This window comes from Zavarzinia aquatilis (assembly GCF_003173035.1).
Lineage (GTDB): Bacteria > Pseudomonadota > Alphaproteobacteria > Zavarziniales > Zavarziniaceae > Zavarzinia > Zavarzinia aquatilis.
In genome coordinates this window covers 54922-110083 of the sequence record NZ_QGLE01000012.1, presented here as the reverse complement: position 1 = coordinate 110083, position 55162 = coordinate 54922, and the positions used below count along the sequence as shown (strand labels likewise).

Below are 55162 nucleotides of genomic sequence, written 5' to 3'. Positions count from 1 at the left end.
GGCATGCTGAACGCCTTCCGCTACGGCGCCCCGCCCCACGGCGGTATCGCCCCGGGTGTCGACCGTATCGTCATGCTGCTGGCGGACGAGCCGAACATCCGCGAAGTCATTGTCTTCCCGATGAACCAGAAGGCCGAGGACCTGATGATGGGCGCCCCCGCCGAGGTCACCCCGAAGCAGCTGCGCGAACTTTCGATCCGGCTGGCCGTGCCGGAGAAGAAGTAGGCTCGGCCCCCGACATTCGTCATTCCGGCCTTCGCCGGAATGACGAAAAGGGGGGCATGGGATCCCCTCCCGCCCCTCCGGGGGGCTGGTTTCGGCGGTGGGAACGAGTCATTGTCCAGCCCTGCCCTGGGAATAAGGGGCAAGGGAGGTAACGATGATTCTCTATGGCGTGGGCCTGTCCCCGTTCGTGCGCAAGACGCTGGTCACCCTGAAGGAAAAGGGCCTCGCGTTCGAGCATCAGCCGGTGATGCCGGGCGATTCCAGCCCGAACTTCCGCGGCATCAGCCCGCTCGGCAAGATTCCGGGCTTCACCGACGGCGACTTCAAGATCTGTGACTCGACGGCGATCATCACCTATCTCGAGGCGAAGTTCCCCGACGCGCCGGTGCTGCCGGCCGAGCCGGCGCTGCGCGCCCGCGCCATCTGGTTCGAGGAATTCGCCGATACCGTGCTGTCGGCCCAGGTCGCGCCGATCTTCTGGAACCGCGTGGTCATGCCGCGCCTGATGGGCCAGCAGGGCGACGAAGCCGCCGCCGCCAAGGCCGAGACGGAAGGCCTGCCGCCGCTGCTCGCCTATCTCGAAAGCCAGATCCCGGCGAGCAACTTCCTGGTCGGCGACCGCCTGACCCTCGCCGATATCGCCGTCGCGGCCCAGATCGTGAACCTGAACCATTCGGGTTACGAAATCGACGCCGCGACCTATCCGAAGCTGGCCGCCTATGTCGCGACCATCCTCGCCCGCGGCGCCTTCATCGAGGCGGTGTCGGCCGAAAAGGCCATGTTCGGCGGCTGAGGCGCCCCTGCGCCGACGTCATGCCGCACCCATGGTGTGCGGCATGGCGTTGGTCGCCGACATCTGGTAACGTCCGCCCCCTGCCATCATAGTCCGGAGGGCGCGCTGCCGTGTCCGTCATTGCCCTGGCGTCCGATCATGCCGGCGTCGAACTGAAATCTTTCCTCGCCGACGAGCTGAAGGCCCGTGGCTTCGAGGTGCTCGATCTCGGCACCAATGGCCCCGCTTCGGTCGATTATCCCGATTTCGGCTATGCCCTGGCGCAGGCCGTCACCACCGGCAAGGTTGAAAAGGGCATCGCCATCTGCGGCTCGGGCATCGGTATTTCGATCGCGCTGAACCGCGATCCCGCGATCCGCGCCGCGCTGTGCCACAACGGCCTGACCGCGCGCCTGTCGCGCCAGCACAACGATGCCAACGTCCTGGTGCTCGGTGCGCGCATGATCGGCCTCGAGGTCGCGCGCGATTGCCTTGTCGCCTTCCTCGAGACCCCCTATGAAGGGGGCCGCCATGCCGGCCGTGTCGCCAAGCTGGGATGCCCGCCGAGCTCGGGCGCATCCGGCGCCACGTCCTGCTGAACCCGTTTCGTCACCAAACTTGCGAGGTCCGTCCATGACCGCGACTCCCGCCACCCTTTCCAATCTCTCGCCCTTCTTCGGCGGCAGCCTCGCCGACCGGGATCCCGAGCTCGCCCATGCGATCGACCTCGAGTTGCACCGCCAGCAGAATTTCATCGAGCTGATCGCCTCCGAGAACATCGTCTCCAAGGCGGTGCTGGAAGCCCAGGGCTCGGTCCTGACCAACAAATATGCCGAAGGCTACCCGGGCAAGCGCTACTACGGCGGCTGCGAGGAAGTCGACAAGGCGGAGGCCGCGGCGATTGCCCGCGCCTGCCAACTGTTCGGCGCGACCTACGCCAACGTCCAGCCCCATTCGGGCGCCCAGGCCAATCAGGCGGTGTTCTTCGCCCTGATGTCGCCGGGCGACACCTTTCTCGGCCTCAATCTCGCCGCGGGCGGTCACCTGACCCATGGCGCGCCGGCCAACCAGTCGGGCAAATGGTTCAAGCCGGTGCCCTATTCGGTGCGCCCCGACACCCATCAGATCGACTTCGCCGAAGTCGAGGCTCTCGCCCTCGAGCATAAGCCGAAGGTGATCATCGCCGGCGGCTCGGCCTATCCGCGTCAGATCGACTTTGGCAAGTTCCGGGCCATCGCCGACAAGGTGGGCGCCTATTTCATGGTCGACATGGCGCATTTCGCCGGTCTCGTCGCGGGTGGCGCCCATCCCAATCCGCTCGATCACGCCCATGTCGTGACGACGACGACGCACAAGACCCTGCGCGGTCCGCGCGGCGGCATGATCCTCACGCGGGATGCCGACCTCGGCAAGAAGATCAATTCGGCGGTCTTCCCCGGCCTGCAGGGCGGTCCGCTGATGCATGTCATCGCGGCCAAGGCGGTCGCCTTCGGCGAGGCGCTGCAGCCCGAGTTCAAGGCCTATGCCCGCCAGGTGGTCGAGAATGCCAAGGCGCTGGCCGAGCGGCTGAAGGGCCACGGCTTCGATCTCGTCTCGGGCGGCACCGACACCCATGTGATGCTGGTCGACCTGCGGCCGAAGAAGCTGACCGGCAATATCGCCGAGAAGGCGCTCGACCGGGCCCAGATCACCTGCAACAAGAACGGCATCCCCTTCGATCCGGAAAAGCCGATGGTCACCTCGGGCATCCGTCTCGGCACGCCGGCCGGCACCACCCGGGGCTTCGGCGTCGCCGAGTTCCAGTATGTCGCCGACCTGATCGCGGAAGTGCTGGACGGTCTCGCCGCCAATGGCGTCGAGGGCAATGGCGCGGTCGAGAAGGCGGTGGCCGAGAAGGTCACCCGGCTCTGCGCCGATTTCCCGATCTATCGTTAATCCAGTGAGGCGGCGCCGCGACGGGCTTTCGCGGCGCCGCTGCTTTCGTCGGGGCTAGGGGGGAACACGATGCGCTGCCCGTTCTGCGGCCATGAAGAAACCCAGGTGAAGGACAGCCGTCCGACCGAGGACAACGCGGCGATCCGGCGGCGGCGCTTCTGCCCCGGCTGCGGCGCCCGTTTCACCACGTTCGAGCGGGTGCAGCTGCGCGAAATCACCATCGTGAAGAAGAGCGGCCGCCGCGTGCCCTTCGACCGCGACAAGCTGGCCCGGTCGATCATGATCGCCCTGCGCAAGCGCCCCGTCGAACCCGAGCGGGTGGAGCGGATGATCTCCGGCATCGTCCGCCGTCTCGAGTCGATGGGCGAGAGCGAGATTCCCTCGGACCTCGTCGGCGAGATGGTGATGGAAGGCCTCGCCTCCATCGACTCGGTCGCCTATGTCCGCTACGCCTCGGTCTACCGCAATTTCCGCGAGGCCAAGGATTTCGAGACTTTCGTCGGGCGGCTGGCCGGTGCGGACAACGACTGACCGCTTCTCCGACATCGACCGCCGCCACATGGCGGCGGCGTTGACCCTTGCCCGGCGCGGCCTCGGCAACGTCGCGCCCAATCCGGCGGTTGGCTGTATCCTCGTCAAGGACGGCGCCGTCGTCGGCCGGGGCTGGACCCAGCCCGGCGGCCGGCCCCATGCCGAGACCGAGGCGCTGGCGCGGGCCGGCGCGGCGGCCCGGGGCGCCACCGCCTATGTCACGCTGGAGCCCTGTTCCCACCACGGCAAGACCGGCCCCTGCGCCGAGGCGCTGATCGCGGCCGGCGTCGCCCGTGTCGTCGTCGCCACCATCGACCCGGACCCGCGGGTCGCCGGGCGCGGCATCGCCCTGCTGAAGGCGGCCGGTATCGCGGTCGCCACCGGTTGCCTGGAATGCGAGGCGCAGAGCCTGAACGCCGGCTTCTTCTGCAAGCTGGACGGGCGGCCGAGCATCACGCTGAAGCTGGCGACCAGCCTCGACGGCTGCATCGCGACCCGGACCGGCGACAGCCAGTGGATCACAGGCGAGCTGGCGCGCGCCCGCTCCCACCTGCTGCGGGCAGAGCATGACGCGGTCATGGTCGGCGTCGGCACGGCGATCGCCGATAATCCCCAGCTGACCTGCCGGTTGCCCGGCCTGTCGCAGCGCTCGCCCATGCGCATCGTCGCCGACGGCCGGCTGCGCCTGCCGCTGACCCATTTTCTGGTGCGCACCGCCTGCGAGGTGCCGACGGTCCTTTTCACCAACGCCGGCAACCCGGCGGAGCGGCGCGGCGCCTATACAAGGGCCGGCGTCGAGGTGATCGAGGTGCCGAGCGGCCCGGGCGGCCATCCCGACCCGGTGCAGGCGATGAAGCGCCTGGCCGAGAAGGGCATCACCCGCGTTCTGGTCGAAGGTGGCGGTCAGGTCGCCGCCAGCCTGGTCCATGCCGGCCTCGTCGACCGTCTCTACTGGTTCCGCGGCCCCTGCATCATCGGGGATGAGGGCCGATCCGCCGTGGGAGCCCTCGGGCTCGACAAGCTGAAGCTGGCGCCGACCTATGCGCTGGACGCGGTCGAGCGTCTCGGGGATGACCTCTTGGAAATTTACCGTCTGTCCCGTTAAGAGTGGCGATCATGTTCACCGGCATCATCACCGACGTTGGCCGAATCGCCGCCGTGGAGCGGCGCGGCGATACCCGTTTCCGCATCGAGACCGCCTATGACATGGGCGGTGTCGCCATCGGCGCGTCCATCGCCTGTTCGGGCGTCTGCCTGACCGTGGTCGACAAGGCGCCAGCGAAGGCGGGGGCTTCCGCCTGGTTCGAGGTCGATGCCTCGGCCGAGACCCTGCGCAAGACCAGGCTGGGCGACTGGGCACCGGGCAGCCCCGTCAATCTCGAACGCTCGCTGAAGGTGGGCGACGAGATGGGCGGCCATATCGTCACCGGTCATGTCGACGGTCTCGCCACGGTGACGGCGGTCGAGCCCGAAGGCGATTCCCTGAAGATCACCATCGAGGCGCCCGAAGGCTTCGCCCGCTATGTCGCGGCCAAGGGTTCGGTCGCGCTCGATGGCGTGTCCCTGACCGTCAATACCGTCGAGGGCGACTGCTTCTCGATCAACGTCATCCCCCACACACAGACGATGACGACTTTCCGGCGCGAGCTGATCGTGCCCGGCGCGCGGCTGAACTTCGAGATCGACGTTCTCGCGCGCTATGTGGCCCGACTGCAGGAGTGGCGTGCATGAGCGAATGGACCAATTTCCTGTCCCCGATCGAGGACATCATCGAGGACGCCCGCAACGGCCGTATGTTCATCCTCGTCGATCACGAGGACCGGGAGAACGAGGGCGACCTCGTCATCCCCGCCCAGATGGCGACGCCCGAGGCGATCAATTTCATGGCGCGCTACGGCCGCGGCCTGATCTGCCTGTCGATGACCCGCCAGCGCGTCGAACAGCTTGGCCTCACCCTGATGAGCCGGGACAATCTCTCGCGCCATCAGACCGCCTTCACCGTCTCGATCGAGGCGCGGGAGGGGGTGACCACGGGCATTTCGGCCCATGACCGCGCCCATACCGTCGCTGTCGCCATCGACCCGTCCAAGGGGCCGCAGGATCTGGCGACGCCGGGTCATGTCTTCCCGCTGGTCGCGCGCGACGGCGGCGTGCTCGTCCGCGCCGGCCACACGGAAGCGGCGGTCGACGTCTCGCGCCTCGCCGGGCTGAACCCGTCGGGCGTGATCTGCGAGATCATGAACGACGACGGCACCATGGCCCGTCTGCCCGACCTCGTGAAATTCGCCCAGTTCCACGGCCTGAAGATCGGCACCATCGCCGACCTCATCTCCTATCGCCGCCGCTGGGACAATCTCGTCTCCAACGTCGGCTCGAGCGAGATCGACTCGGCCCATGGCGGCCAGTTCCGCGCCCTCGTCTATCGCAACAAGGTCGACGGGACCGAGCATCTCGCCCTCGTGAAGGGCGATATCTCGGGGCCGGCGCCGGTCCTCGTGCGGATGCACACGGTCAATGTCTTCGAGGACCTGCTGGCCGACCGCCGTGGCCGCATCAGCCCGCTGTCCGCCTCGATGGAGGAAATCGGCCGGGAAGGGCGCGGTGTCGTCGTCCTGATCCGCGACAGCCGCCAGACCGCGCTGAGCGACATCGCCGCCGGCCGCACCGCCGCGGTCGCCGCCGGCAAGGCGCCCGGCGCGAACGAGCTGCGCGACTACGGCATCGGCGCCCAGATCCTGCTCGATCTCGGCGTCCATGAAATGATCCTGCTTTCCAACACGCGGCGGACCATCGTCGGTCTCGAGGGTTACGACCTCAAGGTGACCGACCACCGCCAGCTCAACATCGGCTGAGACGACATGCGACCCAAGGCAAGCGATGCCGGCGATCCCAACCTGCCCTATTCGGGCGGGAATGACGGCGGTCCTCATCTTCTGATCGTCGAGGCGCGCTTCTATCAGGCCATCGCCGACGCCCAGCTGCGCGGCGCCATCGCCGCGATCGAGGCGGCGGGCGCGAGCTGGGAGCGCATCACCGTTCCCGGCGCCCTCGAAATCCCGACCGCGATCCGCATCGCCGAACAGGGCAGCCAGTCCCGCGCCAATCGCGTGCGCCGGATCGACGGCTATGTCGCCCTCGGCTGCGTGATCCGGGGCGAGACCAGCCATTTCGACTATGTCTGCGGCGAGAGCGCGCGCGGCCTGATGGACCTCGGCGTCTCGCTCGGCCTCGCCATCGGCAACGGCATCCTCACGGTCGAGAACGAGGAACAGGCCTGGGCCCGCGCCCTGCCCGAGGAGATGAACAAGGGCGGCGGCGCGGCCGAGGCCGCCCTTGCCCTCATCGCCCTGCGCCGCCGCTTTGGGGTGGCGTCATGAGCACGCCTTCGGACAATCCGCCCAAGCGCGCGCCCAAGCCCGGCTTGAAGGCGCGCAGCGCCGCGCGCCTTGCCGCGGTGCAGGCGCTCTATCAGATCGAGGTCACCGGGCGTCCCGCGACCGGCGTGGTCAAGGAATTCAAGGACCATCGCCTCGGCGTCGAACTCGACGAGGGCGAGCGGCTGCACGATGCCGATCAGGAATTCTTCGGCGATCTGGTGCGCGGCGCTTCCGAGCGCCGGGACGAGATCGACACGCTGATCACCCCGGCCCTGACGGCCGACTGGCCGCTGGACCGGCTCGATTCGATCCTGCGCGCGACTTTGCGCATGGCGATCTACGAATTCCTGGCCCGGCCCGATGTGCCGGCCCGGGTCGTGATCAACGAATATCTCGACGTCGCCCACGCCTTTTTCGCCGGCAGCGAACCCGCTTTCGCCAACGGCGTGCTGAACACGCTGGCGCGGCGCCTGCGCCCGGCCGAATTCGCCTGATCCCGGACCTTCCGGGATGGACGAGTTCGAGACCATCGCCCGGCTTTTCGCGCCGCTGACGCGGGGCGAGCCGGGCGCCCTCGGACTCGGTGACGACGCGGCGCTGCTGGCGCCGCGGCCGGGCTTCGACCTCGTCCTGACCAAGGATGCCATCGTCGGCGGCGTGCATTTTTTCCCCGACGATCCGCCCGCCGCCATCGGCGCCAAGCTGATGCGGGTCAATCTGTCCGATCTCGCGGCCAAGGGCGCCAGCCCCCGGGCCTTCCTGCTGGCGGCGGCGCTGCCGCCTGCCGTGGACGATGCCTGGCTGACCGCTTTCGCCGCCGGCATCGGCGCCGATCTCGACCGCTTTGGCGGCGCCCTCGTTGGTGGCGACACGGTTTCGACGTCGGGGCCGGCGGTGTTTTCGCTGACGGCCATCGGCGAAGTGCCGGCGGGCGGCATGATCCGCCGGGCCGGCGCGCTTCCGGGCGATCTCGTCTGCGTGTCGGGCACCATCGGCGATGCCGCGCTTTATGTCGCGCATCGCCTGCACCGCGCCGAAGTCGCCCAAATTGACCAGCTCGAGGATCGCTATCGCTATCCGCGGCCCCGGCTGGCCCTCGGCGCCGCGCTGCGCGGGCTTGCCCATGCCGGCTGCGATGTTTCCGACGGGCTGGTGGCCGATCTCGGCCACATCTGCGCGCAATCGGGCCTTGGCGCCGTCATCGAGGCGGGGGCCGTGCCGCTGTCGCCCGCCGCGCGCGAGACGCTGGCGCGCCGCCCCGCGCTGCTGCCCACCGTGCTGACCGGCGGCGACGATTACGAACTCGTCTTCGCCCTGCCGCCGGAGGCCGATCTGGCGGCGCTGGAGGCCGTCTGCCCCGTTTCGGTGATCGGGCGCTTTGAGCAGGGTCAAGGCGTCCGGGTTCTGGACCGCGCAGGATCGCCGCTGAAACTGGATCGCACGGGGTGGCGCCATCCTGTCGGCCGGGGAGACGGGTCTCGATGAAACGCTGGATGATCGCGGTCCTTGCCCTGCTGGTCCTCGCGGGCCTCGCGGGCGGTGGCCTCTATTTCAGCGGTATCCTCGGGCCTGGCAGCGACGGGGCCGAGGCGGCGCCGCCGCCGCCGGCCACGCTGCCCGAAGTGCCGGATGTCGCCTATTACGAGTTGAAGAACGTGCTCTTGCCGGCCTATCGCAGCGGGACCTTCCGCAACTACATCGCCTTCTCGTTCAAGGTCGAGGTGAAGGACGAGGCGACGGCCCTGCTGCTGCGGGACCGCAACGCTCACATGCGGTCAGCCCTGATGAACGATTTCTCGCGCCAGCCGATCGAGACCCGCGACGGCCCCGCCGATTTCGACCAGGCGGTGGTGAAGGCACGGGTGCTCGACGCCCTGCGCCGCGCGTCCGGCGAAATCGAGGTGCGCGACGTGCTCGTGACCAGTGTTCTGCCGGTGAAGGGGTAGGGGGATGGCCACGGGTTTCCAGCCGCTCGAGCGGCGCAACGTCGTCCTTCTCGGTCTTGGCCAGGCGTTCTATGGCACGGGCACGACCATCCTCTTCACCCTGAACGGGCTGGTCGGCCACATGCTGGCCGACGACAAGTCGCTGGCCACCCTGCCGGTGACGGCGGTGATGGTCGGGGCCGCCCTCTCGACCCTGCCCGCCTCTCTCGTGCACAAGCATCTGGGGCGGCGGCCGGCTTTCGTCCTCGGCGCCCTTGCCGGGGTCGCGGGGGGGATCGGTTATGGACTCGGCATCCTGTGGGGCAGTTTCTGGCTCTTCGTCGCGGCGGCGCTGGTCACCGGCTGGTATTACGCCAACGCCCAGTTCTATCGCTTCGCCGCCGCCGAGGCGACGGGGACGGAACACCGGGCGCGGGCGATCAGCCTCGTCATGGCGGGCGGCGTCGCCGCCGCGCTGGCCGGACCCGAACTGGTGAAATTCACCAAGGACATGGTGCTGGGGTTGCCGTTCGTTGGCGCCTATGTCGTCGTCATCCTGCTTGGCCTTGCCTCGATGGTGCTGCTCTCGGGGCTTCGCCTGCCCGACCTCGCGCCCGAGGAGCGTCATGCCAGCGGCCGCCCCCTGATCGAGATCCTGCGCCAGCCGCGCATGATCGCGGCCCTCGCCACCGGCATCGCCGCCTATGCCTCGATGAGCCTCGTGATGACCGCGACGCCCATCGCCATGGTCGCCTGTTCCCTGACGGTGGAGGACGCGGCCTTCGTCATCCAGTGGCATTCGCTGGCGATGTTCCTGCCTTCCTTCTTCACCGGCCGGCTGATCGAGCGCCTCGGCGTGACCCGGGTGATCGGGGCGGGGCTCGCCCTCATCCTCGGCTGTTCGGCCGTCGCCCTGTCGGGCGTCAGCCTCGAGCAGTTCTGGGTGGCGCTGGTGCTGATCGGCCTTGGCTGGAATTTCGCCTTCGTCGGCGCCACCAGCCTCGTCACCACCTGCTACACGCCGGCGGAACGGGCCAAGACCCAGGCGGCCAACGACCTTCTGGTCTTCGGCGTCGTCTCGATGGCCTCCTTCATGTCGGGCGTGGTGCTGAACTGGACCGGCTGGCACGGCGTGCCCATCGCCGCCCTGCCGCTCGCGCTGATCGCGCTCTGCGCGCTGCCGCTGGCGGCACGCGGCACGAAGGCGCCGACGCCGGTGCCGGCGGTGCCGCCCCATGCCTGCTGCTGCGGCGGAGGTTGTGGCCACGCCGACTAGATTAACCTTGATTGCGGCTTCGCTCCTTCTCTGTCACCGTCGACGCGGGTAAGAGCTGGGGCGTGAGGGTGCGGGGCGCCCATCCCAGGCGACCCGAGGAAACGAGCGGGGAGATCATGGACACAACCATCGGCCTATACAGCGTCATCGGTTGCGGCGTGCTTGCGCTTCTCTATGGCGTATGGGCGGCGAAATCCGTCCTGTCACGCGATGCCGGCACCGTCAGGATGCAGGAAATCGCCACCGCGATTCAGGAAGGCGCGCGCGCCTATCTGAACCGCCAGTATCGCACCATCGGCATCGTCGGCATCGTCGTCGTCGCCGGCCTCTGGGGTCTGCTGGGGCCCTTCGTCGCCGTCGGCTTCGTGATCGGCGCGGTGCTCTCGGGCGCGGCCGGTTATGTCGGCATGAATGTCTCGGTCCGGGCCAATGTCCGCACCGCGGCGGGCGCGCGCGACGGGCTGACCAATGCCCTCGGCATCGCCTTCAAGGCGGGCGCGGTCACCGGGATGCTGGTGGTCGGCCTCGCGCTGCTGGCGGTCACCGTCTATTACCTCGTGCTGCTGCAGATGGGCGCGACCGGGCGCGAGCTGATCGACCCGCTGGTGGCGCTCAGCTTTGGCGCCTCGCTGATCTCGATCTTCGCGCGGCTCGGCGGCGGCATCTTCACCAAGGGGGCCGACGTCGGCGCCGACCTCGTTGGCAAGGTCGAGGCGGGCATTCCCGAGGACGATCCGCGCAATCCGGCGGTGATCGCCGATAACGTGGGCGACAATGTCGGCGACTGCGCCGGCATGGCCGCCGATCTGTTCGAGACCTATGCCGTCACCCTGGTCGCGACCATGGTGCTGGCCTCGATCTTCTTCGCGGGCGATCTCGCGCGGACGATGATGCTCTACCCGCTGGCGATCGGCGGCGTCTGCATCATCACCTCGATCATCGGCACCTTCTTCGTCCGCCTCGGCGCGTCGCAGAACATCATGGGCGCGCTCTACAAGGGCCTGATCGTCACCGGCGTCCTCTCGGCGGCGGCGCTCTGGCCGATCACCCAGGCCGTGCTCGGCGACATGTCGGCGCCGCTGACCGGCGGGGGCCATACGTTCGACGGCCGTCACCTGTTCTATTGCGGGCTGATCGGACTCGCCGTCACCGGGCTTCTGGTCTGGGTCACGGAATATTACACCTCGACCGCGTTCCGGCCGGTGCGTTCGGTCGCGCAGGCCTCGACCACGGGCCATGGCACCAATGTGATCCAGGGCCTCGCCGTCTCGATGGAGGCGACGGCGGTGCCGGCGCTCATCATCTGTGTCGGCATCGTCGCCACCTATCAGCTCGCCGGCCTGTTCGGCATCGCCATCGCGGTGACCACCATGCTGGCGCTCGCCGGCATGATCGTCGCCCTCGACGCCTATGGCCCGGTCACGGACAACGCGGGCGGCATCGCCGAGATGGCCAATCTGCCGCCCGACGTGCGCAAGACGACGGACGCGCTCGATGCCGTCGGCAACACGACCAAGGCGGTGACCAAGGGCTATGCCATCGGCTCGGCCGGCCTTGCCGCGCTGGTGCTCTTCGCCGCCTACACCGAGGATCTGAAGGCCTTCTTCGGCGACCTGAAGGTGACCTTCGACCTGTCCAACCCCTATGTCGTGGTCGGCCTGCTGATCGGCGGCCTGCTGCCCTATCTGTTCGGGGCCATGGGCATGACCGCGGTCGGCCGCGCGGCGGGCTCGGTCGTCGTCGAGGTGCGGCGCCAGTTCAAGGAAATCAAGGGCATCATGCAGGGCAAGGCCAAGCCGGATTACGGCCGCGCCGTCGACCTGCTGACCAAGGCGGCGATCGGGGAAATGATCATCCCGTCGCTGCTGCCCGTGCTCGCGCCCGTGGTGCTCTATTTCGTCGTGGCGGCGGTCGCCGACCAGTCGGCCGCCTTCTCGGCGGTGGGCGCCATGCTGATGGGCGTGATCGTCACCGGCATCTTCGTCGCGCTGTCGATGACGGCGGGCGGCGGCGCCTGGGACAATGCCAAGAAATACATCGAGGAAGGCCATCACGGCGGCAAGGGCAGTGACGCCCACAAGGCCGCGGTGACCGGCGATACCGTCGGCGATCCCTACAAGGATACCGCGGGCCCCGCGGTCAACCCGATGATCAAGATCACCAATATCGTCGCGCTGCTGCTGCTGGCGATTCTCTCGCACCTGTCCTGAAAAGACGGGCCAAAGGAAAAGGCCCCGCCGGTTGCTGCCGGCGGGGCCTTTTTCGTTTTGCCGCTTCGGCCGGTTACGGCCGGCCGATGGTGCCGCCGGGCAGGGGGGCGCCGCTGCTGCCGCCTGAAGGCGCGTTGAAGCGGCCGAGATTGCCGAACAGCTGCTGCCAGATCGTCAGCTCGTTGCCGAGGGTCGGCGTCTTGTCCGGGTTCATGGCCACCTGCTTGCCATCCTCGGTATCGAGGCGGGAGACTTCGGTGACATTGCCGGCCTGATCGAAACTGACGATCAGCACCGCCTGTTGCGTCAGCTCGTCGCGCTTGAAGGCGACGCGCTCGGTCGTCGCCGAGATGTAGTACCAGGACTGATCGTCGAAATTCGAGACGGTGGACGGCGTGCCCAGCAGGCGGATCACCGATTCCTTGTTGTCGACGCCGGGCCGGATCGCGGAAACCGCGACATCGTCCGGGCGCCAGCCGCGCTCGTCGACCTGCGGCGCGCAGGCGCCGAGGGAAAGACCGGCCACGATGGCGGCGGCGGCCGCGAAGCCCGGCAGGTTGAAGCGATGAGCGGCCATGGATGACACTTGTCCATTACAGGGGCGCCGCACGCGACGGCGCGCCCGACGTGAAATAGAGACGTGGCACCTTGTCATCGAGGGCGAGACCTGTCAATTCGACGGGACGAAGCGGCAGGAAGGTGAAGGACGGATGTTGTCGCGCTTGTTCAACCGGGGCGACCGGCGGATCGCGGCGACGCTCTATGCGTCGGCGGTCGAGCGCGCGCGCCAGCCGGTATTCTACCGCCATTTCGCCGTGGCCGACACGATCGACGGCCGCTTCGACATGGTGACCCTGCAGGTGATCCTGTTGCTGAACCGTTTCAAGGGCTTGTCGGACAAGCGCCTGGCCCGCCTGTCGCAGAACGTGTTCGATTCCATGTTCATGGACATGGACCGTACCTTACGCGAACTGGGTGTCGGCGATCAGGGCGTGCCGCACCGGGTCAAGAAGATGGCGCAGGCTTTCTATGGCCGGCTTTCGGCCTATGATGGGGCGCTGGCCGCCGCCGACGACGGACCGCTGGGGGAGGCGCTGATTCGCAACCTCTATCGCGGTGCCGAGGTCGAGCCGGGGCTGGTGCGGCAGCTCGCCGCGCATGTCCGGCAGGTCGCGGCGCTCTATGCCGCGACCCCGGTCGAGACTTTCCTGGCCGGCACGCTGCCGGCCGCTCCGGCGTTGCAGGAGACCGCGTGATGACTGCCGATTCCCCCGTCTACGAATTCTCCCGCCCGCTGCGGGCCGAAAGCGTGCACGCCCGCGGCCGGATCGAGAAACTGGTGGCGACGCCGGCGGAGCGTGCCGCCCTGGCCGAGCGTTTCGACATCATCTCGGTCGAGTCGCTGGCCGCCGAGATCGAATTGCGACCCCACCGGCGCGACGGCCTTGCCCTCACCGGCCGGCTGGTCGCCGACGTGACCCAGGCCTGCGTCGTCTCGCTCGAGCCGGTGCCCGCCCATGTCGAGGTGGAATTCGAACGGGTCTACGAGCCGGGGGCCGAGGACCCGGAGGCCGGTTTCTCGGTCGACGACCTGTTCGATCCCGACGCCGAAGACCCGCCGGAGCCGCTGATCGACGGCGTCGTCGACCTCGGCGAGCTGGTGGCCGAGGAGCTGGCGCTTTCGCTCGATCCCTACCCGCGCGCGCCCGGGGCGGAAATTCCCGCCCAGTACCGCGCCGAGCCGGAGGAAGAGGCGGAAAGGCCCGTGTCCGAAAAGGCGCAGGGCACCCATCGCCCCTTTGCCGTGCTGAAGGGTGGCCGAGACACTTGAGTTCGAGAACTTTCCGTGTATGTTCTCCGCTTCCCGGGCGGGGCTGGTCCCCGTAACCAGAACGAGTTGATAAAATGGCTGTTCCCAAGAAACGTACTTCCAGCTCGCGCCGCGACATGCGCCGCAGCCATCATGCGCTGACCCCGGTCGCGTCGAACGAGTGCCCGAACTGCGGCGAGCTGAAGCTGCCGCACCATGTTTGCGGCGCTTGCGGCTATTACGACGGCCGCGAAGTCGTCGCCTCGACCACGGCGGCCTGACGAACGGGGCGACCGGGGCATGGCGACCATGTCCCCGATGGTGATCGCCGTCGACGCCATGGGGGGCGACAATGGCCCCTCGGTGATCGTCGGGGGCGCCGCCATCGCGCGTGAGCGTTTTCCCCAGGTCCGCTTCGTCTTTTTCGGCGACGAGGCCGTGGTGGCGCCCCTGGTGAAGGGGCAGCCGCTGCTGGCCGATTGCAGCGACATCATCCATACGGCGACGGCGATCTCGTCCGACGAGAAGCCGAGCGTCGCCATGCGTCGTGGCAAGGGCACATCCATGTGGATGGCCTGCGAAGCCGTGCGCGACGGCAAGGCGCAGGCCGCGGTCAGCGCCGGCAATACCGGCGCGCTGATGGCGATCGCCATGCTGCTGCTGCGCAAGGCCCCGGCGATCAGCCGGCCGGCCATCGCGTCCTTCGTGCCGACCATCCGGGGCGAGTCGATCATGCTCGACCTTGGCGCCAATGTCGGCTGCGACGAGCGCAATCTCGTCGAATTCGCCTTCATGGGCGCCGCCTTCGCCCGCGCCTCGCTCGGCCTGCCCCGGCCCAAGGTCGGGCTGCTGAACATCGGCACCGAGGATCTGAAGGGCAACGAGGCGGTACGCGGCGCGGCCCAGGTTCTGCGCGACGCGACCGATCTGCCGTTCGAATTCTGCGGTTTCGTCGAAGGCAATGGCATTGCCCAGGGCACGGCCGACGTGATCGTCGCCGACGGTTTCGCCGGCAATATCGCGCTGAAGACGCAGGAAGGCACGGCGCGGCTGATCTCGGCCTATCTCGCCGCCACCTTCCGGCGCTCGATCTGGTCGAAGATCGGCTATCTGCTGGCCCGCCCGGCCCTGCAGGCCCTGCGCGAGCGGCTCGATCCCAATCGCTATAACGGCGGTGCCCTGCTCGGCCTCAACGGCCTCGTGGTGAAGAGCCACGGCGGCACCAACGCGGTCGGCTTCGCCGCCGCCATCGGCATCGCCGCCGATCTCGCCATCGGCGGTTTCGTCGACCGCGTGCTCGACGATCTGAAGCGTATCGGCCCGGCGCCCGCCGGGGCGGAAGAGACAACAGAAGAACAGGCAGCTGTCCAATCATGAACCCGGGTGGTGGTGTCGTCGCGCGTTCCCTTCTTCTTGGCTGCGGCGGCTATCTGCCCGAGCGGGTGTTGACCAACGCCGAACTGGCGCAGCAGGTCGAGACCGATGATGCCTGGATCGTCGCCCGCACCGGCATCCGCCAGCGCCATATCGCCGCCGACGGCGAAACCACCTCGGACCTCGCCACCAAGGCCGCGCGCCGCGCGCTCGAAGCCGCCGGGCGCGATGCCGCCGACATCGACCTGATCGTGCTCGCGACGGCGACGCCGGACTATACGTTCCCGGCGACCGCGGCCATCGTCCAGGCCAATCTCGGCATCCGCAAGGGCGCGGCCTTCGACATCCAGGCGGTCTGTTCGGGCTTCGTCTATGCCCTGGCGACGGCGGACAATTTCCTGAAGGCCGGGCAGCACAAGCGCGCCCTCGTCATCGGGGCCGAGACATTCTCGCGCATTCTCGACTGGACCGACCGCACGACCTGCGTGCTGTTCGGCGATGGCGCCGGCGCCGTCGTGCTGGAGGCCGGGCAGGGCACGGGCGCCAATACCGACCGTGGCATCCTGACCAGCCACCTTCATGCCGACGGGCGTTACCGCGACCTGCTCTATGTCGACGGTGGCCCGTCGACGACACAGACCGTCGGCCACCTGCGCATGACCGGCAAGGAAGTGTTCCGCCACGCCGTGGTCAATCTGGCCGACGCGGTGAACGAAGCCCTGTCCGCGACCGGGCTGGCGCCCAGCGATCTCGACTGGATCGTGCCGCATCAGGCGAATTACCGGATCATCGAGGGCACGGCCCGGAAACTGGGCGTCGATGCCTCGAAGGTGGTGGTGACCGTCGACCGTCACGGCAATACTTCCGCCGCTTCGGTTCCGCTCGCCCTCGCCGAGGCGATGGGCGACGGGCGCATCAAGCCGGGCCAGCTCGTCCTGCTCGAGGCCATGGGCGGCGGCTTTACCTGGGGCTCCTGCCTCGTTCGCCTGTAAGGCGCAGCTATCCCCTTGATATTGACGGGCTTATTCCGTCATCCTAGGCTCCATGGGTATGCCCGCGGCGACGGGCGCCCGCAGGGGGATCTATGTCGACCACGATCACGCGTGCTCATCTGGCCGAGGCGGTCTATCAGGAAGTCGGCCTGTCCCGGAACGAGTCGGCTGAACTCGTCGAATCCGTGCTCGACGCCATCGCCACCAGCCTGGTCGAGGGCGAGGCGGTGAAGATTTCCTCCTTCGGCACTTTCGCCGTGCGCCAGAAGGGCGGGCGCGTCGGCCGCAACCCCAAGACCGGCGAGGAAGTGCCGATCGAGCCGCGGCGCGTGCTGGTGTTCCGGCCGTCCCATGTCCTCAAGGATCACATCAACACCGGCCTTTCGGGTCGGCAGCGCGGATAAGGCGCCATGCCCGGGCCAGCGGCGGGAAGCGAAGGCGCCGAGGCGCGCCTGGCCCGTGGCCCGGCGAAACAGCCCGGGGCTTTCCGCACCATTTCCGAAGTGGCGCAGGAACTCGACGTGCCGCAGCACGTCCTGCGCTTCTGGGAGACGCGCTTTCCCCAGATCAAGCCGATGAAGCGCGGCGGCGGCCGGCGCTATTACCGGCCGGAGGATGTCGCCCTGCTACGCGGCATCCGCCATCTGCTCTACAGCGACGGCTATACGATCAAGGGCGTGCAGAAAGTCCTGCGCGAAAATGGCGCCGCCGCCGTGATCGCCGTGGCCAAGCCGCTGGCCGAGCGTCTGGCCGAACACCGCGACCATAATCCGGTCGTCGCCCTGCCCTTGCCCCGCCCTGCCCTGGCGGAGGAGGCGGACGAAGCGGGCGAAGCGGAAGACGAGCTGGTGGCCGCCGATTTCGAGGCGGAGGCGCCGCCCATGCCCGAAGTCGCCTCTCCGACAAGCGAATCGCCCCATCCCGGGACGGCGGGGGCTGCTGCGGAGCCGGTGGAGGATGTCGCCTACTGGCGCGGCCTGGCGCGTGAACTGCGCCGTGAATTGCTCGAGATCAGGGCCATTCTGGCCGAGAAATCAAAGATTTGAGGGCTTTCGCCGGGGGCTCGAAAAAACCGCGCCAGACCATTGCCCATCGCGCCTTCAGCGGCTATAGTCCGCCGCCTCGCGAGGATTTACCTCGCCATGACGGGCAGTAGCGCAGCCTGGTAGCGCATCAGTCTGGGGGACTGGGGGTCGTCGGTTCAAATCCGGCCTGCCCGACCAATCGAGAACGCCTTGGCGTTCAGGCACTTGGGGCCTTCCTTCGGGAAGGCCCTTTTTGTTTCGGATCCGCCAGTCGCGAAGGGAATTTCGGGCCCTGCCGATGAGGCATCATCCCCTTGCCGCTGGGCTTGCCGTCGGCCACGACTTCGGTTAAGGTCCGCGCCTCTTGATGCGGACCCGTAGCTCAGCTGGATAGAGCGCTGCCCTCCGAAGGCAGAGGCCGAAGGTTCGAATCCTTTCGGGTCCGCCATTTCTTCTTCGCATCGCTACTGCTTCCCGCCGCCGGACGGTCGTCGCGCCCCCGGGGGAGAGACCCCGTGTCGTCGGGTCTGTCCATGCCCGGTGCGACCGATTGATCCTGATCAATGCGCGAGACCTTCCCCTCGTGAAAGTTGACGCTGTCGTCATTTTTTGGCGTCATGAATGCAGGCTCCAGTCATAGGAGCCGCGACAACGAGGAAACGGGAGGGCCAGCACAATGGCTTTGGCAGCACGTGTCCCGGCGCCGGACAGCGCCGCGGCGGAACATTTCGACGTCGTCATCGTGGGCGCGGGGATTTCGGGGGTGGGCGGCGCCTATCACCTGAAGCAGCAATGCCCGGGCACCCGCTTCGTCGTGCTCGAGACCAAGGACACGTTCGGCGGCACCTGGGTCACCCACAAATACCCCGGCATCCGCTCGGACAGCGATCTCTACACCTTCGGCTATCGCTTCAAACCCTGGACCGGCGCCCCCATCGCGACCGCCGCCGAAATCCTGACCTACATGGGCGAGGTGATCGAGGAAAACGCCCTCGGCGAGCATATCCGCTACCGCCACAAGATCGAATCCGCCGCCTGGTCGGGCAAGGACGCGCTGTGGACCCTGAGCGTGCGCCGCGCCGACACGGGCGAGACCTTCCAGATCACGACGAATTTCCTCTGGATGTGTCAGGGCTACTATAACCACGACAAGGGTTACACGCCGGAATGGCCGGGCATGGCCAGTTACAAGGGCCGCCTCGTCCATCCCCAGACCTGGCCGCAGGATCTCGACTACAAGGGCAAGACCGTCCTTGTCATCGGCTCGGGCGCGACGGCGGCGACGCTGGTGCCGGCGATTGCCGGCGACTGTGCGCATGTAACCCTGCTGCAGCGTTCCCCGACCTATTTCATCCCGGCGCAGAACATCAACGAACTCGCCGACATGCTGCGCGCGCTCGAGGTCGACGAGACCTGGATTCACGAGATCACCCGGCGCAAGGTGCTGCACGATCAGGCCGAATTCACCCGCCGCGCGGTCGAGGACACGGCGGCGGTGACGCAGGAATTGCTGGCCGGCGTCCGCGCCTTCCTCGACGAGGATACGGTGGTCCGCCACTTCACGCCGCGCTACCGGCCGTGGCGCCAGCGCATCGCCTTCGTGCCCAACGGCGATCTGTTTCAGGGCGTGGCCAGCGGCAAGGCCTCCGTCGTCACCGACGAGATCGAGACGTTCACCGAAAAGGGCGTGCGCCTGAAATCGGGCCAGGAGATCGAGGCCGACATCATCGTGACCGCGACCGGCTTCAACCTGAACGTCCTTGGCGATATCGCCTTTACCATCGACGACAAGCCGCTCGAATTCTCGAACACCGTGACCTATCGCGGCATGATGTTCACCGGCGTGCCCAACATGGTCTGGGTCTTCGGCTATTTCCGGGCGAGCTGGACCCTGCGCGCCGATCTGATCGGCGATTTCGTCTGCCGCCTGTTGAACCACATGAAGGCCAAGGGGGCGTCCCGGGTCGAGGTGCGCCTCCGCCCCGAGGACAGGGACATGCCCCTGCTGCCCTTCATCGACGAGGAGAATTTCAACCCGGGTTACCTGATGCGCGGGATGCACCTGCTGCCGAAGCGCGGCGACAAGCCGGAATGGCAGCACACCCAGGATTACTGGCGCGAGCGGAAGGAGCTGCCGGCGATCGACCTCGACGATCCGGCCTTCGTCTACGGCTGAGGGGCGCTCCATCCGGATCGAGGTTCCGGCCTTCGCCGGAACGACGAGTTTGGGTCTCCATGCTTCCAAGTCGTCATCCCGGCGAAGGCCGGGATCTCGATCCGGAAGAGGCTCTTTCGGTTACACCAGCGCGGGCGCGAGGCGCAGGGCGTCGATATCGGGAGGGGGCAGGATGAAATCCGCCTCGCCCGCGATCGCGGCTTCGAGCGCGAGGGCGATTTCCAGCACCTTGCGGTCGCTGCCCGAGGGGCCAACGACCTGCAGGCCGAAGGGCAACCCTTGCGCATCCTGACCGCAGGGAATGGCGCAGACGACGCCTTGCGCCATGGTGATGCCCCAGGTCAGGGCCAGCCAGGTCATATAGGTGGTCATGCTTCGCCCCTCGACCGCCGCCGGGTACCACAGGTCGTGGGGGAAGGCGGAAACCGAGGTCGCCGGGCAGATCAGCACGTCGAAATCGCGGAAGAAGCGGTTGAAGGCGCGGTAATGCCGGGTCTGCTTCGCGAAGGCGCGGGCGATCCGCTCCACATCCAGCGTCAGGCCGCGCTCGGTATTGTCCCGCGTGTTGGGGCCGAGGCGGTCCGGCGTCGCCTTCAGGATGGCGCCATAGCTCGAGACCATGAACAGGCCGCGCAGGGTCTCGAACACGTCTTCCGCGTCCTGCATGGGCGGCGCGGCCTCGCTCGCTTCCGCGAAACGCGGGGCGAGGCGGGCGAGGCGCTGGCGGAACGTGCCGCGTATCCCGGGGTCGACGGCGGCGAAGCCGAGGTCTTCCGAGAAGGCGAGGCGCAGGCGCGACAGGTCGGCCGGCCGCAGGGGCGCGACCAGCGCCGGATCGACCGGTTTCGAGAACGGGTCGGCCGGATCGTGGAACGCCATGCCGGTCAGCAGCAGGTGGGCGTCGGCGACGTTTCGCGCCATCGGCCCTTCGACCGGGAAGGGCGACAGGCCGACGACGCGGCTCTCTTCCGGAATGAGGCCGGCGCTGGGCCGGAAGCCGACGACGCCGCAGAAGGCGGCCGGCGTGCGCAGGCTGCCGCCGAAGTCGGAGCCGGTGGCGAGGGGCACCATGCCGGTCGCGAGCGAGACCGCCGCCCCGCCGGATGAACCGCCGCAGGTCAGCTGGGGATCGTAGGGGTTACCCGTCGGACCGAAGACGTCGTTTCTTGTATTGCCGCCCGAGCCATATTCCGGCGTGTTGGTCTTGCCGATCACGATGCCGCCCGCCGCCCTGATGGCGGCGACGACGCCTTCGTCCTCGGTCGGGACATGGTGGGCATAAAGCACGCTGCCCCAGGTGGTGCGGATGCCCTTGGTCGCGTTCAGGTCCTTGATCGCGACGGGCAGGCCGTGCAGCGGGCCATTGTCGTCGCCAACTTCGGCCTCGGCCCGTTTCGCCGCTGCCCGCGCCGCGTCGAAGGCACGGGTGACCATGGCGTTCACCGCAGGGTCGACCGTCTCGATCCGCTCGATCGAAGCCTCCACCAGCTCCACCGGCGACAGCTCGCGCCGCCCGATCAGGCGGCGCAGCGTCGTCGCCGGCAGGCTGCAGAGATCGGTCACGGCGCGATCAGGCGTGTTTCTTCTTGAACTTGCGCGGCGGGGCACCGGCATCGCGCGGCGGGGGGGCGCCGCGATGCATCCGCTTTGGCGGGCGCGGGCCGTCCTCGGCGATGGGGCCGGCCCCGGCGGGCTCGATCCTGATCTTGGGATCGTCGCTCTTGCGCACCGCATCGGCGAAGCCCTGCGCGACCGAAGGCGCGATCTCGAATTTCGTGTCGCGGTCGAAGATGCGGATCGCGCCAATGTCCTGCTTGGTCACCTTGCCGAGGCGGCAGATGATCGGCAGCAGCCAGCGCGGATCGGCATTGTTGCGCCGGCCGACGTTCAGCTGGAACCACACGCCTTCCGTGCCGCCCTCGCGGCCGCCGGCAAGGCGGGGACCGCGCGGCGGCGGGGGCGCCGCCTCGTCCGAGATTTCCTCGGGCGCGGGCAGATTGGCGCGGCGCATCTTCAGGAAGGCGGCGGCGATCTTCTCGGCCGAATGGCTTTCGAGGAGATTGCGGGCGAGGGCGATGTCTTCCTCCCCCGGCTCCTCGGCCAGCAGGGGATCGGCCAGCAGGCGCTCGTGGTCGAGCTTCAGCACTTCGTCTGCGGTCGGCGCGCCCGACCACATGATGTTCAGCCGCGTGCCCATCAGCAGCTGCTCGGCGCGGCGGCGGCGGTGATGGGGCACCAGGATGACGCAGGTGCCCTTGCGCCCGGCGCGGCCGGTGCGGCCCGAACGGTGCAGCAGGGTTTCCCGGTTGTTCGGCAATTCGGCATGGATGACGAGGCCAAGGTCGGGCACGTCGATGCCGCGCGCGGCGACGTCGGTCGCGACGCAGACCCGGGCGCGGCCGTCGCGCACCGCCTGCAGCGCGTGGCTGCGCTCGTTCTGGCTCAGCTCGCCCGACAGCGCGACGACGGCGAAGCCGCGCTCCTGCAGGCTGGCGTGCAGATGGCGCACGGATTCGCGGGTGGTGCAGAAGATCATCGCCGCCCGCGCCTCGAAATAGCGCAGGACGTTGACGACCGCGTGTTCGAGTTCGTTGGGCGCGACGCGGACGGCGCGATAGTCGATGTCGCCATGGGCCTCGCCCTTGGCGGTCGCCTCGATGCGCAGGGCGTTCTTCTGGTAGCTGGTGGCGAGGGTGGCGATCTCGGGCGCGATGGTGGCCGAGAACAGCAGGGTGCGGCGGCTGGTCGGCGTCGCGTCGAGGATGAATTCCAGATCCTCGCGGAAGCCGAGGTCCAGCATCTCGTCCGCCTCGTCGAGGACCACGGCGCGGAGTTCGGAAGTGTTCAGGCGGCCGCGTTCCAGATGGTCGCGCAAGCGGCCGGGCGTGCCGACGACGATATGACCGCCATCATGCAGGGCGCGGGCCTCGCGCCGGACATCCATGCCACCGACGCAGGAAATGACCTTGGCCCCGGCCGGGCCATAGAGCCAGGTCAGCTCGGCATGGACCTGCATCGCGAGTTCGCGGGTCGGCGCGACGATGAGGGCGAGGGGGGCGTAACGGGGCGCCAGCCGCTCTTCCCCGGCGAGCAGGGTCGAGGCGATGGCGAGACCATAGGCGACCGTCTTGCCGGAGCCGGTCTGGGCCGAGACCAGAAGGTCGCGTCCCTCGGCATCGGGCTGGAGCACGGCGGTCTGCACCGCCGTCGGCTCGGCGTAATCGCGGGCCTCGAGGGCGCCATTCAGATGGGCATTGACGAAAGGAAAGGGCATGGAGTCTCGATCGGACCGATATGTGACGTGAGGGGGTGGGCCGCCTCGCGAAGGTCAAGGGATCGGCGCACGATAAGCGCCCCGGGGGCGCTGCATGGCCCTTTCCATACATGATTGTCCGGCCGAATGCCATGCTGCACCGCGCATGGCCGCCTCTTGTCAACGCGCGGGTGCCTTTTCCGCCACAGGCGCCGCCGCGAGGCAGCCGAGGGTGCGCAGGGCTTCGCGAAGGGCGACGGGGGCCGGCGTATGCGGCTCCGCCCCGAGAAAAGCGGTCAGGCGCCGGTTGTCAAGGCGCAAGGGCACCTGCCACAGGTAGCGCAGCTCCGCCATTTCGCGGAACAGCGGCACGACGGGCGCGGCGAGGCGTACCAAAGGCCACGGAAAGCGGCCGAGGCGAAGCGCATCCCGCCCCGTCGCCGCCCGGCAGGCGGCGAGAAGTTCGCCCCCGTCGGCGAACCAGTGGCCATCGAAATGGAAGCGGGCGAAGCGCGGCAGATCGGCCTCCCGTGCCAGCAGGCGGGCGATGGTCTCGCCGACATCGGGCAGATAGGCGAAGGCATGGCCGACGCCGTCCCGTCCCGGCCAGACGATCCGCGTCACCGGCCGTCCGGGCCTGACCATGGCCTGACCGAACCAGCTGTTGCCGGCCGGTCCGCCGAAGAAATCGCCGCAGCGCAGGATCAGCACGGGCAGGCCCGAGTCCTCCAGCGCGCGTTCCATGGCGATGCGGATCGCGCCTTTCTTCGTGTTCGCGACTTGCGCCGCATCCTCGGCGGCGAGGGCGGGTGGGTGGCTGCCGAAATTATAGACCGTGCCGGGCAGCACGATGCGCGCGCCGGAGGCCTTGGCGGCGGCGATGCTCGATCGCAGCATGGGGATGACGGTGGTTTCCCAATGGCGATAGCCGGGCGGGTTCACGCCATGGACGATGGCATCGACGCCCTCGGCCGCCGCGATCACCTCCGCCGGCCGCAGGGCATCGCCCCGGCGCGCTTCGATGCCAAGACCAGTGGGCAGTTTCGCCGGATCGCGGAGCAGGGCGCGGATGGTCCAGCCGTAGCGGCGCAGGGCCGTCGCCGTGGCGCCGCCGACGCCGCCGGTGATGCCGAGGATGAGGGCGGTCTTGCCATTGCCGGTCATGGGGTTGTTCCTGTCGTCGGTTGCGATGGCGGCAGGATGGACGGGTACACGGATATCGGAAATTGCGGGAACTCTTGCGTCTGCTATAAACAAATTTATGACTGAGCCGGATTGGGACCTCTACCGCAGCCTGCTCGCCGTGCTCGACCGGGGCAGCCTGTCGGCGGCGGCGCGGCTGCTCGGCCTGTCGCAGCCAACCCTCGGCCATCACGTCGCGGCGCTGGAGATGGCGCTGGGCGCGCCGCTGTTCACCCGCTCGCCCAAGGGACTGGTGCCGACCGAAACGGCGCTGGCGCTGAGGCCCCATGCGGAGGCCATGGCCAGCGCGGCGGCAGCCCTGCGCCGCACGGCTTCGGGCGGGGCGGACGCCCCCGGCGGTGTCGTCCGCGTCACGGCGAGCGAGATGGTCGGCACCGTCATCCTGCCGGCCATGATCGCCGGGTTGCGCCGGGCGCATCCGGGCATCGTCCTCGAATTGTCCCTGTCGGACCGCAGCGAGGATCTGCTGCGGCAGGAGGCGGATATCGCCATTCGCATGACAAGGCCGCTGCAAGGCAGCCTGCTCGCCCGCAAGATCGGGGAGATCGGCCTCGGCTTTCATGCCAGCCCGGCCTATCTGGCGCGGGAAGGAAGGCCGAAGGACATGGGTGATTTGCGGCATCACACGCTGATCGGGCCGGACCGGGATATCGAAACCTTGCGGGGCGTGATCCCGGCCGGCCTTGCCCTGACGCCCGAGATGTTCGCCATCCGGGTGGACAGCCATGTCGCACACCTCGCCCTTGTCGAGGCGGGGGCGGGGATCGGCGTCTGCCAGTTCGGCATCGCGGCGGCGGCCGGGCTCGTGCCCGTGCTACCCGACCTGTTCCGGCCGATGATGCCGGTCTGGCTCGCCTGTCACGAGGACCTGCGGGCCAGCCGGCGCATCGCCGCCGTGTTCGAGTTCCTGGGCGGGGCGCTGGCGGACTATGTCGCCCGCGACGCTCAGGCGATGGTGCGCACGATGCCGCCCTCGACCCGCAGCGCCGCGCCATTGGTGGCGGAAGCCTGGGGCGAAGAGGCATAGACCACCATGTTGGCGACTTCCTCGACCGTGGCGAAACGCTGGAGGAGCGAGGTCGGCCGCAGCTGGCGGACGAAGCCGGCGGCGAAATCGTCGACCGACTGGCCGGCGCCTGCCGCCATCGACTGCAGGAAATCCTCGACCCCGTCCGAACGGGTCGGGCCGGGCAGGACCGAATTCACGGTGACGCCGGTGCCGGCGGTCAGTTCGGCGAGGCCGCGCGACACGGCGAGCTGCGCCGTCTTGCTGACGCCGTAATGGATCATCTCGGGCGGGATGTGCAGGCCCGATTCCGAGGAAATGAAGACGATCCGGCCCCAGTTCGTCGCCAGCATCCCGGGCATATAGGCCCGCGACAGCCGCACGCCCGACAGGACGTTCACCTCGAAGAAGCGGCGCCAGTCGTCGTCCGAGATATCGAAGAAGCCCGAGGGCTCGAAAATCCCGGTGTTGTTGACGAGGATGTCCGCCTTGGGCAGGGCGGCCAGCACCTCGGCCACCCCTTCGGCGGTCGAGACGTCGCCGGGCGCCGCGATCAGTTGCGCGCCGGGGACGGCCTTGGCGATTTCGGCCATGGCGGTCTCGACGCGGGATTTGCTTCGGCCGTTGATGGCGACGCGGGCGCCGCTGGCGGCGAGGCCGCTGGCGATGGCCTTGCCGATGCCGGCGGTGGAGCCGGAGACGAGGGCGGTCTTGCCGCTGAGATCAATATTCATGGGTCTTTCCTCCTTCAGGCGATCAGGCCGCCGCCGTCGACGAAACTGGTGGTGCCGGTCATATAGGGATTGAGCAGCAGCGCGATCACCTGCGTCGCCACATGCTCGGGCTGGCCGGTGATGCGGGCGGGCAGGCGGGCGGCGGCCTGGGCGAACATGGCCGCCTTCGCCCCGGGCGCGAGACCCGACCAGACCGGCGTGTCGACCAGCCCGGGCGAGACCGCGTTGACCCGCACGGGCGCGAGTTCGAGGGCAAGGCCCCGGGCCAGCCCCTCCAGCGCCGCGTTGATCGCGCCCTGCGTGGTCGCGCCCGCGCTCGGCCGCTGGCTGAGGTAACCGGTGACGAGGGTGAGGGAGCCATGGGGTGCGATCCGCGCCGAGCGGGCGATGTGATAGGCGCCCCAGAATTTGGATTCCATGGCCGCCCGTGCCGTCTCCAATGGCAGCACGCGGACCGGTCCCGACTTCGTCGCCGCCGCGCTGACGACGATATGATCGAACACGGGCGCCGCGGCGAAGAAGGCTTCCACCGCGGCATTGTCGGTCATGTCGAGGACGGCGCCGGCAACGCCGATCTCCGCCGCGACGATTGCCAGCTTTTCCGGGTCGCGGGCGGCGATGGTGACGGCGGCGCCCAGCGCCTTGGCGGCCTGTGCCGTGGCACGCCCGATGCCGGAGCTGCCGCCGACGACGAGCACGGATTGTCCAGAAAGATCGAACATGGTGCGATTTCCAGTGGTTGAGCTGGGCTGAAGATGGACCTTTCCTGAAACGGTGAGAATAATCGCCGATGGCAATTCACTCTTGTCCATGAGTTGAGAATGAGACCGCTGGACAGCCTGACCGACATCAGCATTTTCGCCGCCTGCGTCGAGGAAGGCAGCCTGTCCGCCGCCGGGCGCAGCCTTGGCCTGTCGCTGGCCGTCGTCTCCAAGCGGCTGGCCCGGCTGGAGGCGCGGCTGGGCACCCGGCTGCTGAACCGCACCACGCGGCGCCTCAGCCTGACCGACGAGGGGGCGGGATTTCTCGAACGCTGCCGCCGCATTCTCGCCGATGTCGCCGAGGCGGAGGAGACAGTGCAGGCGAGGCGGGGCGCGGTCGAGGGCCTGCTGCGCGTCACCTGCACCGCCGCCTTCGGCCGGCGCCAGATCGCCCCCCGCCTCGCCGCCCTGGCCGAACTCTATCCCCGGCTGCGGGTGCAGGTGATCGTGACCGATGCCGTGCTCGATCTGGTGAAGGCGGGGATCGACGTCGCCATCCGTCAGGCCAGCCTGCCGGATTCAGGGCTGATCGTGCGCCAGCTCGCGCCCAATCGCCGGGTGCTCTGTGCCGCGCCTTCCTATCTCGCACGCTTTGGCGCGCCGCTGCTGCCGGCCGACCTGCTGCGCCACCGGGTGATCCTGATGGGCGACCCGGCGCCCACCGCGATCCGCCTCGATCCCGCGGGGGGCGGCGAGCAGGTCACCATCCCGATCGACGCGGCGGTGATCGCCAACGACGGCGAGGTCGCCCATGCCGCCGCCCTCGCCGGGGCCGGCATCGTGCTGAAATCCATCTGGGACGTCGCCGAGGATATCGACGCCGGCCGCCTCGTGCCTTTGCTGAACGACTGGCGTGCCCCAGCGGCGGCGATCCAGGCGGTCTATCCGTCCAGCCGGTTGCTGGCGCCCCGCGTGCGGGTCTTCATCGACTTCATGGCGGCGGCGCTGGCCGCCGCCGGGAACCGGTCATAATGGCATTGCAATGCAACATATAATTGTTTGTTGTGATTGTATGCAGTGATTGAGAGTGTGTGAAATCCGTGTAATCTATGGTTGCTCTCGGGGGAGATAGCCATGGTGAAAGTGGTCGATGTCGCAACCAACGTCGGAACCTACGCCGCGCAGATCGCGGCGGCGGGCGTGACGACAGTCATTCGGTATTACAACCACAGGGACGTCAACATCATCGGTAAGTGCCTGACGCTTCCGGAGCTGCAGCGCCTCCATGCGGCGGGCCTTTCGGTCGCGGTCGTCTTCGAGCAGCGCGCGGGGGCCGGTGACGAGACCCACCCGCAGGGCTTCATCGAGGATTTCAAGACCGGGGCCGGCACGCGCGATGCCAACCGGGCGCTCGCGCTCGCTCACAATCTGGGCCAGCCGGCGGGAAGCGCGATCTATTTCGCCGTCGATCACGATTTCGCGCGGACCGATGAGGTCAATCAGATCGTGGCCTATTTCAAGGAGGTCGCGGACCTGGTGCGGCCGGGCTATCGGCTCGGTGCCTATGGCTCGGGTCACATTGGCTTCAAACTGTTCGACGCGGGCCTGATCGACCTGTTCTGGCTCGCCGGGGGGCGGAAATGGACGCGGTCGGACGAGATGAGCCGTTCCGGCCGGTGGGCGCTGTGGCAGAGCAGCAAATCGCTCAAGGCGCCTTTCGGCGGCATCGGCTACGACACCAATGACGTCAACCCGGCCTTTCCCGATTTCGGTCAGTTCTCGGCCGCGGGCGTGCAGCCGATCGAGGAACGCATTCCCGCGCGCGCGGTCTACAAGGTGAAGGCCCGCGACGGCCTGCGCCTGCGGTCGGGGCCGAGCGATCAGAGCGACAGGATCACCAGCCTGCCCGTCGACACCGTCGTCTACGGCCTCTCGCTCAACGGGGAGTGGCTGCAGGTCGATTGCGACGGCGATGGTCTCGCCGACGGCTATATGTCGATCAATTTCCTCAGCTCTCTGTCGGGGGGCCTGCCGATCGCCGAGGTCGCGGGCAAGCGGCCGATCGACGTCGCGCGGGCGGAACTGGCGCGGGACGTCAGGGAAAATCCGGGCGACGACAACAATGACCGCATCGTGCTCTACCATTCCTCGACGAAGGGGGGCGCCGCTCCGGACGAAACCGCCTGGTGCTCGTCCTTCGTCAACTATTGCGTGGAACAGGCCGGTCTCCAGGGAACCGACAGCAAATGGGCGATGTCCTGGCACGATACCGGCTGGGGCCAGGACGTGACGGACGCGCCCGACGTCGGCGACATCGCGGTCTTCAAGCGGCGGCAGGGCGGCCCCAGCGGCGCCGTCCTTGGCGGTCACGTCGGCTTCTATCTGTCGCAGGGCGATGGCAAGATCAATCTCCTGGGCGGCAACCAGGCCAATACGATCAAAACGAGTGCCTATCCGATCAACGGCATGAGCGGTCCCTATCACTACAAGTTGCTGTCGATCCGCCGCCCGCCCGGCTGACCCGCGGCGGTGGTTCCCGGCCGGTCGCTCCGGCGGCTAGAATGGTCCCAGCCATCGTCCGCCGCCGGAGTCGCCGTCATGACCGAACTGAACCCGATCACCCATTCGCCGAACGGGCGCCGCCGGGGCCGGGGCTACGGCCTGCCCTTTCGCGGCGTGACCGGGCCGGTCAATGCGATCACCGATGTTCCGGGGGTTCAGGTCGGCTTTACCACGCTGAACGATCCCGAACGGCATATTCACACCGGTGTGACCGCGATCCTGCCCCGGCCGGCGCAGGACCTGCTGCATCCGGTCTGGGCCGGCATGTTCTCGATGAATGGCAACGGCGAATTGACCGGCAGCCACTGGGTGCGCGACGGCGGCTGGGCCTCGGGGCCGATCGCCATTACCAACACCGCGTCCATCGGCATCGTCCACCACGGCCTGAACCGCTGGATGATGCACCGCTTTCCCGATGAGGCGGACGGGCTCTGGCTGCTGCCGGTCGTCGGCGAGACCTATGACGGCTGGCTGAACGATCTCTGCGGCCTGCATGTGACCGAGGGCCATGCCATGGCGGCGATCGACGCGGCGACGGCGGGGCCGATCGCGGAAGGTAATGTCGGTGGTGGCACCGGGATGATCGCCTATGAATACAAGGGCGGCACCGGCACGGCTTCGCGCCTCGTGTCGGTGCGGGCCGGGGGCTATATGGTCGGCGCTCTCGTGCAGGCGAACCACGGCCGCGGCCCCTGGCTGGAGGTCTGCGGCGTCCGTGTCGGCGAGGCGATGCCGCCCGCGCCGATCTGGTCGAAGGAAACCGGCTCGATCATCGTGATCATCGGCACGGACGCGCCCCTGCTGCCCGGCCAGCTCGAGCGCATGGCCCGCCGCGCCGCCATCGGCATCGGCCGGGGCGGCACGCCGTCGGGCAATTCTTCGGGCGACATCTTCTTCGCCTTCTCGACCGCCAACGACCCCGGCCCCCTGCCGGAGCCGCCGCTGCTCACGCTCCGTGCCGTGACCAATGATGACCTCGACCCGCTCTATATGGCGGTGGTCGAATGTGTCGAGGAAGCGGTGGTCAACGCCATGCTGGCGGCGGAAACAATGCTTGGGCGCAAGGGCCGCGTCGTTCCCGCCCTCGACGGCGAGGCGGTGGCGGAACTGGTCCGCCGGACGTCACGATAGCAGGAAATCGCCCCGGTCGAGGGTGACGAGGCCGCTCAGCACGATGGTGAATTTCTGGCTGCCGGTGTGCAGCGTGCCCTCGATCAGCGTGTTCTCGGTGCTGTAGCGGTAGTGCAGCTCACCGGCGGCACCGCTCAGCGCGCTGTCGCCGATCCAGGTGAAATTATCGGCCGTCATGGCATAGCCGTCGTGAATGTTGATCGCGCGCAGGTCGATGCGGTCGATCCCATGCTCGAAGTCGGTGATCGTATCCTTGTCGCCGACGAGGAGCCGGGCGGGGGTCTCGGCGCCCCAGACGAAGAGATCGCGGCCCTCGCCGCCGGTCATTCGGTCGTTGCCGTCGCCGCCGTCCAGCCGGTCGACGCCGCCACCGCCCGAAATCCTGTCGACGCCGGCCCCGCCGAAGAGGCTGTTCTTGGCGTCGGTGCCGGTCAACGTGTCGTTGTAATCGGTCCCGATCAGATTCTCGATGCCGACGAAGATGTCGCGGCTGCTGCCCACCCGCTGCGCGGCGGTCGAGCCGAGATCGACCACGGCGGCACCCGAGGCTTCGGCCATGGACACGGTGTCGTAACCCGCCCCGCCATCCAGCCGGTCATTGCCGAGGCTGATGTTCAGCAGGTCGTTGCCGCCATTGCCATAAAGGGAGAAACCGCCGTCGTATCCCGAATAACGGTGGACGCCCAGCGTATCCTTGCCCGAGCCGCCCCTGATGCTCTCGACCGCGAAGATGAGCACTTCGTCGGCACCGAAATCGAGGCGCGCGACATGGGCTGCGTCCATGACCGTGCTCATGACGATGGCGCCGGTCACGGCCGACAGATCGAGCGTGTCGAGCCCCGCGCCGCCGTCGATCGTGTCGTCGCCGGAGGGGAGAAGGAAGAGATCGTTGCCGTCACCGCCGAAGAGCGTGTCATTGCCCGCGCCGCCGTCGATCCGGTCGTTGCCGGCGCGGCCCTGGATCGTGTCGTCGCCCGCGCCGCCGGCAATCACGTCCGCCGCGGTCGAGCCATAGATCGTGTCGGCGGCCGCGGTCCCGGTCAGCGTCAGGGTCTTCCTGGCCGCGTCCCACGACCAGGATTCCAGATTGGCGCCGTCTGCGCTGCCGTAGATCGCCCTGGCCGCCTGCCGGTCGAAGGTGCCCAGAGAGGGAAAATAGTCATTGTAACTCATGACGGTGTGGTCGCCGTCGTCGGTCGCCGCGGTGAGTGTGTCCGGGTTTTCCTCGCTGGATTCGAAGGGGTGCTTCAGGCCGATGGCGTGACCGATTTCATGTAACAGGATGTGTCGCAGTCCGTCCGTGCTGAAACTCTGCTCGGTGGTGATGAAGACATCGCCGCCGATGGCGCTCGAGACGAGTTCGCCGGTCCAATCGCTGTAGAGCGTGGGATAATAGGCATAGCCGGCGGCCCCCGCGACATCGGTCGTGCTGAAGTCCAGCTTGTTGAAGACGATGTCGGCATCCGTTCCCTTGACCTCGAGGAAGGTGATGCCGGAGACATCGCCCCAGGTCTTCAGGGCGCTGCGTGCCGCGATGATCTCGCTCGTGGTGAAGGCCTGCCAGGTCGCCGCCGCGGATGCGCCCTCGAATTCGGCGACATGGCCGGGCACGACGGTCGGAAAGGAAAAGGTGACGAAGGCGGAACGTCCCGGCGCCAATTCCCCGTAAGGCGCGCTCCAGGTGGAGCCTGAGAGCAGGGCGCGGTAGTTCGATATCTGAGCCACGGTATCCCCCCGGTCGAGCGGCGGGCACCATTTTATGGTGCCGTGCCAGTGTCCGCAACCGGACGTTCGGTCGGGGCCTGTGACGGACGCCACAGAAGATCGAGATAGGTCTTCAGGATCAGGTTGGGCTGGCCGCCCTTGCGCGTCACCACGCGGAATTCGGTGACATAGCGGTAATCGTCCGGCCGCAGCGCCCGCATCCGGCCCTGATCGACCCAGAGCTGGGCGTAATGGGTCGGCAGATAACCGATATAGAGACCGGTCAGGATCAGGAAGGCGACGCCCTCGCGGTCGGTCGCCGTGCCCGTGGTGCGCAGGGGGCGGTGCAGGGCGCGGGCTTCCAGGGTCTGGGCATAGGTCGGCGCCACCGCCTCGGCGCGGGCGATCATCTCGTCACCGATCGCCGCGTCGGCCAGGCTGAAGAGCGGATGGCCGGCGCCGCAATAGAGCAGCGAATCCTCGTCATAAAGCGGGCGGTAGTCGAGACCGGGCAGGCTGCGCAGGGCCGGGGTCACGCCGACATGCAGGCTGCCGTCGAGAACGCCGCGCTCGATATCGCCGGGCGGGATCATGCGGATGTTGATGCGCACGTCCGGCCCCGCGGTCTTCAGGGCGGCGATGGCGTCGGTCACCTGCATCCGGGGCATGGTCACCAGATTGTCGATGATGCCGATGTCGAGCGGCCCGCGCAGCCGGGCGTGCAGCGTATCGACCTCGCCCCGGAAATTTTCGAGGGCGGAGAACAGGCGCAGGCAGGCGTCGTGCACCTGCCGCCCCTCGTCGGTCAGGGCGAAGCCAGCCCGGCCCCGGCTGCACAGGCGCAGGCCGAGGCGTTTCTCGAGGTCGGCCATATGCATGGAAATGGCGGCGCGGCCGATGTTCAGTTCCACCTCGGCCGCGGAAAAGCCGCCGCATTCGACCACCGTGTGGAAGATGCGCAACAGACGGATCTCGATATCGCCGACTGGCGGCTGGCTGGCTGCCCGCTTTCGCGCCATGGGTCAATAAACCTTGAACTGAATGAAAATACTTGAGGATATGACGAGGGTAAATCGCGGCGCATCCTGAAGGCAACCGCCATGGAGTTCCGTGATGACGCTGTTCGATCCGGTCAAGGCCGCGGGGATGTCCCGTGACGACCTCGAAGCCTATTGGATGCCCTATACCGCCAACCGCGAGTTCAAGGACAATCCGCGCATGATCACGGCGGCCGACGGCTGCCACTACACCGATGCACAGGGGCGCCGGATCTACGACAGCCTGTCGGGCCTGTGGTGCACCGGCTCCGGCCATCGCCGCAAGGAGATCGTCGAGGCGGTGTCGCGCCAGATCTCGGAACTCGATTTCGGCCCGGGCTTCCAGTTCAGCCATCCGGGCGCCTTCCAGCTCGCCAACAAGGTCGCCAGCCTGACCCCGGCCGGGCTCGACTATGTCTTCTTCACCGGTTCGGGCTCAGAATCCGCCGATACCTCGCTGAAGATGGCGCGGGCCTACTGGCGGCTGAAGGGCCAGCCGACCAAGACCAAGCTGATCGGCCGGGCCAAGGGCTATCACGGCGTCAATTTCGGCGGCATGAGCCTTGGCGGCATCGGCGGCAATCGCAAGCTCTATGGCACGCTGCTCGACACCGATCACCTGCCCCACACGCTGCTGCCGGAAAATGCCTTCTCGAAGGGCCTGCCGGAGAAGGGCGGCGTCCAGCTTGCCGACGCGCTCGAGGAAATCGTCGCGCTGCACGATGCCTCGAACATCGCTGCCGTGATCGTCGAGCCTTTCTCGGGCTCGGCCGGCGTCGTGGTGCCGCCCAAGGGCTATCTCCAGCGCCTGCGCCAGCTCTGCGACAAGCACGGCATCCTGCTGATCTTCGACGAGGTGATCACGGGTTTCGGTCGCACCGGCTATAATTTCGCCGCCGATGCCTTCGGCGTCACCCCCGACATCATGAATGTCGCCAAGGGCCTGACCAATGGCACGGTGCCCATGGGCGCCGTCATCGCCTCGAAGGACATCTACGATACCTTCATGGCGGCGGGCGGGCCGGAGTATCTGGTCGAATTCCCCCATGGTTACACCTATTCGGGCCATCCGGTGGCCTGCGCCGCCGGCCTCGCCGCCATGGATATTTTCGAGAAGGACCGGATTCCTGAGCGCGCGCGCCAGCTCGCCGCCTATTTCGAGGAGGCGATCCACGGCCTCAAGGGCCTGAAATATGTCACCGACATCCGCAATTTCGGCCTTGCCGGGGCCTTGCAGATCGAGGCGGCACCGGGCGCGCCCGCGCTCCGGCCCTATCAGATTTCGATGAAATGCTGGGACGCCGGTTATTATGTGCGCTACGGTGGTGACACGATCCAGCTTGCCCCGCCCTTCATCTCGACCCAGCAGGATATCGACGGACTGATGAACGCGATCAACGACGCCATCACCGCGCTGGCCTGACGCCATGGCTTTCAAGTGCGACATTCCGGCGGTGGCGACGCTGCAGTCGGAAAATGAAAATGTTCGCATCACGCGCTGGGACTTCGCGCCCGGCGCCGTGACCGGCTGGCACGAGCACGGCTGGCCCTATTTCGTCGTCATGATCACCGATGGCGTCATGCGCGTGCACGACGGCGAAAAGGTGGTCGACGTGCCGTGGAAGGCCGGCGCCGCCTACCAGCGCCCGGCCGGCATCCGGCACGACGTGATGAACGGCGGCGCCCGCCCCATGAGTTTCGTCGAAATCGAGATCAAGCGCTCGGAAGCCTTCGCCTTCGCCGCACAGATATAGGGGGATCGTTTCCGCATCGAAGATGGACGGCTTCGCGCGTCGCGTGCATCATGATCTCGCCAAATGAAGGGCCATGGGGGGATCATGCTGGTGCGAGCGTGGGTGTTCATGGGGGTGTTCATGGGGGTGTTCGCCGGTCTGGCGATGGCGGGGCCCGTCCTGGCCGATCCCGCGCCGCTCACCGTCACGCTGGCCGATCCGGCCTGGACCGGCGACAAGATCCCGGAAGGCCAGCAATGCCGCAAGTTCGGCGGCAAGTCGCCGATGACCCCGGCCCTGAAGGTCGAGGGCTTGCCCGCCGGCACGGTCGAGGTGCTGGTCGAATTCAACGACGAGGATTACTACGATCTGTCATTCGGTGGCGGTCACGGCATCATCGGCTTTGCCGCGGGGCCGGGAACGGCCGTGCTGCCCGCCGTCCCGGGCGAGACCTGGGAAATGCCCCCGGGCGTCCGCATCGCGGACGAGAACAGGGCCACGGGCTCTTATGCCACACCGGGTTATCTGCCGCCCTGTTCGGGCGGCAACGACCACCGCTATTTCGCCGTGGTGAAGGCCATCGACGGGAACGAGGAGGTTCTCGCCGAAGGCCAGGTCACCATCGGCCGCTTCTGAGTAATATCAGAACGATTGAATGGCATGCCCCGTCGCCCCGGCGAAGGCCGGGGCCTCGTGACGAGCAAGGCGCCCTTGCTGGCATAAGATGCCGGCCTTCGCCGGCATGACGAAAAAAGCGGCGCGGGTGGGGCGGCGTTCAGAACGCCGCCTTCATCGTGCCCTTCTCCTTATAGGCGAGGTGCCAGGCGAAGACCTTTTCCATGCAATGGGGGGTCTGGCCGCCGCGCTTCACCGCCTCGTCGTAATAGGCCTGCAGGGCCGGGCGGTAATCGGGGTGGGTACAATTCTCGATGATCAGCTTCGCCCGCTCGCGCGGGGCAAGACCGCGCAGATCGGCGAGGCCCTGCTCGGTCACGATCAGGTCGACGTCGTGTTCGCAGTGATCGACATGGGAGACGAAGGGCACGATCGACGAGATCGCGCCGCCCTTGGCGACCGATTTGGTGACGAAGACCGACAGATAGGCGTTGCGGGCGAAATCGCCCGAACCGCCGATGCCGTTCATGATATGCGTGCCGTTCACATGGGTGGAGTTCACGTTGCCGTAGATGTCGGCTTCCAGCGCCGTGTTGATGGCGATGAGGCCGAGGCGGCGGATGACCTCCGGATGGTTGGAGATTTCCTGCGGGCGCAGCACCAGCTTGTCGCGGTAGCGGGCGAAATTGGGCATCACCGCCTCGTCCCGCGCCTTGGACAGGGTGATCGACGAGCCCGAGGCGAAGAGCATCTTGCCGGCGTCGATCAGGTCGAAGGTGCTGTCCTGCAACACTTCGGAATACATCGTCAGGTCCTTGAACGGACTGTCGATGAAACCATGCAGCACGGCGTTGGCGATGGTGCCGATGCCGGCCTGCAGCGGCTGCAGCGACAGGCCGAGGCGGCCGGCGGCGACTTCACCCTCGAAGAAACGGGTCAGGTGGCGGGCGATGGCTTCGGTCTCGTCGTCCGGGTCTAGGATGTTGGAGGTCGAGTCCTTCTTGCCGGTCTCGACAATGGCGACGATCTTGGCCGGGTCGACCGGGATATAGCCAAGGCCCGGCCGGTCGTCCGGATTGGTGATCGGGATCGGCTGGCGATGCGGCCGGCGCGACGGGATATAGATGTCGTGCACGCCCTCGAGCGCCGTGGTCTGGTTGATGTTGATCTCGACGATGACCTTTTCGGCGAGGATGGCGAAGGTCGCAGAATTGCCGACCGAGGTGGTCGGCACGATGCCGCCGCTCTCGGTGATGGCGATCGCCTCGATCACCGCGACGTCGATCGGCCGGATCTGGCGCGAGCGCAGCAACTCGACCGTTTCCGACAGATGCTGGTCGATGAACATCACCTCGCCGTCGTTGATTTCGCGGCGCAGGGCCGGGTCGGACTGGAACGGCAGGCGGCGCGACAGGAGATGCGCCTCGGCCATGGTCTTGTCGAGATCGTTGCCGAGCGAGGCGCCGGTCATCAGGGTGATCTTCAGCGGCTCCTTGCGCGCCCGTTCGGCCAGCGCCATCGGGACCGCCTTGGCCTCGCCCGCGCGGGTGAAGCCGCTCATGCCGACGACCATGCCGTCCTTGATGTAGCTCGCGGCTTCCTCGGCCGAGACGATCTTGTCCCGGAGGCTCGCCATTCTGATACGATCGCTGACCATGCCATGCTCCATGCCAACTGGATGGGCCGCGCAGGATACGGCCTCTGGTCGTAGTTAGCGCGGAGAGGGCGGCAGTGCACATTGCGCTATCGCATGGCACCGGTGCATCGCTGCATGATTTTGACCAAAGTCGTATGGAGTTTGTAATTTCATGGCGAAAACCCTGCTGATCCGGAACGCAAATGTCCTCGTGACCATGGACGAGGGCCGTCGGGAGATCGCGGGGGGCGGCTTGTTCGCCGAAGATGGCCGCATCACCGCCGTCGGCACCGGCGACGACTTGCCGGAAACGGCGGACGAGGTGATCGACCTTGCGGGCCATGTCGTCATCCCCGGCCTGGTGAACACCCATCACCATATGTATCAGAGCCTGACGCGGGCGGTGCCGGGGGCGCAGGATGCCGAACTCTTCGGCTGGCTCACCAGCCTCTATCCGCTGTGGGCGAAGCTGACGCCGGAGATGATCCGGGTCTCTACCCGCGTGGCCATGGCGGAATTGCTGCTCTCGGGCTGCACGACGTCGAGCGATCACCTCTATATCTATCCGAACGGCTGCCGGCTCGAGGATTCGATCGAGGCCGCGGCCGATATCGGGATGCGTTTCCACGCCTGCCGCGGCGCGATGAGCGTCGGCGTCTCGAAAGGCGGCCTGCCGCCCGACAGTGTCGTCGAGGAGGAAGAGGCGATCCTGAAGGATGCCGCCCGCCTGATCGAGACCTGGCACGATCCCGCGCGCTTCTCGATGCTGCGGATCGCGGTCGCGCCCTGTTCGCCCTTCTCGGTCAGCCGCGACCTGATGCGCGAGGCGGCGAAACTGGCGCGCCACTACGGCGTCTCGCTGCATACCCATCTGGCCGAGAACGTGAACGACATCGCCTACAGCCGTGAGAAATTCGGCATGACCCCGGCCGAATATGCCGAGGATCTGGGCTGGGTCGGGCCCGATGTCTGGCACGCCCACTGCGTCCAGCTCGACGAGGCGGGGATCGACCTTTTCGCCCGCACCGGCACGGGTGTCGCCCATTGCCCCTGTTCCAACATGCGCCTCGCTTCCGGCATCGCGCCCATCCGCAAGATGCGCGACCGGGGCGTCTGCGTCGGCCTCGGCGTCGACGGCTCCGCCTCCAACGATGGCGGCAACATGCTGGGCGAGGTGCGTCAGGCCCTGCTGCTCGCCCGGGTCGGCTTCGGCCCCGCGGCCATGACCGCGCGCGAGGCGCTGGAGATCGCCACGCTGGGCGGCGCCAGGGTGCTGAACCGGGCCGATATCGGCGCGCTCGCTCCCGGCATGGCGGCGGACCTCGTCGCCTTCGATCTGTCGGGGGTCGGTTTCGCTGGCGCCTTGCACGATCCCGTCGCCGCCCTTGTCTTCTGCGCGCCGGAACGGGCGGCGCTTTCCGTCGTCAACGGCCGGGTGGTGGTGCGGGACGGGCAACTGGCCAGCCTCGACCTGCCGCTGGTGATCGAGCGGCACAACCGGCTCGCCCGCGCGCTCGCGACCGACTGACGGTTGCCCCTCGCGAAAATTGATTGCCTTCGCCGATCATAAAACTTGACCATTTGATCAGGTTTTGGTGAGCTTGAACGACAGGGGTTCACACGGGAAGGGCGGTCCATGGCGCTGGCAGGGCAGGTCGGGGGCAATTGCCCCAAGGGGGCGAATGGATCGCCGATCGAATTCGATCTTCACGCGCCGCTGACCGGCCATCAGGCGAGGGTGGAGGCGGAGCGTTGTTACTATTGCTATGACGCGCCCTGTACCACCGCCTGTCCGACCTCGATCGACATCCCGCTGTTCATCCGCCAGATATCGACCGGCAACGAGCTCGGCGCGGCGAAGACCATTCTCGACAGCAACATCATGGGCGCCATGTGCGCCCGGGTCTGCCCGACCGAGCAATTGTGCGAACAGGCCTGCGTCCGCAACACGGCGGAGGACAAGCCGGTGACCATCGGTCTCCTGCAACGCCACGCGACCGATGCCCTGTTCGACGACGGCCGTCAGCTCTATGGCGTGGGCGCGCCCACGGGCAAGACGGTGGCCATCGTCGGCGCCGGGCCGGCGGGGCTTGCCTGCGGCCATGCCCTCGCCCGCCTCGGCCATGCGGTCACGATCTTCGAGGGACGGGCGAAATCCGGCGGCCTCAATGAATATGGCATCGCCGCCTACAAGGCGGCGGGCGGCATCGCCGCGCGCGAGGTCGATTACATCCTCGGCGTCGGCGGGATCGAGGTGAAGCACGACACCCGCCTTGGCCGCGACATCAGCCTCGATCTCTTGCGCAGCCAGTTCGACGCGGTCTTCCTCGGCATGGGGCTGGGCGGGGTGAATGCGGTCGGCATCCCGGGCGAGGGCCTCGCCGGTGTCGAGGACGCGGTCGGTTTCATCGCCGCGCTGCGCCAGGGCGTGCCGGCGCCGGTCGGTCGCCGGGTCGTGGTCATCGGCGGCGGCATGACCGCGATCGACGTCGCGGTGCAGGCCCGGCTGACGGGGGCGGAGGATGTCACCATCGTCTATCGCGGCGCCGAAAGCGCCATGAAGGCCAGCCCTTACGAGCGGGAGGTGGCGCGCAGCCGCGATGTCCGCATCAAGACCGGCCTCCGCCCGAAGGCGATCGTGGGCGAGGGCGGCCGGGTGATGGCGGTCGAGTTCGCCTATGCCGACGGGCGGGATGAAACCTGCGTGATCCCGGCCGATCAGGTGTTCAAGGCGGTGGGGCAGAGTTTCCTCGCGGGCGACGGGGCCTCGGCGCTCGCCCTCGATGGCGGGCGGATCGCGGTCGATGCCGGGCGGGCGACCTCGCTGCCCGGGGTCTTCGCCGGGGGCGACTGCGCCGCGGGTGGTCAGGACCTGACCGTCGCCGCGGTCGAGGACGGCAAGATCGCCGCCCTCTCCATCGACAGCTATCTGCGCGCCTGAGGGGGATGCCATGGCCGATCTGACCACCACTTTCGCCGGCATCAAGTCGCCCAATCCGTTCTGGCTCGCCTCGGCGCCGCCGACCGACAAGGCCTATAACGTCATCCGTGCCTATCAGGCGGGTTGGGGCGGCGTCGTCTGGAAGACCCTGGGCGAGGCGGGGCCGCCGGTCGTCAATGTGAACGGCCCGCGTTACGGCGCGCTGCACGGCGCCGACCGCCGGGTGATCGGCTTCAACAATATCGAGCTGATCACCGACCGGCCGCTGGAGCTGAACCTCCAGGAAATCAAGCAGGTGAAGCGCGACTGGAAGGACCGCGCCCTCGTCGTCTCGCTCATGGTGCCTTGCGAGGAAGAGGCGTGGAAAGCCATCCTCAAGCAGGTGGAAGAGACCGAGGCCGATGGCGTCGAGCTGAATTTCGGCTGCCCGCACGGCATGTCGGAACGCGGCATGGGCTCGGCCGTCGGCCAGGTGCCGGACTACGTCGAGATGGTCACCCGCTGGTGCAAGCAGCACAGCCGGATGCCGGTCATCGTGAAGTTGACCCCCAACATCAGCGACATCCGCGCTCCGGCGCGGGCGGCGAAACGGGGCGGGGCCGACGCGGTCTCGCTGATCAATACGATCAATTCGATCATCGGCGTCGATCTCGACGCCATGACCATCGCGCCCTCGACCGACGGCAAGGGCACCCATGGTGGCTATTGCGGCCCGGCGGTGAAGCCGATCGCCATGAACATGGTGGCGGAAATCGCCCGCGACGCCGAGACGCGGGGAATCCCCATTTCCGGCATCGGCGGCGTCACCACCTGGCGCGACGCGGCGGAATTCATGACCCTGGGCGCCGGCAACGTCCAGGTCTGCACCGCCGCCATGGTCTATGGCTTTCGCATCGTCGAGGAGATGATCACCGGCCTGTCCGAATGGATGGACGGCAAGGGCCACACCTCGACCGCGGATTTCATCGGCGGTGCCATTCCCAATGTCACCGACTGGCAGTATCTGAACCTCGACTACGCGGTGAAGGCGCGCATCGACCAGGACAAGTGCATTTCCTGCGGCCGCTGCCACATCGCCTGCGAGGACACCTCGCATCAGGCGATCACGGCCATGGTCGACGGCAAGCGCCGGTTCGAGGTGATCGACGAGGAATGCGTCGGCTGCAACCTCTGCGCCAGCGTCTGCCCGGTCGAGGATTGCATCACCATGGAGCCGATCACGGGGCTCGATCCCCGCACCGGGCGCGAGGTCGGGCGCAGCTACAGCAACTGGACCACCCACCCGAACAACCCCAATCGCAAGGCGGCGGAATAGGCCGCCGTCCTTCGCGTTGACTCCGCCGGCCAAGGCATTAAGACGGGGGCCTGCGGATGTGAGGGGTAGGGTGCGATGAAGGTTGGAATCGAGATGGGGGCGCAGTCGAATGGCGCGCCGGCCCTGCTCGATCTCGAGGAATTGCTGGCGACCCGTCTGCTCGTCCAGGGCAATTCGGGTTCGGGCAAATCCTACCTGCTGCGCCGCCTTCTGGAGCAGAGCGCGCCCTATGTGCAGCAGGCGGTGATCGACCCGGAGGGTGATTTCGTCACCCTGGCCGACGAATACGGCCATGTGGTGGTCGAGGCGACGCGCTCGGAAGCGGACCTGACCCGAATCGCCGCCCGGGCGCGCCAGCACCGGGTCTCGGTCGTGCTCAGCCTCGAGGGGCTGGATGCCGAGGAGCAGATGCGCTGCGCCGCCGCCTTCCTCGGCGGGTTGTTCGATGCCGAGCGGGATTACTGGTATCCGATGCTGGTCGTCGTCGACGAGGCCCAGCTCTTCGCCCCCGCCGCCGCCGGCGACGTCTCGGACGAGGCGCGCAAACTCTCCCTCGGCGCCATGGCCAACCTCATGTCGCGCGGGCGAAAGCGCGGCCTCGCCGGCATCATCGCCACCCAGCGCCTGGCCAAGCTGGCGAAGAATGTCGCCGCCGAAGCCTCGAATTTCCTCATGGGCCGCACTTTCCTCGACATCGACATGGCGCGGGCCGGCGATCTTCTCGGCATGGACCGGCGCCAGACGGAAATGTTCCGCGACCTCGGCCGGGGCCATTTCGTCGCCCTTGGCCCCGCCCTGTCGCGGGTGCCGCTGGCGATCCGAATCGGGCCGGTGGTCACCAGCGCCCGCTCGACCAGCCCCATCCTGTTGCCGCTGCCGGAACAGCCGCCCGTCGATGCCCGCGATCTCATCTTCAAGGCGGGCGCGGACGAGCCGCCGGTCTATCGCCCGGCACCTCGGGCGCCGGCCCCGTCGCCCACCGCCGATATCCTGCTCGAACTCTCGCGCAGCCGGCCCAGCCTCGGCCCGCCGCCCCCGGCCGAGGAGCCGGACGATGGCCTGAGCGAGGAGGAGCGCCGCGCCGCGCATCAGGAAATCATGCGCGACATTCTCGCCGACCGGGATGCCGCCTATCGCACCAATGCCGTGCTCTATCAGGATTTTCTGGTCCGCTGCCGCATCCGCCGGCTGACCGGCTCGCCGCCGGACCTGCCGGCCTTCCGCCGCCTGCTGGCCATGGTCCGCGCGGGCATCGACCCGGAGGCCGGGGACGATTCGGCCTCGGCCCGGGCGATCGAGATGGCGTCGCGCCTGACCGAAGACCTGCAGGGCATTTTCCTGCTGCTGGCCCAGGCGGCCATCGCCGGCCAGCCCTGCCCGCCCGACGCGGCGATCGCGCAGGCTTACGGCACCCAGTCCCTGAGCCGGGCGCGCCGCCTGCTGACCTATCTCGAGGAATGCGGCCTCATCATCTGCCGCAACGATTTCCGGGGCCAGCGGGTGGTGGCGGTGCCGGAACTCGGCGTCGAATCGGCGCCGGGCGATGCCGCCGCCCCGGCGCGGGGGGCGGGGGGCTGAACATGGCGCTGATCGCGCATTACCGCGCCATGGCGCGCAACAATGCCTGGTCGAACGAGCGCCTGCTGCGCGCCTGCCTCAGCCTGTCCGCCGCCGACTTCGCGGCGCCGCGCGTGGGATTCTTCCCGTCGCTGGCGGCGACGCTGAACCATGTCCTGATCGTCGATCTCTATTACGTCGAAGGGCTGGAGAGCGGCCGCACTTCGCGCCGGCATTTCGAGACCGAGGTACCCCATCCCCGGGCGGCCGACCTGATCGAGGCCCAGCGCGCCGTCGACCGCCGCCTGATCGCGCTATGCGAGGCTCTGTCCGGGGACGATCTGGCCCGGCCCGTGCTGCTGGACCGCGGGGCAAGGGGGCAGATGCCCGAGACGGTGGCGACCGTGCTGCCCCATCTCTTCGTCCACCAGATCCATCATCGCGGGCAGGCCCATGCCATGCTGTCCGGCACGGCGGTGGCGCCGCCCCAGCTCGACGAATTCTTCCTCGACGAGGACGGTCCCGCCCTTCGCCGTGACCTCGCCGACTTCGGTCTCTGATCAGGGCGAGAGCAGGCGGGCGATGGCGAGGCGCATGGCCGCGAGCACGCCATCGCGGTTGATGTCGGGGTTGCGGATGGCGCGGATGGTCAGGCCCTCGTAGAGCGCGGCGATCACTTCCACCCGGCCCATCAGGTCGTCGCGGTTCGAGGCTTCGGTGCAGCCGCAATCGGCGGCGATCATCTCGGCCAGGGTGTTGCGCATGGCGGCGTCGCTCTGCCGCACAAGGTCGGCCACCCGGGGATTGCGGCCCGCCTCCGCCGTCACTTCGAGGAACAGGCCGGCATAGTCCGGGTCGCACATGTCGTCGAAACCATGGTCGGCCTGATCGACCATGGCGTCGACGAAAGAGCCGTCCGACTCGTGCAGGCGGCGGATGGCGGCGCGGAATTCCTCGAGGTCGTCTTCGATGAAGGCGGCGATGATCGCCTCCTTGTTCTCGAAGTAGTGGTAGATATGGCCGACGCTCATGCCCGCTTCCTTGGCCAGCGCCGCCATCGAGGTGGAATGGAAGCCGTTGCGGCGAAAGCAGCGGATCGCCGCCTCGATCACCTGACGCCGGCGCGATTCCGCCCGGCTGTCGGCGCTGTCTTCATCTGCAACCATGACGCCCTTCCATCGGCCCTGACCCTCCAAGTTGGGGAATTGCCGAAATCCGCACTTGACTTCATGTTAGAATGAACATTCATTCTATACAACATCGTCGTTGAAGCGGTGACTGAATTCCAGCCGGGGGGCAGGGCGGAGGAGCGAGGGCGGGGCGCAAGTTCCGCTGCATTCCGGTTAGCACAGGTGCCGCATGTCGTTCATGAAGCGAGTTTCCCTGGTCGCGGGTTCGATGGCCGTTTCCGCGTCCTTCCTCCTTTCCGCCTGTGATCAGCCGTCGCAGCAGCAGGGCGGGGGTATGCCGCCCATGGGGCCGGTCGAGGTCGGGGTGGTGGCGATCGCGCCGTCTCGCGTGGTCCTGACCTCGGACCTGTCGGGCCGTGTCGTCCCCGTCCGCCGCGCTGAAATCCGGCCGCAGGTCAACGGCCTGATCACCGACGTGCAGTTCCGCGAGGGCGCCGAGGTCAAGGCGGGCGATCCGCTCTATCAGATCGACGCCGCGCCCTATCAGGCGGCGGTCGATGCCGCGCTGGCGGCCCAGGCCAAGGCGGAAGCCGGCGTCGATCTCGCCCGGCTGGACGAACGACGCTATGCCGAACTGGTGCGCACCAATGCGACCAGCCGGCAGAACTACGACAATGCGGTCGCCGTGCTGAAACAGGCGCAGGCGGATCTCGCCGCGGCCAAGGCGACGCTGGCGGCGGCGCAGGTCGATCTGGAGCGCACGCATATTCTCGCCCCGATCACCGGCCGCATCGGTCGCTCGGCGGTCTCTCAGGGCGCGCTGGTCAAGGTTGATCAGGACATGACCCTGTCGACGATCCAGCAGCTCGATCCCATTTTCGTCGATCTGACCCAGTCGAACGCCGAATTGCTGCGGCTGAAGGCCGACATGGCGCGCGGCCAGCTTTCGGGCGTCGAGGCCGGCAGCGCCAAGGTCACCCTCACCCTCGAGGACGGCTCGGCCTACGAACTGCCCGGCGAGCTGAAATTCTCGGAAGCGGTGGTGAGCGAAAGCACGGGCTCCGTCACCCTGCGCGCGCTCTTCCCCAATCCGGACGAGCGCCTGCTGCCCGGCATGTTCGTCCGCGCCAAGGTCGAGGTCGGGGTGGAGGAACAGGGCATCCTGGTGCCCCAGCGCGGCATCACCCGCACCCCCACGGGCCAGGGCACGGCCCTCGTCGTCAACGACAAGGGCGAGGTCGAGGCGCGGCAGGTCGTGGCCGAGCGGACGGTGGGCGATGCCTGGCTCGTCACCTCGGGCATCGTCGCGGGCGACAAGGTCATCGTCGAGGGCTTGCAGAAAATCCAGCCGGGAATGCCGGTGAAGGTCGTGGAGCCGACGGCTTCGGCCACGCCGGCCGCGCAGTAACAGGGGCGCGTCATGGCCAATTTCTTCATCGACCGGCCGATCTTCGCCTGGGTGATCGCGATCGTGATCATGCTGGCGGGCGGCCTCGCCATCTTCGGCCTGCCGATCGCGCAATATCCCGCGATCGCGCCGACCACCATTTCCATCACCTCGACCTATCCCGGCGCCTCGGCGAAGGCGCTGGAGGATTCGGTGACCCAGGTCATCGAACAGAAGATGAAGGGCATTGATCACCTGCGCTACATGGCCTCGACCTCGTCGTCGTCGGGTCTGTCGGTGATCACCCTGACCTTCAATTCGGGCACCGATCCCGACATCGCCCAGGTGCAGGTCCAGAACAAGCTGGCCCTCGCCACCCCCAGCCTGCCGCAGTCGGTGCAGCAGCAGGGCGTCGTCGTCGCCAAGGCGACCGACAATTTCCTGATGGTCATCGGTCTCGTCGCCGGTGACAGCGGCCAGACCCAGACCGACCTCGCCGACTATATCGGCGCCCAGCTGGTCGATCCCCTGAGCCGGGTCGATGGCGTCGGCGACATCCAGGTCTTCGGCAGCCAGTATGCCCTGCGCATCTGGCTCGACCCCGCGCGCCTGAACGCCTTCGGCCTGACCGCGAGCGACGTCACCGCCGCCCTGCAGGCGCAGAACGTGCAGGTCTCGGCCGGCCAGCTGGGCGGTACGCCGCCGGTTCCTGGGCAGGAATTGAACGCGACCATCGTCGCCCAGTCGCTGCTGACCTCGCCCGAGCAGTTCGCCGCCATCCTGCTGAAAGGTGCCAGCACGGGCGCCCGCGTCACCCTCGGCGATGTCGCCCGGGTGGAGGTCGGGTCCGAAAGCTATGACGTCATCGCGCGCTACAACGGCGTGCCGGCGGCGGGCATCGGCCTGAAGCTGGCGGCCGGGGCCAATGCCCTGTCCACCGCGGAAGCGGTGCGGGCCAAGATGACCGAGCTTTCAGCCTTCTTCCCGCCGGGCGTCCATGCCGTCTACCCCTATGACACCACGCCCTTCGTGAAGATCTCGATCGAGGAAGTGGTGAAGACGCTGATCGAGGCGATCATCCTCGTCTTCGTCGTCATGTATGTCTTCCTGCAGAATTTCCGGGCGACACTGATCCCGACCATCGCCGTGCCGGTCGTACTGCTCGGCACCTTCGGCGTCCTGTTCGCGCTTGGCTATTCCATCAACGTGCTGACCATGTTCGCCATGGTGCTCGCCATCGGCCTGCTGGTCGACGACGCCATCGTCGTCGTCGAGAATGTCGAGCGCGTGATGAGCGAGGAGGGCCTGTCCCCGCGCGAGGCCACGCGCAAGTCGATGGGGCAGATCACGGGCGCCCTCGTCGGTATCGCCCTTGTTCTTTCCGCCGTGTTCGTGCCGATGGCCTTCTTCTCGGGCTCGGCCGGCGTCATCTACCGCCAGTTCTCGGTCACCATCGTTTCGGCCATGGTGCTGTCGGTGCTGGTCGCGCTGGTGCTGACGCCCGCGCTTTGCGCCACCATCCTCAAGCCCGTGCACAAGGGCGAAGGACACCGCCACGGCGGTCTGTTCGGCTGGTTCAATCGTGGCTTCGATGCCGCCAGCCGGGGCTACGAGCGCAGCGTGGGCGGCCTCCTGAAGCGGATACCGGCAGTCTTCGTCGTCTATCTCGCCATCGTGGTCGGCCTCGGTTTCCTGTTCGTCCGGCTGCCCACCTCGTTCCTGCCGGACGAGGATCAGGCGATCCTGTTCGGCCAGGCCCAGCTGCCCGTCGGCGCGACGCAAGAACGGACGATGGAGGTGGTGAAGCAGATGGAGCAGCACTTCCTCGGCGATCAGGGCGAGGCGGTGAATTCCATCTTCACCGTCCAGGGCTTCTCCTTCGGCGGCAACGGCCAGAACGTCGCCCTTGCCTTCGTCGGCCTGAAGGACTGGGCCGTGCGCCAGCGCCCGGACCTCGCGGTGCAGGCGGTGGCCGGCCGGGCCATGGGCACCTTCATGGCGATCAAGGACGCCATGGTCTTCGCCTTCGCGCCGCCCGCGGTGATCGAACTCGGCAATGCCTCGGGCTTTGACCTGCAGCTGAAGGATCTTGGCGGTATCGGCCACGACCGTCTGCTGATGGCGCGCAACATGCTGCTGGGCATGGCGGGGCAGGACCCCCGCCTGATGGGCGTGCGCCCCAACGGCCAGGAGGACGAGCCGCAGTACCGCATCGACATCGACGTCGTGCGGGCGGGCAGCCTTGGCCTCTCCATCGCCGACATCAACGCCACCCTGTCGACCGCCTGGGGCGGCGCCTATGTCAATGATTTCGTCGACCGGGGCCGCATCAAGAAGGTCTATGTCCAGTCCGACGCGCCCTACCGCATGACGCCGGAAGACCTGAACCGCTGGCATGTCCGCAACGACAAGGGCGAGATGGTGCCCTTCTCGGCCTTCGCCTCCGCGCGATGGGACTTCGGTCCGGCCCGGCTGGAGCGCTACAACGGCCAGCCCTCGTTCTCGATCCAGGGCTCGGCCGCGCCGGGCCTGTCGTCGGGTGACGCCATGCTGGCGATGGAAGAGCTGATCGCCAAGCTGCCGCCCGGTGTCGGCTATGAATGGACAGGCCTTTCGGATCAGGAACGGGCTTCGGGCGATCAGGCGCCGATGCTCTATGCCATCTCGATCCTCGTCGTCTTCCTCTGCCTCGCCGCGCTTTACGAGAGCTGGTCGATTCCCTTCTCGGTCATTCTCGTCGTGCCGCTTGGCGTCATCGGCGCCGTGCTCGCCGCCAGCCTGCGCGGCCTCTCCAACGACATCTTCTTCCAGGTCGGGCTGCTGACCACGGTCGGGCTGTCGGCGAAGAACGCGATTCTGATCGTCGAATTCGCCAAGGAGCAGCAGGAGAAGGGCATGGACCTGATCGCGGCGACGCTGGAAGCCGTGCGCCTGCGCCTGCGCCCGATCCTGATGACCTCGCTCGCCTTCATCCTCGGCGTCTCGCCGCTGGTGCTGGCCAATGGCGCGGGTTCGGGCGGGCAGAACGCCATCGGCACCGGCGTGATGGGCGGCATGATCGCGGCGACCGTGCTCGGCATCTTCTTCGTGCCGGTGTTCTTCGTCATGATCCGCCGCCTGTTCTATCGCAAGGCGGCGACCCCGGCGCCGCAGCCGGCGGAATGACGGGAAGGGGCGCCCGCGGTGGCGCCCCTTCTTTATGTCAGAGCTTGTTCTTCACGTCGCGGGCGCCGTCCGAAATGGCGTCGCCCGTGTTGCGGATGTCGCGGCCGGCCCCTTCGATCGTGTTGCAGGCGGCGGTCAGGCCGACCAGACCGAACAGAACGACGAGCCAGAGCTTCCTCACCATGATCCTTTTCTCCGTCGGGACATTTCGCAGCTTCACCTTGCCACGAAAAAGGGCGGGCGCCGACTGGCACCCGCCCCGAAATTCGGGATTGTTCCGGGCCGATCAGGCGCGGAAGTAACCGCCGCAGGCACCGCAGACGATATCGACGTAATAGTTGGTGTCGAGACCGACGGTCCAGCCGACATGGCCGCACCAGGGGCACTGGGTATAGCCGCTGTAGGCGGCCTGACCTTCGGTTTCGGTCTGCGGCGGCTTGGCCAGCAGGATGCCGAGCTTGCTCTTGTCGATGCTGGCGACGTCGGCCGGATCGGTCTTGGTGCCGCGCTTGATGGTCAGTTCATTGGACATTTCGGACATCCCCCCGGGGAAAACTAGAGACCGGCCGGGCCGGCGCGCGGGATAGTATCGGAATTCGCGCGCGATAGAAACACTGTGCCGCGACGGCGCCGGGCATGTAGAGATGGGGGAAAGAGGAGGGACTCGATACCATGGGTGTTGCGGCACTGATCACGGGCGGAACCAAGCGCATCGGCGCGGCCATCGCTGTCCGGTTGGCCGAGGATGGTTACGATCTGGTGCTGCAGACCCGCGATCCCGCGACCGCGACGGTCCCGCCGGAACTTGCCGGGCGGGCGGAACTCGTCGCCCTCGATCTCGATGACGGCGAAGGGTTGCCGGCGGCGGCGGATGCGCTGTTCGCCCGGCGACCGGACATCGGCCTTATCGTCAACAATGCCTCGCGATTCGAGCCGGACGATTTTCGCAGTCTCGATTCGGGCAGTTTCAACCGGCACATGGCGGTGAACGCCCTCGCGCCGCTGTTGCTGATCCAGGCCCTCGACCGCGCCATCGGCAGGGGCGCGGTCGTCAATGTGCTCGACGCCAAACTGGCCTGGCCGCATCCCGATTTCCTGTCCTACACCCTGGGCAAGGCGGCGCTGGCCACGATCACCGATCTCGCGGCCCGCTATTTCGCGCCGCGCATCCGGGTGAACGGCGTCGCCCCCGGCCTGACCCTGATCAGCCCGTTTCAGGACGAGGCGCGGTTCCGTGCCGAGCAGGGCAAACTGCCCCTTGGCCCCGGTCTCGGTCCGCGCGATATCGCGGAGGCGGTCGCCTTCCTCGCCCGCGCGCCGCAGGTGACGGGGCAGGTCATCGCCGTCGATGGCGGCGAGCGTTATCTGTCGCGGCAGCAGGACCCGTCCACGCCCCTGCGACAATAGAGTCCGGCAGTGTCGCCAAAACGGTGTCTCTTACACTGGATTTGGCTGAAACCCGGTGCTTGCATGACGCCATGGTTGTGCACCGGCGGATCATCCTTGCTGTCCTGGTGTTGCCGGTCCTGGCGGCCGGCGCCCGCGCCGGTGAATTGCGCGACGAGACCACGGTCGATATCGCGCCGGTGCTCGAATCGTCGCGCTCGGCGGGCCTTGACGTTCAACCGCCGCCCGGCCGGCAGAGTGCCATTCGCCCACCCCGCGAATGGTCGCTTGGCCCTCTGGCCGAACCGGCGCCCCAGGCCGCGAAGGACGAAGGCCTGCGCCTGTCCTTCGGCACGGGCGAGGATGGCACGCCGATCCTGCTGCGCCCCGATGCCGCCGACGCCATCGGCGGCATGATCCAGTTCCACAAATCGCTGCCCTGAGGGGCCGTCTGCCCGAGATCCCAGTCGGCGCCCCGGCGAAGGCCGGGGTTTTGTGACATCGGCGCCCCGGCGAAGGCCGGGGCTTTGTGACAGAAGGGAAGGGCGCCCTATTCCGCCGGCGCCGCGCGCTTGCTCCGCCATAGCCGCTTGATATCGGCCGAGGTCGAGCCCTGGCCATCTTCGCGCCAGCCGGGCGGGCCGAACAGGGTCATCAGCCGGCCGCGCCAGCTCTTCGCCCGGGCGAGGTCGCGGCCGATCGCCACCCATTCGTGAAAGGCGATGATCAGCGGGTTGAAGGTGCCGATATTCTTCACGATGCCATAGCGGCAGGGCTCGGCATCGTCCTCGGGCACGAAACTGCCGAACAGATGGTCCCAGACGATCAGGATGCCGGCGTAATTGGCGTCGAGATATTTCGGGTTGGTCGCGTGATGCACCCGGTGGTGCGACGGCGTGTTGAACACCGCCTCGAACCAGCGGGGCAGGCGGCGCACCGCCTCGGTATGGATCCAGAACTGATAGACGAGGCTGACGCCCATCTGGAAGAAGATCAGTTCGGTCGGAAAGCCGAGCAGCGACAGCGGCAGCCAGCACAGCCAGGTCAGGGCGATCTGGCCGGTCCAGGTCTGGCGCAGCGCGGTCGACAGATTGTAGTGCTGCGACGAATGGTGGTTGATATGGGCCGCCCACCAGATGCGATGCTCGTGGCTCAGGCGGTGGAACCAGTAGTAGCAGAAGTCCTCGGCGAAGAAGACCGCGACGAAGGCCCACCACTGATAGCCGATGTCGAACAGGGCAAAGCCGTGCACCCATTCGAAGGCGGCATAAAGCGCGACCCCCTTGAGCAGACCCGGAATCAGGCTGCCGAAGCCCATGCTTAGGGACGCGGCCGCATCCTTGTACTCATAGGCGACGCCGCCCTTGCGTTTCATCCAGAACAATTCGGCCGCGATCAGCAGGCCGAACAGCGGTATGGCATAGAAGACCGGATCAGGCAGGGTCATGCCGGTTGTTCCTCCCCTTATTGCGGGCATAGTAACGACCCGCCACGCGGCGGTCATGGAAATTTGTGATTAATTGTCATCTTTTGGGCGGGCGTGATGTCTGAAGCAACGGCGAAACGGGACGAGGGCGGCTGGGGCGCGGTGTTGGCCGACCGGCATTTTCCCGCCTTCCTGCTGCTATGTTTCGGCATCTGGTTGCACGCCGCCGATGCGATGCTGACCGCGACGGTGATTCCGGTGCTGGTGGTCGACATCGGCGGCGCTGAATTCATCGCCTGGACCATGGCGCTCTATGTCCTCGCGTCGATCGTCGCGGGTTCCGCCGCGGGCCTTGCCGCGCGGCGCCTCGGCATGAAGGCGGCGATCTGCGGCGGGGCGATCGTCTATGGCCTTGGCTGCGCGGTCAGCGCGCTTGCCCCGGACATGGCGGTGATGCTGGTCGGCCGGGCGATGCAGGGCTTCGGCGGCGGCGCCATGGTCGCCCTTGCCTATGTCGCCCTGACCGCGCTGTTTCCGGCGCCGATGTGGCCGCGGCTTTATGCCTGCATCTCGGGCATCTGGGGCGGCGCCTCGCTGTGCGGGCCGCTGATCGGCGGGCTCTTCGCCGAGGCGGGCCTGTGGCGCGGCGCCTTCTGGGCCTTCGCCGGGCAGGCCGGGCTTCTCCTCCTTCTCTTCCTCGTCTTCCTGCCGAAGACCGCGCCCGAGCAAGGCGCGCAGCCGGCGGTGCCTTGGGGCCGGCTCGGGCTCGTCGCCCTCGGCGTGCTCGGCATCGCGGTCGCGGGCATTCTGCTCGCCATCGTGCCCGCGCTGATCGCCGGTCTGGGCGGCATTGCCGTGCTCGCCGTGGCGGCGGGGATCGACCGGCGCCAGAAGCGCCCGATCCTGCCGCGCGGCGCCTTCGGCCGGGGCTCGGTCGCCGGGGCCGGTTATCTGATGATCCTCGGGCTTTCCATCGCGACCATGCCCTTCACGACCTATGGCCCCATCCTGATGGAGCAGATTCACGGCACCGGGCCGCTGGTCGTCGGCTATGTCATCGCCGCCGAATCCATTGCCTGGACCATCACCTCGGTCTCGGTCTCAGGCGCCGGTCCGGCGTGGGAACGGCGCCTGATCCTGGGCGGCGCCAGCATCATCACGCTGGGCATGATCGGCCTCGGTTGGGCCGTGCCTTACGGCGGCCTGTGGTCGACACTGGTCTTCGCCGCCCTGCAGGGCGGTGGCGCCGGCTTCTGCTGGAGCTTCGTCACCCGGCGCATCGTCCATGCCGTCGGGGATGAGGAGAAGACGCTGGCGGCGGCGGCCGTGCCCACGATCCAGCTGCTCGGCTATGCCCTGGGCGCCGCCGGGGCGGGCATCATCGCGAACGCCGGGGGCCTTGGCACCGATCCCAACCCGGCGACGGCACTCGCCGCCGGGCCGTGGATTTTCCTGCTGTTCGCGCCTTTCGCCTTCGCCGGGATCGAGGCGGCGCGCCGCGCCACCCGGGCCTGAGGGCCTATTCGGCGGCTTGCGGGCGGCGCCGCGCCCAGGCGGCGCGAATGGTCTCGGACGTGGAACCCTCGCCATCCTCGCGCCAGCCGGGCGGGCCGAACAGCGCCATGAAGCGGCCGCGCCAGGTGGTGGCCGCGCGCAGGTCGCGCGCGATGCCGACCCATTCGTGGAAGCCGATCACCAGCGGGTTGAAGCTGCCGAGGTTCTTCACGATGCCGTAGCGTGGCGGGTCCGCCTCGACCTCGGCCTGGAAGGTGCCGAACAGCCGGTCCCAGACGATCAGCGTGCCGGCGTAATTGCGGTCGAGATAGCGGGGATTGGTCGCGTGATGCACCCGGTGGTGCGACGGCGTGTTGAACACCGCCTCGAACCAGGCCGGCATCTTGCCGATGGCCTCGGTATGGATCCAGAACTGATAGGCGAGGGACAGGCCATGGGCGGTCGCGATCGCCTCGACCGGAATGCCGAGCAGCGGCATCAGGGCATAGGGCGCCCAGGAGCCGGCGATGAGCCCGGTCCAGGGCTGGCGCAGCGCGGTCGACAGATTGTAGTGCTGCGAGGAGTGGTGCGTGACATGGGCCGCCCACCACAGGCGCCATTCGTGGCTCAGCCGGTGGCTCCAGTAGAAGCAGAAGTCCTGGATGACGATCACAAGGGGCAGCGCCCACCAGATGCGCGCGTCCCAGTCGATCAGCCGGTACTGGTAGAGCCAGGCGAACAAGCCATAGAGCAGAAGCGCGATCAGCGCCCCGTCGACCAGATTGCCGAGGCCCATGGTGAGAGAGGCGACGCTGTCGCGCCATTCGTAGGAAACGCCGCCGCGCCGCTTCATCCAGAACAATTCGGCGAGGACGAGGACGACGAAGCCGGGAATGGCATAGTGCAGAAGGGCCAGCATTTCCATGACGATGGCCCCTTCCTCAAGCCTTGGCGAGGCGGCCCAGCCGCTCCGCCCAGGGACGGGTGTCGGCATCGCCGGTCGAGGCCAGCTCGAAATGATGGCGGCCAAAATCCTTGGTCTCGATGGCCAGACGGCCCGCTTCGAGGCTGCAGCGCGTGATGTCGCCAGGGCCGAGCAGGCGGCTGGGCAGCTTGTCGCCGAAGGCGAAGACGAGGCCGAGACGGGCACTGCGCCGGTCGGTCGCCAGCGCCGCGCGGCGGTCGGCGGCGACCCAGACGTCCTCCGCCTCGAAATCCTGCCAGTCCTCGCCGAGGCGCCGGCGGGCGAGGGCTTCGTCGAGCGCGGGCGCGGTCGCCCCGCGCGAGGCGAGATAGATGGCGCCCATCAGACCGGCAGCCGCGAAACCCGCCAGAATCAGCGGCAAGACCTCTTCCATCCGTCCCTCCCGGAACCTTATCCTCGCACCGTCAGGCGGCGCTTGTTCGTGAGCAAGGCTCACTTTAGAGTGCGGCCGTCGGGCCGCCAAGCGCAATCGCGCCCGGTATCCGCAGGAGGAATGCGAAAATGCCTGTCGTTCACGTCTGCCCCCTGGCCGAATTGACCCGGGTCGCGCGCCGTGTCCGGCCCAGCCATGTCGTCACCCTGCTCGATCCCGGCGACTGGCCCGAAACGCCGGACGGCATCGCGCCCGAGCGCCACCACCGGGTCGGCGTCCATGATTATGCCGAACCGGTCGACGGCATGACCATCCCGGAAGAAGCCCATATTCAGGGCCTGATCGACTTCCTGCGCGGCTGGGACGCCAGCGCGCCGATCCTGATCCATTGCTGGGCCGGTATTTCCCGCTCCAGCGCCAGCGCCCTGATCACCCTTGCCCTGCATAATCCGGGGCGGGAGCTGGAGGCGGCGCAGGCGATCCGGGCGCAATCCGCGGTCGCCTCGCCCAACCGCCGCATCGTCGCCATCGCCGACCGTCTGCTCGGCCTTGACGGCCGGCTGAGCGCCGCCGCGGCCGCCATGGGGGCACCGCGCCTCGCCTATGTCAACGAGCCGTTCGAAGTACCGCTGAATCTCTGGGCCGAGTGAGGCACCGGGGGGCATAAAGACAAATAAGGGGAGAGTTCATGTCCAAGTCCGTGTTCATCACCGGTGCCGCGCGCGGCATCGGCGCCGCCATCGCGCGGCGTTTCGCCCGCGAGGGTTATTTCCTCGGCCTCGTCGACCTGAACGCCGACGGTGTCGCCGCCCTCGCGCGCGAGCTGGGGCCGGATCGCTGCTTCCACGCCGCGCTGGATGTCACCGATTTTTCGTCTTTCGAGAAGGTGCTGGGCGATTTCGTGACGGCGGCCGGCGGACGGCTGGACGTGCTCGTCAACAATGCGGGCGTCGCCAAATTCGCGCCCTTCGACCAGATCACCCCGGCCTTCCACGCGACCACCATCGACGTGAACCTGAAGGGCGTGGTGAACGGGTTCCACGCCGCCTTGCCCCATCTG

The 55162-nt window shown here is 67.7% G+C and carries 56 protein-coding genes and 2 tRNA genes (2 of these 58 running past the window's edge); 43 read left to right on the top strand and 15 right to left on the bottom strand.

Going from position 1 to position 55162, the window contains the following annotated elements:
- The 14 genes from aspS to DKG74_RS17780 all read left to right on the top strand — a co-directional run.
- Positions 1-225, top strand: the final stretch of a protein-coding gene (gene aspS, locus DKG74_RS17845) for an aspartate--tRNA ligase (RefSeq protein ID WP_109907537.1). 1557 nt of this gene lie to the left of the window's left edge; only the last 225 of its 1782 coding nucleotides appear in the window; its start codon lies off the left edge, out of view; the stop codon is at positions 223-225.
- A gap of 154 nt (positions 226-379) precedes the next feature.
- Positions 380-1018, top strand: a complete 639-nt coding sequence (locus tag DKG74_RS17840; protein ID WP_109907536.1) for a glutathione S-transferase family protein — start codon at positions 380-382, stop codon at positions 1016-1018.
- 110 nt (positions 1019-1128) lie between these two features.
- Positions 1129-1596: a ribose 5-phosphate isomerase B gene (gene rpiB / locus DKG74_RS17835; protein WP_109907535.1), complete on the top strand. Its 468-nt coding sequence runs from the start codon at positions 1129-1131 to the stop codon at positions 1594-1596.
- 34 nt (positions 1597-1630) lie between these two features.
- On the top strand, positions 1631-2932 hold the full coding sequence (glyA, locus tag DKG74_RS17830; protein WP_109907534.1) for a serine hydroxymethyltransferase: 1302 nt from the start codon (positions 1631-1633) through the stop codon (positions 2930-2932).
- 69 nt (positions 2933-3001) lie between these two features.
- Complete coding sequence (nrdR, locus tag DKG74_RS17825; RefSeq protein ID WP_109907533.1) at positions 3002-3463, top strand: transcriptional regulator NrdR; 462 nt, start codon at positions 3002-3004, stop codon at positions 3461-3463.
- Positions 3447-4568 carry a bifunctional diaminohydroxyphosphoribosylaminopyrimidine deaminase/5-amino-6-(5-phosphoribosylamino)uracil reductase RibD gene (gene ribD, locus DKG74_RS17820; RefSeq protein WP_423841700.1) on the top strand — a complete coding sequence of 374 codons (1122 nt, stop codon included), beginning with the start codon at positions 3447-3449 and terminating at the stop codon, positions 4566-4568. Before nrdR ends, ribD begins: the two co-directional genes overlap by 17 nt.
- A gap of 11 nt (positions 4569-4579) precedes the next feature.
- On the top strand, positions 4580-5194 hold the full coding sequence (locus DKG74_RS17815) for a riboflavin synthase (protein ID WP_109907590.1): 615 nt from the start codon (positions 4580-4582) through the stop codon (positions 5192-5194).
- The gene (gene ribB / locus DKG74_RS17810; RefSeq protein WP_109907531.1) at positions 5191-6315 is read left to right on the top strand and encodes a 3,4-dihydroxy-2-butanone-4-phosphate synthase; all 1125 of its coding nucleotides are present in this window, start codon (positions 5191-5193) and stop codon (positions 6313-6315) included. Before DKG74_RS17815 ends, ribB begins: the two co-directional genes overlap by 4 nt.
- 6 nt (positions 6316-6321) lie before the next feature.
- Positions 6322-6840 carry a 6,7-dimethyl-8-ribityllumazine synthase gene (ribH, locus tag DKG74_RS17805; protein WP_109907530.1) on the top strand — a complete coding sequence of 173 codons (519 nt, stop codon included), beginning with the start codon at positions 6322-6324 and terminating at the stop codon, positions 6838-6840.
- Positions 6837-7334, top strand: a complete 498-nt coding sequence (gene nusB, locus DKG74_RS17800; protein WP_109907529.1) for a transcription antitermination factor NusB — start codon at positions 6837-6839, stop codon at positions 7332-7334. The genes ribH and nusB overlap by 4 nt, the downstream gene beginning before the upstream one ends.
- 16 nt (positions 7335-7350) lie before the next feature.
- On the top strand, positions 7351-8325 hold the full coding sequence (thiL, locus tag DKG74_RS17795; protein ID WP_109907528.1) for a thiamine-phosphate kinase: 975 nt from the start codon (positions 7351-7353) through the stop codon (positions 8323-8325).
- A complete protein-coding gene (locus DKG74_RS17790) occupies positions 8322-8786 on the top strand; it encodes a flagellar basal body-associated FliL family protein (protein WP_109907527.1) in 465 nt (154 codons plus the stop codon). Before thiL ends, DKG74_RS17790 begins: the two co-directional genes overlap by 4 nt.
- A gap of 4 nt (positions 8787-8790) precedes the next feature.
- Entirely contained in the window at positions 8791-10041 is a 1251-nt protein-coding gene (locus tag DKG74_RS17785; RefSeq protein WP_109907526.1) for an MFS transporter, read from the top strand.
- Positions 10042-10157: 116 nt separating this feature from the next.
- Positions 10158-12251, top strand: a complete 2094-nt coding sequence (locus DKG74_RS17780; RefSeq protein ID WP_109907525.1) for a sodium-translocating pyrophosphatase — start codon at positions 10158-10160, stop codon at positions 12249-12251.
- 73 nt (positions 12252-12324) lie between these two features.
- Here the strand turns inward: DKG74_RS17780 and DKG74_RS17775 are convergent, their stop codons facing one another.
- Positions 12325-12828: an outer membrane protein assembly factor BamE gene (locus DKG74_RS17775; protein WP_165837743.1), complete on the bottom strand. Its 504-nt coding sequence runs from the start codon at positions 12826-12828 to the stop codon at positions 12325-12327.
- A gap of 133 nt (positions 12829-12961) precedes the next feature.
- Here DKG74_RS17775 and DKG74_RS17770 point away from each other — a divergent pair, with 133 nt between their 5' ends.
- The 10 genes from DKG74_RS17770 to DKG74_RS17725 all read left to right on the top strand — a co-directional run bounded on the left by DKG74_RS17770 (position 12962) and on the right by DKG74_RS17725 (position 19628).
- On the top strand, positions 12962-13507 hold the full coding sequence (locus DKG74_RS17770) for a ubiquinol-cytochrome C chaperone family protein (RefSeq protein WP_165837742.1): 546 nt from the start codon (positions 12962-12964) through the stop codon (positions 13505-13507).
- Positions 13507-14082, top strand: a complete 576-nt coding sequence (locus DKG74_RS17765) for a YceD family protein (RefSeq protein ID WP_109907523.1) — start codon at positions 13507-13509, stop codon at positions 14080-14082. Before DKG74_RS17770 ends, DKG74_RS17765 begins: the two co-directional genes overlap by 1 nt.
- A gap of 74 nt (positions 14083-14156) precedes the next feature.
- Positions 14157-14342 (top strand): 50S ribosomal protein L32, encoded by a 186-nt coding sequence (gene rpmF / locus DKG74_RS17760; RefSeq protein ID WP_109907522.1) that lies wholly within the window; start codon positions 14157-14159, stop codon positions 14340-14342.
- A 19-nt stretch (positions 14343-14361) separates the two neighbouring features.
- Positions 14362-15438 carry a phosphate acyltransferase PlsX gene (gene plsX, locus DKG74_RS17755; RefSeq protein ID WP_423841699.1) on the top strand — a complete coding sequence of 359 codons (1077 nt, stop codon included), beginning with the start codon at positions 14362-14364 and terminating at the stop codon, positions 15436-15438.
- Positions 15435-16427, top strand: a complete 993-nt coding sequence (locus DKG74_RS17750; RefSeq protein ID WP_109907521.1) for a beta-ketoacyl-ACP synthase III — start codon at positions 15435-15437, stop codon at positions 16425-16427. Before plsX ends, DKG74_RS17750 begins: the two co-directional genes overlap by 4 nt.
- 92 nt (positions 16428-16519) lie before the next feature.
- Positions 16520-16831 carry an integration host factor subunit alpha gene (locus DKG74_RS17745; protein ID WP_109907520.1) on the top strand — a complete coding sequence of 104 codons (312 nt, stop codon included), beginning with the start codon at positions 16520-16522 and terminating at the stop codon, positions 16829-16831.
- Between the two features lie 6 nt (positions 16832-16837).
- On the top strand, positions 16838-17473 hold the full coding sequence (locus tag DKG74_RS22320) for a MerR family transcriptional regulator (protein WP_243404159.1): 636 nt from the start codon (positions 16838-16840) through the stop codon (positions 17471-17473).
- A gap of 100 nt (positions 17474-17573) precedes the next feature.
- Positions 17574-17650: transfer RNA gene (locus tag DKG74_RS17735), tRNA-Pro, on the top strand.
- A gap of 173 nt (positions 17651-17823) precedes the next feature.
- Positions 17824-17900: transfer RNA gene (locus DKG74_RS17730), tRNA-Arg, on the top strand.
- A gap of 228 nt (positions 17901-18128) precedes the next feature.
- Positions 18129-19628 (top strand): flavin-containing monooxygenase, encoded by a 1500-nt coding sequence (locus DKG74_RS17725; RefSeq protein WP_109907519.1) that lies wholly within the window; start codon positions 18129-18131, stop codon positions 19626-19628.
- A 120-nt stretch (positions 19629-19748) separates the two neighbouring features.
- Here DKG74_RS17725 and DKG74_RS17720 read toward each other — a convergent pair whose 3' ends face one another.
- From DKG74_RS17720 to DKG74_RS17710, 3 genes are all read right to left on the bottom strand, one after another.
- Positions 19749-21191: an amidase gene (locus DKG74_RS17720; RefSeq protein ID WP_207779403.1), complete on the bottom strand. Its 1443-nt coding sequence runs from the start codon at positions 21189-21191 to the stop codon at positions 19749-19751.
- 7 nt (positions 21192-21198) lie between these two features.
- Complete coding sequence (locus tag DKG74_RS17715) at positions 21199-22902, bottom strand: DEAD/DEAH box helicase (RefSeq protein ID WP_109907517.1); 1704 nt, start codon at positions 22900-22902, stop codon at positions 21199-21201.
- A gap of 159 nt (positions 22903-23061) precedes the next feature.
- On the bottom strand, positions 23062-24045 hold the full coding sequence (locus DKG74_RS17710) for an NAD(P)H-binding protein (protein ID WP_109907516.1): 984 nt from the start codon (positions 24043-24045) through the stop codon (positions 23062-23064).
- Positions 24046-24142: 97 nt separating this feature from the next.
- On the opposite strand from DKG74_RS17710, the gene DKG74_RS17705 reads away from it, so the two are divergent.
- Positions 24143-25111, top strand: coding sequence for a LysR family transcriptional regulator (locus DKG74_RS17705; RefSeq protein ID WP_109907515.1), 969 nt, complete (start codon positions 24143-24145; stop codon positions 25109-25111).
- On the opposite strand, the gene DKG74_RS17700 is transcribed toward DKG74_RS17705, so the two are convergent.
- Positions 25030-25824 (bottom strand): SDR family NAD(P)-dependent oxidoreductase, encoded by a 795-nt coding sequence (locus tag DKG74_RS17700; RefSeq protein ID WP_109907514.1) that lies wholly within the window; start codon positions 25822-25824, stop codon positions 25030-25032. The genes DKG74_RS17705 and DKG74_RS17700 overlap by 82 nt on opposite strands.
- A 14-nt stretch (positions 25825-25838) precedes the next feature.
- Positions 25839-26546: an SDR family oxidoreductase gene (locus DKG74_RS17695; RefSeq protein WP_109907513.1), complete on the bottom strand. Its 708-nt coding sequence runs from the start codon at positions 26544-26546 to the stop codon at positions 25839-25841.
- 99 nt (positions 26547-26645) lie between these two features.
- Between DKG74_RS17695 and DKG74_RS17690 the strand changes: the two genes are divergently transcribed.
- The 3 genes from DKG74_RS17690 to DKG74_RS17680 all read left to right on the top strand — a co-directional run bounded on the left by DKG74_RS17690 (position 26646) and on the right by DKG74_RS17680 (position 30218).
- Entirely contained in the window at positions 26646-27557 is a 912-nt protein-coding gene (locus DKG74_RS17690; RefSeq protein ID WP_109907512.1) for a LysR family transcriptional regulator, read from the top strand.
- A gap of 102 nt (positions 27558-27659) precedes the next feature.
- Positions 27660-29045 carry a TIGR02594 family protein gene (locus tag DKG74_RS17685; protein ID WP_109907511.1) on the top strand — a complete coding sequence of 462 codons (1386 nt, stop codon included), beginning with the start codon at positions 27660-27662 and terminating at the stop codon, positions 29043-29045.
- 78 nt (positions 29046-29123) lie between these two features.
- Positions 29124-30218: a P1 family peptidase gene (locus DKG74_RS17680; protein WP_109907510.1), complete on the top strand. Its 1095-nt coding sequence runs from the start codon at positions 29124-29126 to the stop codon at positions 30216-30218.
- Here DKG74_RS17680 and DKG74_RS17675 read toward each other — a convergent pair.
- Complete coding sequence (locus tag DKG74_RS17675) at positions 30210-31943, bottom strand: M10 family metallopeptidase C-terminal domain-containing protein (RefSeq protein ID WP_133251617.1); 1734 nt, start codon at positions 31941-31943, stop codon at positions 30210-30212. The genes DKG74_RS17680 and DKG74_RS17675 overlap by 9 nt on opposite strands.
- A gap of 32 nt (positions 31944-31975) precedes the next feature.
- Positions 31976-32941 carry a LysR family transcriptional regulator gene (locus tag DKG74_RS17670; protein ID WP_109907508.1) on the bottom strand — a complete coding sequence of 322 codons (966 nt, stop codon included), beginning with the start codon at positions 32939-32941 and terminating at the stop codon, positions 31976-31978.
- 94 nt (positions 32942-33035) lie between these two features.
- On the opposite strand from DKG74_RS17670, the gene aptA reads away from it, so the two are divergent.
- The 3 genes from aptA (at position 33036) to DKG74_RS17655 (ending at position 35328) form a co-directional block, all read left to right on the top strand.
- A complete protein-coding gene (aptA, locus tag DKG74_RS17665; RefSeq protein WP_109907507.1) occupies positions 33036-34382 on the top strand; it encodes an omega-aminotransferase AptA in 1347 nt (448 codons plus the stop codon).
- 4 nt (positions 34383-34386) lie between these two features.
- Positions 34387-34713, top strand: a complete 327-nt coding sequence (locus tag DKG74_RS17660) for a cupin domain-containing protein (protein ID WP_109907506.1) — start codon at positions 34387-34389, stop codon at positions 34711-34713.
- 84 nt (positions 34714-34797) lie between these two features.
- Complete coding sequence (locus tag DKG74_RS17655) at positions 34798-35328, top strand: hypothetical protein (RefSeq protein ID WP_165837741.1); 531 nt, start codon at positions 34798-34800, stop codon at positions 35326-35328.
- Positions 35329-35467: 139 nt separating this feature from the next.
- Here DKG74_RS17655 and DKG74_RS17650 read toward each other — a convergent pair whose 3' ends face one another.
- Positions 35468-36964, bottom strand: a complete 1497-nt coding sequence (locus DKG74_RS17650; protein WP_165837740.1) for an acetyl-CoA hydrolase/transferase family protein — start codon at positions 36962-36964, stop codon at positions 35468-35470.
- A 151-nt stretch (positions 36965-37115) separates the two neighbouring features.
- On the opposite strand from DKG74_RS17650, the gene DKG74_RS17645 reads away from it, so the two are divergent.
- From DKG74_RS17645 to DKG74_RS17625, 5 genes are all read left to right on the top strand, one after another.
- Positions 37116-38471 (top strand): 8-oxoguanine deaminase, encoded by a 1356-nt coding sequence (locus DKG74_RS17645; protein ID WP_109907503.1) that lies wholly within the window; start codon positions 37116-37118, stop codon positions 38469-38471.
- Between the two features lie 108 nt (positions 38472-38579).
- Positions 38580-39884 (top strand): NAD(P)-dependent oxidoreductase, encoded by a 1305-nt coding sequence (locus DKG74_RS17640; protein WP_109907502.1) that lies wholly within the window; start codon positions 38580-38582, stop codon positions 39882-39884.
- A gap of 10 nt (positions 39885-39894) precedes the next feature.
- Positions 39895-41199 carry an NAD-dependent dihydropyrimidine dehydrogenase subunit PreA gene (preA, locus tag DKG74_RS17635; protein WP_109907501.1) on the top strand — a complete coding sequence of 435 codons (1305 nt, stop codon included), beginning with the start codon at positions 39895-39897 and terminating at the stop codon, positions 41197-41199.
- A gap of 75 nt (positions 41200-41274) precedes the next feature.
- A complete protein-coding gene (locus DKG74_RS17630) occupies positions 41275-42777 on the top strand; it encodes a helicase HerA domain-containing protein (protein ID WP_109907500.1) in 1503 nt (500 codons plus the stop codon).
- A 2-nt stretch (positions 42778-42779) separates the two neighbouring features.
- Complete coding sequence (locus DKG74_RS17625; RefSeq protein ID WP_109907499.1) at positions 42780-43316, top strand: DinB family protein; 537 nt, start codon at positions 42780-42782, stop codon at positions 43314-43316.
- Here DKG74_RS17625 and DKG74_RS17620 read toward each other — a convergent pair whose 3' ends face one another.
- Positions 43317-43922 carry a TetR/AcrR family transcriptional regulator gene (locus tag DKG74_RS17620; protein ID WP_109907498.1) on the bottom strand — a complete coding sequence of 202 codons (606 nt, stop codon included), beginning with the start codon at positions 43920-43922 and terminating at the stop codon, positions 43317-43319.
- Between the two features lie 202 nt (positions 43923-44124).
- Here DKG74_RS17620 and DKG74_RS17615 point away from each other — a divergent pair, with 202 nt between their 5' ends.
- A complete protein-coding gene (locus tag DKG74_RS17615; RefSeq protein WP_165837739.1) occupies positions 44125-45294 on the top strand; it encodes an efflux RND transporter periplasmic adaptor subunit in 1170 nt (389 codons plus the stop codon).
- Between the two features lie 12 nt (positions 45295-45306).
- Complete coding sequence (locus DKG74_RS17610) at positions 45307-48438, top strand: efflux RND transporter permease subunit (protein WP_109907496.1); 3132 nt, start codon at positions 45307-45309, stop codon at positions 48436-48438.
- A gap of 37 nt (positions 48439-48475) precedes the next feature.
- On the opposite strand, the gene DKG74_RS17605 is transcribed toward DKG74_RS17610, so the two are convergent.
- Positions 48476-48622: an entericidin A/B family lipoprotein gene (locus tag DKG74_RS17605; protein WP_109907495.1), complete on the bottom strand. Its 147-nt coding sequence runs from the start codon at positions 48620-48622 to the stop codon at positions 48476-48478.
- Positions 48623-48724: 102 nt separating this feature from the next.
- The gene (locus DKG74_RS17600) at positions 48725-48970 is read right to left on the bottom strand and encodes a hypothetical protein (protein ID WP_133251616.1); all 246 of its coding nucleotides are present in this window, start codon (positions 48968-48970) and stop codon (positions 48725-48727) included.
- A 140-nt stretch (positions 48971-49110) separates the two neighbouring features.
- Between DKG74_RS17600 and DKG74_RS17595 the strand changes: the two genes are divergently transcribed.
- Complete coding sequence (locus tag DKG74_RS17595; protein ID WP_109907493.1) at positions 49111-49845, top strand: SDR family oxidoreductase; 735 nt, start codon at positions 49111-49113, stop codon at positions 49843-49845.
- A 71-nt stretch (positions 49846-49916) separates the two neighbouring features.
- Positions 49917-50267: a hypothetical protein gene (locus DKG74_RS17590; RefSeq protein ID WP_109907492.1), complete on the top strand. Its 351-nt coding sequence runs from the start codon at positions 49917-49919 to the stop codon at positions 50265-50267.
- Positions 50268-50374: 107 nt separating this feature from the next.
- On the opposite strand, the gene DKG74_RS17585 is transcribed toward DKG74_RS17590, so the two are convergent.
- A complete protein-coding gene (locus DKG74_RS17585; protein WP_109907491.1) occupies positions 50375-51271 on the bottom strand; it encodes a sterol desaturase family protein in 897 nt (298 codons plus the stop codon).
- A gap of 96 nt (positions 51272-51367) precedes the next feature.
- On the opposite strand from DKG74_RS17585, the gene DKG74_RS17580 reads away from it, so the two are divergent.
- Positions 51368-52765, top strand: coding sequence for an MFS transporter (locus DKG74_RS17580; protein WP_109907490.1), 1398 nt, complete (start codon positions 51368-51370; stop codon positions 52763-52765).
- Between the two features lie 4 nt (positions 52766-52769).
- Here DKG74_RS17580 and DKG74_RS17575 read toward each other — a convergent pair whose 3' ends face one another.
- Positions 52770-53669 (bottom strand): sterol desaturase family protein, encoded by a 900-nt coding sequence (locus DKG74_RS17575; RefSeq protein WP_109907489.1) that lies wholly within the window; start codon positions 53667-53669, stop codon positions 52770-52772.
- Positions 53670-53685: 16 nt separating this feature from the next.
- Positions 53686-54102 (bottom strand): hypothetical protein, encoded by a 417-nt coding sequence (locus DKG74_RS17570; protein ID WP_109907488.1) that lies wholly within the window; start codon positions 54100-54102, stop codon positions 53686-53688.
- Positions 54103-54230: 128 nt separating this feature from the next.
- Here DKG74_RS17570 and DKG74_RS17565 point away from each other — a divergent pair, with 128 nt between their 5' ends.
- Together DKG74_RS17565 and DKG74_RS17560 are read left to right on the top strand one after the other, a co-directional pair.
- The gene (locus DKG74_RS17565; RefSeq protein ID WP_207779402.1) at positions 54231-54752 is read left to right on the top strand and encodes a tyrosine phosphatase family protein; all 522 of its coding nucleotides are present in this window, start codon (positions 54231-54233) and stop codon (positions 54750-54752) included.
- Positions 54753-54790: 38 nt separating this feature from the next.
- Positions 54791-55162, top strand: the start of a protein-coding gene (locus tag DKG74_RS17560; protein WP_109907487.1) for an SDR family oxidoreductase. Its footprint extends 405 nt past the window's final position; only the first 372 of its 777 coding nucleotides appear in the window; the start codon lies at positions 54791-54793; its stop codon lies beyond the right edge, outside the window.

Excerpts from the sequence above, each read along its gene's own strand:
- DKG74_RS17710 (WP_109907516.1), bottom strand. The coding sequence starts at position 24,045 with ATGACCGGCAATGGCAAGACCGCCCTCATCCTCGGCATCACCGGCGGC.
- nusB (WP_109907529.1), top strand. The coding sequence starts at position 6,837 with ATGAGCACGCCTTCGGACAATCCGCCCAAGCGCGCGCCCAAGCCCGGC.
- DKG74_RS17750 (WP_109907521.1), top strand. The coding sequence starts at position 15,435 with ATGAACCCGGGTGGTGGTGTCGTCGCGCGTTCCCTTCTTCTTGGCTGC.
- ribH (WP_109907530.1), top strand. The coding sequence starts at position 6,322 with ATGCGACCCAAGGCAAGCGATGCCGGCGATCCCAACCTGCCCTATTCG.
- DKG74_RS17775 (WP_165837743.1), bottom strand. The coding sequence starts at position 12,828 with ATGGCCGCTCATCGCTTCAACCTGCCGGGCTTCGCGGCCGCCGCCGCC.
- DKG74_RS17590 (WP_109907492.1), top strand. The coding sequence starts at position 49,917 with ATGGTTGTGCACCGGCGGATCATCCTTGCTGTCCTGGTGTTGCCGGTC.
- DKG74_RS17615 (WP_165837739.1), top strand. The coding sequence starts at position 44,125 with ATGAAGCGAGTTTCCCTGGTCGCGGGTTCGATGGCCGTTTCCGCGTCC.
- DKG74_RS17630 (WP_109907500.1), top strand. The coding sequence starts at position 41,275 with ATGAAGGTTGGAATCGAGATGGGGGCGCAGTCGAATGGCGCGCCGGCC.
- DKG74_RS17695 (WP_109907513.1), bottom strand. The coding sequence starts at position 26,546 with ATGTTCGATCTTTCTGGACAATCCGTGCTCGTCGTCGGCGGCAGCTCC.
- nrdR (WP_109907533.1), top strand. The coding sequence starts at position 3,002 with ATGCGCTGCCCGTTCTGCGGCCATGAAGAAACCCAGGTGAAGGACAGC.
- DKG74_RS17785 (WP_109907526.1), top strand. The coding sequence starts at position 8,791 with ATGGCCACGGGTTTCCAGCCGCTCGAGCGGCGCAACGTCGTCCTTCTC.
- DKG74_RS17840 (WP_109907536.1), top strand. The coding sequence starts at position 380 with ATGATTCTCTATGGCGTGGGCCTGTCCCCGTTCGTGCGCAAGACGCTG.
- DKG74_RS17575 (WP_109907489.1), bottom strand. The coding sequence starts at position 53,669 with ATGGAAATGCTGGCCCTTCTGCACTATGCCATTCCCGGCTTCGTCGTC.
- DKG74_RS17705 (WP_109907515.1), top strand. The coding sequence starts at position 24,143 with ATGACTGAGCCGGATTGGGACCTCTACCGCAGCCTGCTCGCCGTGCTC.
- DKG74_RS17815 (WP_109907590.1), top strand. The coding sequence starts at position 4,580 with ATGTTCACCGGCATCATCACCGACGTTGGCCGAATCGCCGCCGTGGAG.
- DKG74_RS17655 (WP_165837741.1), top strand. The coding sequence starts at position 34,798 with ATGCTGGTGCGAGCGTGGGTGTTCATGGGGGTGTTCATGGGGGTGTTC.
- DKG74_RS17770 (WP_165837742.1), top strand. The coding sequence starts at position 12,962 with ATGTTGTCGCGCTTGTTCAACCGGGGCGACCGGCGGATCGCGGCGACG.
- DKG74_RS17600 (WP_133251616.1), bottom strand. The coding sequence starts at position 48,970 with ATGTCCAATGAACTGACCATCAAGCGCGGCACCAAGACCGATCCGGCC.
- DKG74_RS17580 (WP_109907490.1), top strand. The coding sequence starts at position 51,368 with ATGTCTGAAGCAACGGCGAAACGGGACGAGGGCGGCTGGGGCGCGGTG.
- rpmF (WP_109907522.1), top strand. The coding sequence starts at position 14,157 with ATGGCTGTTCCCAAGAAACGTACTTCCAGCTCGCGCCGCGACATGCGC.
- DKG74_RS17715 (WP_109907517.1), bottom strand. The coding sequence starts at position 22,902 with ATGCCCTTTCCTTTCGTCAATGCCCATCTGAATGGCGCCCTCGAGGCC.
- DKG74_RS17725 (WP_109907519.1), top strand. The coding sequence starts at position 18,129 with ATGGCTTTGGCAGCACGTGTCCCGGCGCCGGACAGCGCCGCGGCGGAA.
- DKG74_RS17595 (WP_109907493.1), top strand. The coding sequence starts at position 49,111 with ATGGGTGTTGCGGCACTGATCACGGGCGGAACCAAGCGCATCGGCGCG.
- preA (WP_109907501.1), top strand. The coding sequence starts at position 39,895 with ATGGCCGATCTGACCACCACTTTCGCCGGCATCAAGTCGCCCAATCCG.
- DKG74_RS17780 (WP_109907525.1), top strand. The coding sequence starts at position 10,158 with ATGGACACAACCATCGGCCTATACAGCGTCATCGGTTGCGGCGTGCTT.
- DKG74_RS17620 (WP_109907498.1), bottom strand. The coding sequence starts at position 43,922 with ATGGTTGCAGATGAAGACAGCGCCGACAGCCGGGCGGAATCGCGCCGG.
- DKG74_RS17765 (WP_109907523.1), top strand. The coding sequence starts at position 13,507 with ATGACTGCCGATTCCCCCGTCTACGAATTCTCCCGCCCGCTGCGGGCC.
- DKG74_RS22320 (WP_243404159.1), top strand. The coding sequence starts at position 16,838 with ATGCCCGGGCCAGCGGCGGGAAGCGAAGGCGCCGAGGCGCGCCTGGCC.
- plsX (WP_423841699.1), top strand. The coding sequence starts at position 14,362 with ATGGCGACCATGTCCCCGATGGTGATCGCCGTCGACGCCATGGGGGGC.
- DKG74_RS17660 (WP_109907506.1), top strand. The coding sequence starts at position 34,387 with ATGGCTTTCAAGTGCGACATTCCGGCGGTGGCGACGCTGCAGTCGGAA.
- thiL (WP_109907528.1), top strand. The coding sequence starts at position 7,351 with ATGGACGAGTTCGAGACCATCGCCCGGCTTTTCGCGCCGCTGACGCGG.
- DKG74_RS17650 (WP_165837740.1), bottom strand. The coding sequence starts at position 36,964 with ATGGTCAGCGATCGTATCAGAATGGCGAGCCTCCGGGACAAGATCGTC.
- DKG74_RS17640 (WP_109907502.1), top strand. The coding sequence starts at position 38,580 with ATGGCGCTGGCAGGGCAGGTCGGGGGCAATTGCCCCAAGGGGGCGAAT.
- DKG74_RS17680 (WP_109907510.1), top strand. The coding sequence starts at position 29,124 with ATGACCGAACTGAACCCGATCACCCATTCGCCGAACGGGCGCCGCCGG.
- DKG74_RS17605 (WP_109907495.1), bottom strand. The coding sequence starts at position 48,622 with ATGGTGAGGAAGCTCTGGCTCGTCGTTCTGTTCGGTCTGGTCGGCCTG.
- DKG74_RS17745 (WP_109907520.1), top strand. The coding sequence starts at position 16,520 with ATGTCGACCACGATCACGCGTGCTCATCTGGCCGAGGCGGTCTATCAG.
- DKG74_RS17585 (WP_109907491.1), bottom strand. The coding sequence starts at position 51,271 with ATGACCCTGCCTGATCCGGTCTTCTATGCCATACCGCTGTTCGGCCTG.
- DKG74_RS17700 (WP_109907514.1), bottom strand. The coding sequence starts at position 25,824 with ATGAATATTGATCTCAGCGGCAAGACCGCCCTCGTCTCCGGCTCCACC.
- DKG74_RS17670 (WP_109907508.1), bottom strand. The coding sequence starts at position 32,941 with ATGGCGCGAAAGCGGGCAGCCAGCCAGCCGCCAGTCGGCGATATCGAG.
- aptA (WP_109907507.1), top strand. The coding sequence starts at position 33,036 with ATGACGCTGTTCGATCCGGTCAAGGCCGCGGGGATGTCCCGTGACGAC.
- ribB (WP_109907531.1), top strand. The coding sequence starts at position 5,191 with ATGAGCGAATGGACCAATTTCCTGTCCCCGATCGAGGACATCATCGAG.
- DKG74_RS17645 (WP_109907503.1), top strand. The coding sequence starts at position 37,116 with ATGGCGAAAACCCTGCTGATCCGGAACGCAAATGTCCTCGTGACCATG.
- DKG74_RS17690 (WP_109907512.1), top strand. The coding sequence starts at position 26,646 with ATGAGACCGCTGGACAGCCTGACCGACATCAGCATTTTCGCCGCCTGC.
- DKG74_RS17625 (WP_109907499.1), top strand. The coding sequence starts at position 42,780 with ATGGCGCTGATCGCGCATTACCGCGCCATGGCGCGCAACAATGCCTGG.
- glyA (WP_109907534.1), top strand. The coding sequence starts at position 1,631 with ATGACCGCGACTCCCGCCACCCTTTCCAATCTCTCGCCCTTCTTCGGC.
- DKG74_RS17790 (WP_109907527.1), top strand. The coding sequence starts at position 8,322 with ATGAAACGCTGGATGATCGCGGTCCTTGCCCTGCTGGTCCTCGCGGGC.
- DKG74_RS17685 (WP_109907511.1), top strand. The coding sequence starts at position 27,660 with ATGGTGAAAGTGGTCGATGTCGCAACCAACGTCGGAACCTACGCCGCG.
- DKG74_RS17570 (WP_109907488.1), bottom strand. The coding sequence starts at position 54,102 with ATGGAAGAGGTCTTGCCGCTGATTCTGGCGGGTTTCGCGGCTGCCGGT.
- DKG74_RS17610 (WP_109907496.1), top strand. The coding sequence starts at position 45,307 with ATGGCCAATTTCTTCATCGACCGGCCGATCTTCGCCTGGGTGATCGCG.
- DKG74_RS17565 (WP_207779402.1), top strand. The coding sequence starts at position 54,231 with ATGCCTGTCGTTCACGTCTGCCCCCTGGCCGAATTGACCCGGGTCGCG.